General features: G+C 35.6%; 49 protein-coding genes and 1 pseudogene (2 of these 50 only partly in view). 4 read left to right on the top strand and 46 right to left on the bottom strand.

All coding sequences use genetic code 11. The annotated features are described in order from the left end of the window. Nucleotides 1-579, top strand: partial view of a trimeric intracellular cation channel family protein gene (locus D9842_RS04640; RefSeq protein ID WP_121661489.1) — the 3' portion only. It extends 51 nt beyond the left edge of the window; the window shows 579 of its 630 coding nt (coding positions 52-630); the start codon falls outside the window, past its left edge; the stop codon is at nt 577-579. Nucleotides 580-646: 67 nt separating this feature from the next. Here D9842_RS04640 and D9842_RS04635 read toward each other — a convergent pair whose 3' ends face one another. After that, entirely contained in the window at nt 647-985 is a 339-nt protein-coding gene (locus D9842_RS04635) for a hypothetical protein (RefSeq protein ID WP_121661488.1), read from the bottom strand. A 372-nt stretch (nt 986-1,357) separates the two neighbouring features. On the opposite strand from D9842_RS04635, the gene D9842_RS26105 reads away from it, so the two are divergent. Continuing rightward, a complete protein-coding gene (locus D9842_RS26105; protein WP_180320415.1) occupies nt 1,358-1,681 on the top strand; it encodes a hypothetical protein in 324 nt (107 codons plus the stop codon). A gap of 149 nt (nt 1,682-1,830) precedes the next feature. Here the strand turns inward: D9842_RS26105 and D9842_RS04625 are convergent, their stop codons facing one another. The 7 genes from D9842_RS04625 to cotE form a co-directional block, all read right to left on the bottom strand. Further along, complete coding sequence (locus tag D9842_RS04625; RefSeq protein WP_121661487.1) at nt 1,831-2,172, bottom strand: hypothetical protein; 342 nt, start codon at nt 2,170-2,172, stop codon at nt 1,831-1,833. Nucleotides 2,173-2,366: 194 nt separating this feature from the next. Further along, complete coding sequence (spoVK, locus tag D9842_RS04620) at nt 2,367-3,329, bottom strand: stage V sporulation protein K (RefSeq protein ID WP_121661486.1); 963 nt, start codon at nt 3,327-3,329, stop codon at nt 2,367-2,369. 244 nt (nt 3,330-3,573) lie between these two features. Beyond that, nucleotides 3,574-3,801 carry an RNA chaperone Hfq gene (gene hfq / locus D9842_RS04610; protein WP_098797259.1) on the bottom strand — a complete coding sequence of 76 codons (228 nt, stop codon included), beginning with the start codon at nt 3,799-3,801 and terminating at the stop codon, nt 3,574-3,576. Nucleotides 3,802-3,839: 38 nt separating this feature from the next. Further along, complete coding sequence (gene miaA / locus D9842_RS04605) at nt 3,840-4,778, bottom strand: tRNA (adenosine(37)-N6)-dimethylallyltransferase MiaA (protein WP_162987292.1); 939 nt, start codon at nt 4,776-4,778, stop codon at nt 3,840-3,842. Nucleotides 4,779-5,113: 335 nt separating this feature from the next. Next, entirely contained in the window at nt 5,114-7,012 is a 1,899-nt protein-coding gene (mutL, locus tag D9842_RS04600) for a DNA mismatch repair endonuclease MutL (protein ID WP_121661483.1), read from the bottom strand. Nucleotides 7,013-7,035: 23 nt separating this feature from the next. Then, on the bottom strand, nt 7,036-9,636 hold the full coding sequence (mutS, locus tag D9842_RS04595) for a DNA mismatch repair protein MutS (protein ID WP_121661482.1): 2,601 nt from the start codon (nt 9,634-9,636) through the stop codon (nt 7,036-7,038). Nucleotides 9,637-9,956: 320 nt separating this feature from the next. Beyond that, complete coding sequence (cotE, locus tag D9842_RS04590; protein WP_121661481.1) at nt 9,957-10,502, bottom strand: outer spore coat protein CotE; 546 nt, start codon at nt 10,500-10,502, stop codon at nt 9,957-9,959. Nucleotides 10,503-10,839: 337 nt separating this feature from the next. On the opposite strand from cotE, the gene D9842_RS04585 reads away from it, so the two are divergent. Then, nucleotides 10,840-12,072, top strand: coding sequence for a cation:proton antiporter (locus tag D9842_RS04585; RefSeq protein WP_121661480.1), 1,233 nt, complete (start codon nt 10,840-10,842; stop codon nt 12,070-12,072). Nucleotides 12,073-12,112: 40 nt separating this feature from the next. Here D9842_RS04585 and D9842_RS04580 read toward each other — a convergent pair whose 3' ends face one another. From D9842_RS04580 to D9842_RS04475, 22 genes are all read right to left on the bottom strand, one after another. Then, on the bottom strand, nt 12,113-12,550 hold the full coding sequence (locus D9842_RS04580) for a regulatory iron-sulfur-containing complex subunit RicA (protein WP_121661479.1): 438 nt from the start codon (nt 12,548-12,550) through the stop codon (nt 12,113-12,115). A gap of 1 nt (nt 12,551) precedes the next feature. Then, nucleotides 12,552-14,078 carry a tRNA (N6-isopentenyl adenosine(37)-C2)-methylthiotransferase MiaB gene (miaB, locus tag D9842_RS04575; protein ID WP_121661478.1) on the bottom strand — a complete coding sequence of 509 codons (1,527 nt, stop codon included), beginning with the start codon at nt 14,076-14,078 and terminating at the stop codon, nt 12,552-12,554. 178 nt (nt 14,079-14,256) lie between these two features. Then, nucleotides 14,257-16,416, bottom strand: coding sequence for a DNA topoisomerase III (locus D9842_RS04570; protein ID WP_121661477.1), 2,160 nt, complete (start codon nt 16,414-16,416; stop codon nt 14,257-14,259). A gap of 261 nt (nt 16,417-16,677) precedes the next feature. Next, the gene (locus tag D9842_RS04565) at nt 16,678-17,853 is read right to left on the bottom strand and encodes a glycine C-acetyltransferase (protein ID WP_121661476.1); all 1,176 of its coding nucleotides are present in this window, start codon (nt 17,851-17,853) and stop codon (nt 16,678-16,680) included. 62 nt (nt 17,854-17,915) lie between these two features. Further along, nucleotides 17,916-18,956, bottom strand: a complete 1,041-nt coding sequence (gene tdh / locus D9842_RS04560) for an L-threonine 3-dehydrogenase (protein ID WP_180320414.1) — start codon at nt 18,954-18,956, stop codon at nt 17,916-17,918. A 208-nt stretch (nt 18,957-19,164) separates the two neighbouring features. Further along, a complete protein-coding gene (locus tag D9842_RS04555; RefSeq protein ID WP_121661475.1) occupies nt 19,165-20,034 on the bottom strand; it encodes a 2-oxoacid:ferredoxin oxidoreductase subunit beta in 870 nt (289 codons plus the stop codon). Between the two features lies 1 nt (nt 20,035). Further along, complete coding sequence (locus tag D9842_RS04550; protein WP_121661474.1) at nt 20,036-21,772, bottom strand: 2-oxoacid:acceptor oxidoreductase subunit alpha; 1,737 nt, start codon at nt 21,770-21,772, stop codon at nt 20,036-20,038. A 202-nt stretch (nt 21,773-21,974) separates the two neighbouring features. Next, on the bottom strand, nt 21,975-22,898 hold the full coding sequence (locus D9842_RS04545) for a dipeptidase (protein ID WP_121661473.1): 924 nt from the start codon (nt 22,896-22,898) through the stop codon (nt 21,975-21,977). Nucleotides 22,899-23,032: 134 nt separating this feature from the next. Next, a complete protein-coding gene (gene spoVS / locus D9842_RS04540) occupies nt 23,033-23,293 on the bottom strand; it encodes a stage V sporulation protein SpoVS (protein ID WP_003181955.1) in 261 nt (86 codons plus the stop codon). 315 nt (nt 23,294-23,608) lie between these two features. After that, a complete protein-coding gene (locus D9842_RS04535; RefSeq protein ID WP_121661472.1) occupies nt 23,609-24,403 on the bottom strand; it encodes a TIGR00282 family metallophosphoesterase in 795 nt (264 codons plus the stop codon). A 126-nt stretch (nt 24,404-24,529) separates the two neighbouring features. Next, a complete protein-coding gene (rny, locus tag D9842_RS04530) occupies nt 24,530-26,092 on the bottom strand; it encodes a ribonuclease Y (RefSeq protein ID WP_285842646.1) in 1,563 nt (520 codons plus the stop codon). Nucleotides 26,093-26,611: 519 nt separating this feature from the next. Beyond that, complete coding sequence (gene ltrA, locus D9842_RS04525; RefSeq protein WP_121664937.1) at nt 26,612-27,868, bottom strand: group II intron reverse transcriptase/maturase; 1,257 nt, start codon at nt 27,866-27,868, stop codon at nt 26,612-26,614. A gap of 565 nt (nt 27,869-28,433) precedes the next feature. After that, entirely contained in the window at nt 28,434-29,474 is a 1,041-nt protein-coding gene (recA, locus tag D9842_RS04520) for a recombinase RecA (protein ID WP_121661470.1), read from the bottom strand. A gap of 299 nt (nt 29,475-29,773) precedes the next feature. Continuing rightward, complete coding sequence (locus D9842_RS04515; protein ID WP_121661469.1) at nt 29,774-31,024, bottom strand: competence/damage-inducible protein A; 1,251 nt, start codon at nt 31,022-31,024, stop codon at nt 29,774-29,776. Between the two features lie 12 nt (nt 31,025-31,036). Further along, complete coding sequence (pgsA, locus tag D9842_RS04510) at nt 31,037-31,615, bottom strand: CDP-diacylglycerol--glycerol-3-phosphate 3-phosphatidyltransferase (protein ID WP_121661468.1); 579 nt, start codon at nt 31,613-31,615, stop codon at nt 31,037-31,039. 120 nt (nt 31,616-31,735) lie between these two features. Beyond that, entirely contained in the window at nt 31,736-32,608 is an 873-nt protein-coding gene (locus tag D9842_RS04505; protein ID WP_162987291.1) for a helix-turn-helix domain-containing protein, read from the bottom strand. Nucleotides 32,609-32,624: 16 nt separating this feature from the next. After that, nucleotides 32,625-33,416, bottom strand: coding sequence for a DUF3388 domain-containing protein (locus D9842_RS04500; RefSeq protein ID WP_098796361.1), 792 nt, complete (start codon nt 33,414-33,416; stop codon nt 32,625-32,627). 152 nt (nt 33,417-33,568) lie between these two features. Further along, entirely contained in the window at nt 33,569-33,826 is a 258-nt protein-coding gene (locus D9842_RS04495) for a DUF3243 domain-containing protein (protein ID WP_121661466.1), read from the bottom strand. 73 nt (nt 33,827-33,899) lie between these two features. Next, entirely contained in the window at nt 33,900-34,616 is a 717-nt protein-coding gene (gene ymfI, locus D9842_RS04490; RefSeq protein ID WP_121661465.1) for an elongation factor P 5-aminopentanone reductase, read from the bottom strand. Between the two features lie 115 nt (nt 34,617-34,731). Then, nucleotides 34,732-36,021 (bottom strand): EF-P 5-aminopentanol modification-associated protein YfmH, encoded by a 1,290-nt coding sequence (gene yfmH / locus D9842_RS04485; RefSeq protein ID WP_121661464.1) that lies wholly within the window; start codon nt 36,019-36,021, stop codon nt 34,732-34,734. Continuing rightward, entirely contained in the window at nt 36,018-37,298 is a 1,281-nt protein-coding gene (yfmF, locus tag D9842_RS04480) for an EF-P 5-aminopentanol modification-associated protein YfmF (protein ID WP_121661463.1), read from the bottom strand. The genes yfmH and yfmF overlap by 4 nt, the downstream gene beginning before the upstream one ends. A 147-nt stretch (nt 37,299-37,445) precedes the next feature. Next, on the bottom strand, nt 37,446-38,675 hold the full coding sequence (locus D9842_RS04475; RefSeq protein WP_121661462.1) for a bacillibactin exporter BcbE: 1,230 nt from the start codon (nt 38,673-38,675) through the stop codon (nt 37,446-37,448). Between the two features lie 326 nt (nt 38,676-39,001). Between D9842_RS04475 and D9842_RS26180 the strand changes: the two are divergent. After that, nucleotides 39,002-39,460 (top strand): annotated as a pseudogene (locus tag D9842_RS26180) (transposase); the annotation flags it as partial. Nucleotides 39,461-39,640: 180 nt separating this feature from the next. On the opposite strand, the gene D9842_RS04465 reads toward D9842_RS26180, so the two are convergent. The 16 genes from D9842_RS04465 to D9842_RS04390 form a co-directional block, all read right to left on the bottom strand. Next, a complete protein-coding gene (locus tag D9842_RS04465; protein WP_373995115.1) occupies nt 39,641-40,594 on the bottom strand; it encodes an ABC transporter permease in 954 nt (317 codons plus the stop codon). A gap of 6 nt (nt 40,595-40,600) precedes the next feature. Beyond that, complete coding sequence (locus D9842_RS04460) at nt 40,601-41,647, bottom strand: ABC transporter permease (protein ID WP_121661459.1); 1,047 nt, start codon at nt 41,645-41,647, stop codon at nt 40,601-40,603. Continuing rightward, nucleotides 41,644-43,173 carry an ABC transporter ATP-binding protein gene (locus tag D9842_RS04455; protein WP_121661458.1) on the bottom strand — a complete coding sequence of 510 codons (1,530 nt, stop codon included), beginning with the start codon at nt 43,171-43,173 and terminating at the stop codon, nt 41,644-41,646. The genes D9842_RS04460 and D9842_RS04455 overlap by 4 nt, the downstream gene beginning before the upstream one ends. A 334-nt stretch (nt 43,174-43,507) precedes the next feature. Beyond that, complete coding sequence (locus tag D9842_RS04450) at nt 43,508-44,584, bottom strand: BMP family lipoprotein (protein WP_121661457.1); 1,077 nt, start codon at nt 44,582-44,584, stop codon at nt 43,508-43,510. Between the two features lie 199 nt (nt 44,585-44,783). Next, the gene (locus D9842_RS04445) at nt 44,784-45,509 is read right to left on the bottom strand and encodes a GntR family transcriptional regulator (protein ID WP_121661456.1); all 726 of its coding nucleotides are present in this window, start codon (nt 45,507-45,509) and stop codon (nt 44,784-44,786) included. A gap of 331 nt (nt 45,510-45,840) precedes the next feature. Continuing rightward, nucleotides 45,841-48,216: an FtsK/SpoIIIE family DNA translocase gene (locus D9842_RS04440; RefSeq protein WP_121661455.1), complete on the bottom strand. Its 2,376-nt coding sequence runs from the start codon at nt 48,214-48,216 to the stop codon at nt 45,841-45,843. A 161-nt stretch (nt 48,217-48,377) separates the two neighbouring features. Next, nucleotides 48,378-48,602 (bottom strand): YlzJ-like family protein, encoded by a 225-nt coding sequence (locus D9842_RS04435; RefSeq protein ID WP_121661454.1) that lies wholly within the window; start codon nt 48,600-48,602, stop codon nt 48,378-48,380. Next, nucleotides 48,602-49,336 (bottom strand): ClpP family protease, encoded by a 735-nt coding sequence (locus tag D9842_RS04430; RefSeq protein ID WP_121661453.1) that lies wholly within the window; start codon nt 49,334-49,336, stop codon nt 48,602-48,604. Before D9842_RS04430 ends, D9842_RS04435 begins: the two co-directional genes overlap by 1 nt. 128 nt (nt 49,337-49,464) lie before the next feature. Next, entirely contained in the window at nt 49,465-51,135 is a 1,671-nt protein-coding gene (locus D9842_RS04425; RefSeq protein WP_373995114.1) for a ribonuclease J, read from the bottom strand. Between the two features lie 217 nt (nt 51,136-51,352). Next, entirely contained in the window at nt 51,353-52,231 is an 879-nt protein-coding gene (dapA, locus tag D9842_RS04420; RefSeq protein WP_121661451.1) for a 4-hydroxy-tetrahydrodipicolinate synthase, read from the bottom strand. Nucleotides 52,232-52,328: 97 nt separating this feature from the next. Beyond that, nucleotides 52,329-53,546 (bottom strand): aspartate kinase, encoded by a 1,218-nt coding sequence (gene dapG, locus D9842_RS04415; protein WP_121661450.1) that lies wholly within the window; start codon nt 53,544-53,546, stop codon nt 52,329-52,331. 69 nt (nt 53,547-53,615) lie between these two features. Further along, nucleotides 53,616-54,659 carry an aspartate-semialdehyde dehydrogenase gene (asd, locus tag D9842_RS04410; RefSeq protein ID WP_121661449.1) on the bottom strand — a complete coding sequence of 348 codons (1,044 nt, stop codon included), beginning with the start codon at nt 54,657-54,659 and terminating at the stop codon, nt 53,616-53,618. Between the two features lie 127 nt (nt 54,660-54,786). Beyond that, nucleotides 54,787-55,389 (bottom strand): dipicolinate synthase subunit B, encoded by a 603-nt coding sequence (locus D9842_RS04405; protein WP_121661448.1) that lies wholly within the window; start codon nt 55,387-55,389, stop codon nt 54,787-54,789. Then, nucleotides 55,386-56,288: a dipicolinic acid synthetase subunit A gene (dpaA, locus tag D9842_RS04400; protein WP_121661447.1), complete on the bottom strand. Its 903-nt coding sequence runs from the start codon at nt 56,286-56,288 to the stop codon at nt 55,386-55,388. Before dpaA ends, D9842_RS04405 begins: the two co-directional genes overlap by 4 nt. A 217-nt stretch (nt 56,289-56,505) precedes the next feature. Beyond that, nucleotides 56,506-56,766 (bottom strand): YlmC/YmxH family sporulation protein, encoded by a 261-nt coding sequence (locus D9842_RS04395; protein ID WP_066337647.1) that lies wholly within the window; start codon nt 56,764-56,766, stop codon nt 56,506-56,508. An 87-nt stretch (nt 56,767-56,853) separates the two neighbouring features. After that, nucleotides 56,854-57,671 carry the 3' portion of a M16 family metallopeptidase gene (locus D9842_RS04390; protein ID WP_121661446.1) on the bottom strand. 424 nt of this gene lie beyond the right edge of the window, so only the last 818 of its 1,242 coding nucleotides appear in the window; its start codon lies off the right edge, out of view — the gene reads right to left on this strand; its stop codon occupies nt 56,854-56,856.

Genomic DNA, 57,671 nt, shown 5'->3' with positions numbered 1-57,671 from the left:
GGTGCAATTGTAGCAATGGAAGAAGAGTATGATATATTAGGAGTATATATTTTAGGTATTGTCACGGCATTTGGCGGTGGTGCAATTCGAAATTTACTTATAGGTGTCCCAGTCAGTGCGTTATGGGAACAAGGAGTGCTTTTTCAGGTAGCCCTTTTTGCTATGACGATTGTTTTTTTATTTCCTAATCGATTATTACAACATTGGGAAAAATGGGGGAATTTTACTGATGCAATCGGTCTTTCCGCATTTGCCATACAAGGTGCTTTATATGCTGTTAACATGAATCACCCTATTAGTGCAGTAATCGTTGCAGCAGTATTAACTGGTAGTGGCGGAGGAATTGTCCGAGACATCCTTGCAGGACGTAAGCCACTAGTACTTCGTGCAGAAATTTATGCCTTTTGGGCAATTATTGCAGGATTTTTAATTGGCTTTAAGCTTGTTAACGACCCTTTCGAACTTTATATCCTATTTGGATTAATCGTCTTACTTAGAGTTCTGTCCTATACATATAAGTGGCGTTTACCAAATCGAAGTTTCAAACCATCATCAAACAATGAAACAATCTCAGGATAAAATATAGAATGTTTGTTGAGAAAGAGTATAGGAAAAGGCAACTATAATGGAGTTGCCTTTTTTAATTTTAGCTGATTTCCTGTAGTTCTTCTCTTGATCGACTGACTTTACATTTTATATAAGTTTGGGTTGTATCAAACATGTCTGCAACATATAACGTTGCTCCATAATAGGTTTTTTCGTTAGTCATTTCTTCGTTAACAATATAATCATAAATTGCAGATTCAATATCTTGGAAGAATGGTAAAATGGCTTCGTTATTTTTAATGATTTGATATAGTTGAACTGTTAAAAATGGGTTTTTATCGTATTTTTCCACCAATTGGTTAATGACAGATTCGTTAAGTGACAAGTTATTTTCAACAAGGTATTTTAGCTGTTCTAAAAATAATTTGTTATCACACATCCTAATCACTCCCTCTTATAGTTTGTATTCTAACATTTAGAGGAGTTTATTGAAAGCGTTTACAACATTGTTTATTATAGCTTTTTTCGATTGAAGATTACAGGTTTAATGCTATTTTTATATGACTCTATATTTATACAAATAAATACATAATGAACCTTAACGTTGATTGTTAGAACTTTCTATTGTCTATAGATTTATAATGATCATTATTCAAATTTACTACAAACTCTAACTTATTTTTATTCAGTTGATTTAGAGCTAATATATGTTAAGATTCCTTAAATTAATTTTTTATTCATGAATTCTCTCACCTATTGATTAATCAAGAATAATTTATATGATAGCTACAAAAAGAAAGGTGTGATCATAATGAAATGGAGAAATTATGGATTATGGACATCTATTGCTTCTCTTTTATATATGGTATTTAAAGATTTAGGCCTACAGATTGATCTAACAAGTTGGGAAACTTATGTCACATCTGTTTTAGGTATTCTTGTGACACTAGGTATTATTTCCAACCCTGAAAATGGAAAAGGATTTTTCAATAAAAAAACAGACAATTCCATAGCCCCTTCTGATATGACAAACCCACAGACAACTACAAATAACCAAAGTCAATCCGAAGAAACAACAACCACATTCTCTGAAGAAGCTGTTCCTGATCGTAAATATGTACCTTATGAAAAATAAACATAATGGTTCATGTTCTTATAATTACAATGGAATTAGCAGTTTAAGGTAAACATAAAACGATAGTCATAAATTGACTATCGTAACTATATTTGTATATTGAAGGGTACTGTGAAAAGTACCTTTTTTGTTTTAGAAAACGAAGAAATCTATTTTTCATTTTCAATTTTTTCGATTTTAATAATCCCATTAATATGATTTTCTGATTCTACATAAGCCACAATCTTATCTTTCACTTTAAGTTTTTCTTTTAAAGGATGTTTAATATTTTCGCTATTAAATTGTATTTTAGTTTTTCCATCTGTAGATTGTCCCTGATATTCATTGCCATCAACCTTTGTAATAACATAAGTAAAGGTTTTATAATCTTCTTTGACCTCAGTGGTTGTTACTTCTTTAGATGTTCCTCCGGTATCTGGCTTAATAAAGACAATACCAAGCCCTAATAAGAACCCTGTTAAAACGAGTAAAAGAATTAGTTTTATTTTCATCATTACCTCCATATCGAAAAAACTGTCCCGTAATTGAACAGACAGTACAAATAGTAACCTGATATATGATGTATGATAAAAATATAAAAAAAGAACGGCTAGCGCCTCTTAAAAATATTATTAAGAACAAAAGCCCCCAATTAAAGTGGGGACGATGTCTTGAAAGTCTATCTCAATAAAAAACAACTTTAACTTCAAATACTTTTATGCTCATTTAATACCAAATCTTGGCTTTTTATTGTTAAAAGATCTTCACGATTATATCTGTCCGTTAATAATAACCTCATCGCTTGTGAACGGATAGACTTTTCAATAATGTTTCGAACATAGCGACCATTACTAAACTTTGATGGATGTGTTTCTGTTTTAACAGCCATTAGATGTTCTTTGAGTTTGATTTCTGCATCTTGGTGAAATCTATACTCTCGTTCTGTCATCATAAGTTCCGAAATATCCATTAAGTCGTCCACAGAATAATCCGGAAAATCTACAACAAGTGGAAACCTTGATAAAAGTCCTGGGTTCAAAGACAAAAAGTTATCCATTTCACGTGGGTATCCCGCTAATATCAATACAAAATCATGCTGTTTATCTTCCATATGTTTGACCAATGTATCAATTGCTTCCTTACCAAAATCTTTTTCCCCTCCTCTTGCGAGAGAATAGGCTTCATCTATAAATAATATTCCACCAAGGGCTTTCTTAATTAAATCTCGAGTTTTTTGTGCAGTATGCCCGATATATTCTCCAACGAGATCTGCCCTTTCTGCTTCTATAAGATGACCTTTCGATAAAACATTCATTTGGAAAAAAAGCTTTCCAACTAATCTTGCTACCGTTGTTTTTCCTGTACCAGGATTTCCCTTAAACATCATGTGCAGTGCTTGCTTTCCTACTTTTAACCCCTGTTCTTCACGCTTTTTATTTATAAAAATCCAAGCGTAAATTTCTTTTATCATTCTCTTCATTTCATTCATCCCGACAAGCGAGCTCATTTCTTCTTCAATTTCCTTTAAAATCGCATGCTTCACTTCTGCCTTAGGAATTTTCAAATCATATGAAGAGGAGCTGACTTCTACTTTTTCTTTAGATTGATTGTTTAGGATTATATTTATTTGTCCATTTGTTTTATATGTGAATGCTTGATCACGTTCCAAAGACCTTCACCTCACTATCTGTTACTTAGTATACGTGAGCTTTTTAAAAATTTGACTATGGAATGAAATTGTCCAAAAGGCAAACGCAAAAAAGGAGGATTTTTGTTGGTTTCTGCGCTTTCCCAAGAAATATCCATTCCTTTATCTATATTCAATTTTTCATAAATTAAAACCTTGAGATCTATTTTAATTATAAAATTCAAAAAAGTAAGGGAGTTGATGTGTTTCATCAACTCCCTTACTTTTATTGCTCTAGCTCTATTTGTATGTTTTTTTGTGGTGAAAATGTTGAGATAGCATGTTTGTATATAAGCTGTTGCTTACCCTCTGTTTCTAACAATACTGTAAAGTTATCAAAGCCCTTAACAAGGCCTCTTAATTGGAATCCATTTAGTAAGAAAACAGTTACAAACGTTCCATCCTTACGAAGTTGATTAAGAAATTGATCTTGAATATTGATTGATTGCTTCATGTTTCGTCCTCCTCTTTTATCTATACCTTTTAATTCGATTAAAGTTTCAGCTTTCCTGCTATGTATGTAAAAATTTCGTCCACCTTTTGTTCATGATTTATAGGTGGGGTCATATTAAACCATTTAACATCCATTTTATTTCGAAACCATGTTAACTGACGTTTAGCATATCTTCTTGAATTCTGCTTTAATTGGCTTATTGCATCTTCAAGTGTTGTTAACCCATCAAAGTAATCATAAATTTCTTTGTAGCCAATTGCTTTGATTGCCTGTGTATCACGTATGCCAATATCATACAACTTCTTTACTTCCTCAATGAGCCCTTGTTTTATCATTAGATCAACACGTTCGTTAATCCTGGCATATAGAACATCTCTGTCCATTGTTAAACCAACTAAGGCTACATCATACAAAAGTTGGCTTTCCTGTTGTTTCAGATGCTCTGCCATCGTCACACCTGTACAATGAAAAATTTCTAAAGCTCTAATCACTCTTCTAGTGTTATTTGGATGAATTTTAGTTGCAGACTCCGGATCAACATCAGCTAACATTTGATGTATAGCAAGTTCACCATTAACTTTTAGGTCTTCTTCAAGCTTCTTCCTAAATTCAGGATCTGATGGAGATTCTGTAAACTGATAATCATATAAAACAGATTGAATATATAAGCCTGTCCCTCCAACAATCATTGGCATTTTGTTTTCTCTTGTCATGTCATCAATTAATGGTCTAACTTTTCCTTGAAATTCCGCTACTGAAAAATCGTCTTCTGGATTTTTAATATCTATAAGATGATGAGGAATACCCTCCATCTCATCTACGCTAATTTTGGCTGTTCCTATGTCCATGCCTTTATAAATTTGCATTGAATCACCGCTAATAATTTCACCATCTAATCGGCGGGCAAGGTCAATGCTAAGTTTTGTTTTCCCAACTGCTGTTGGACCAATGATGACGACGATTTTCTTTCTATTCAAACACAACCACTCTTTCACTTCAAATAGATTCTACGTTCATCATCTTATCATGTGTATGATATGAACACCAGATTATTGTTTCCTTTTTAATATAATTGTAAACATTCTATTATTATTTATTTTTACACTGGGTAATAAACTTAAAAACCGCTATATTATATAAAATAATTAGGAAGAAGTCGTTTGTTTTTCTATTTACATAATATTATTATTATTCATATTTAAGCTTAATCATAAAAGTGTAATTATAGATTATTTTCAGAAGTCTCTCTCACTAAAAGAAAAAAGCCCTCAAAAAGAGGGACCGTTGTGTTCTGATTTTTATTTATGTTTTTTCACATGACTCTCTTAAACATCTTTTCCATCTCATAGGTCGAATAATGAACAATAATTGGTCTTCCATGTGGACAAGTAAATGGATCAGTCGTTTTTCTTAACGTTTCAAGTAATGCAAAAATCTCATCATTTCGTAGGTGATGATTCGCTTTGATGGATGCTTTGCAACTCATCATAATCGCTGCTTCTTCACGGAGTTTCTTAATATTTATCTTTTTATCATCGAGTACCTGCTGAATGATTTCCTCAATCGTACTTTTTTCTTCTCCTCTAGGAAACCACTGTGGATGTGAGCGTACAATGTAGCTATTCCGACCAAAAGGCTCGAGAAATATACCGACTTGTGCTAATGCATTTAAATGTTCTTCAATAATCATTGTCTCATCAGTAGAGTATTCAAAGGTTAGAGGTACCAAAAGCTCTTGAACCTCCGAGTGGACCTGTCCAACTTTTTCTTTAAAGAATTCATATTTAATCCGCTCTTGAGCAGCATGTTGATCTATGATAAAAAGCCCTCTATCATTTTGGGCTAATATATATGTTCCATGCATTTGACCAATTGGGTACAAGACAGGTACTCTTTCTTCTTGTAATAGTGGTTGTTGTTTCTGTTTTTCATCATAAGAAAGGTTCTCTTCAAATACCTCTTCTTCATGATGAACTATTACTGTTTCAGTTTCATCATGAAATTCCTCGTCTATTTGATCTTGATATTGCCAGCTATCATCTATTTTATTATGAAGTTGTTGTTCTTTTTCCTCTACTATTGGTGTTCTCTGTATTAGGGATGTTTGTTGAAAAGCTGATGGCCTTTCATTAACAACCTCTCTAGTATGATCAAAGGTAAATTGTTGCTGCTCATCATCCGACTTTGTTTTCGTCATTTTTGGAGATTCTACGGATGGTATAAGTTGCTGTTGTTTAAAAACATCTTTAATCCCATTTGTAATCAGTTCATTTAGTTCTGCTTCCTTACTTAACCTCACCTCAAGTTTCGAAGGATGAACATTCACATCAACTAATAACGGATCCATTTTTATTTCTAAGAATACAATGGGAAAGCGTCCTATTGGTAGCAACGTATGATATCCTTGCTGAATGGCCTTAACAAGAGAATAATTTTTTATAAATCGCCCATTAATGATCGTTGATATATAGTTTCGGGAAGCTCTTGTTATTTCAGGTAAAGCAACATAGCCATTTACTTCAAAATCTAAAGATTCTAAAGTTAACTTTTTCATTTTTTTTGCAATGGAAAGTCCATAGATTGAAGCCAAAACCTGGCGGACATCTCCATTTCCACTCGTATGAAGAAGCTTCTTACCATTATGAACTAAGCGTATGGAAACCTCTGGATGTGCAAGTGCAATTCGGTTTACAATGTCCGTAATGTTTCCTAATTCCGTATGAACAGTTTTCATGTATTTCAACCTGGCTGGTGTATTGAAAAAAAGATTCCTAACCGTAATATCTGTTCCTTTTCGACTTGAGGTCGATTCATGTTTTTCAATTTTTCCACCCGATAAAATTAGATTTGTTCCCGCTCCTTCTCCTGTACTTGTTTTCATATCAAGTAAAGAAACAGAGGCAATACTGGGAAGCGCCTCCCCTCTAAAGCCGAGAGTCCGAATCCGAAAAAGATCATTTTCATCTTTAATTTTACTTGTGGCATGACGGTGGAAAGCATTTAAACAATCATCAGGTTCAATGCCATCACCATTATCAACAATTCTAATTTTGCTTAAACCAGCTTCCTCTATATCAATTTCCACAATGGTACTGTTTGCATCTATCGCATTTTCTAATAACTCTTTCACAACAGACGCAGGTCGTTCAACGACCTCTCCTGCTGCAATTTTATTTGATAACATATCATCTAGGCGAATTATTTTACCCAATTATCTCACCGCCTTCTTGCTTTTTATTTCACCTTTTTCTGCAATTGATATAGTGCATTGATTGCATCAAGAGGTGTCATTTCTAAAAGATTCATAGATTTTAATTGTTCAACAACATGTTGTTCTTTCTTAGATAGAGTTGGTATTTTAGTCGAAGACTGTCGTCCATGATCCGGGAACAGAGAGAGCTGAGAGTCTATAAAAGATTCTTCTTGTACCCTTTCACTCTTCTTCGGTGTGACAGAATTTGTGCCTTTACTATCTTTTTCTAGATCCTTCAATATTTCTTTCGCACGTACAATTAAAGATTGTGGGAGTTCAGCGAGTTCTGCTACATGTATACCATAACTTTTATCTGCTGCACCTTCTTCAATTTTGTGTAAAAACACAACTTTACCATTTTCCTCAATGGCTTTTACATGAATATTTTTTAACGATTGTAATTGTTCTTCGAGAACTGTTAGTTCATGATAGTGTGTAGAGAATAGTGTTTTAGCGCCTATTTTTTCATGAATATGTTCAATAATAGCTTGTGCTAAAGCCATTCCATCATAAGTTGAGGTTCCTCTTCCGATTTCATCAAACAATATTAAGCTTTGAGAAGTAGCATGAGCAATGGCATTTTTAGCTTCAAGCATTTCTACCATAAACGTACTTTGACCTGATATGAGGTCATCAGCTGCACCAATTCGCGTGAAAATTTGATCAAAAATAGGTAAAACAGCTTCCGAAGCAGGTACATAGCAACCTATTTGAGCTAGAATTGACGTTAAAGCTATTTGACGCATATACGTGCTTTTCCCTGACATATTTGGTCCTGTGATAAGCAGCATATGTCGTTCATTGTTAAAATAACAATCATTTGCTACGTATTCCTGATTATCCATTACTTTCTCTACAACTGGGTGACGACCATTCTTAATAAATAGTTCATTAGATGGAGAAAAAGTAGGCTTGCAATAGTGTCGATTTTCACTTACAGTTGCAAAACACTGAAGCACATCTAATTCACTGAGGCGTTTAGCTAAACCTTGTAATCTCGGAATATATTGTTTAATTTTTTCTCTAATCTCAACAAATAATTGATATTCTAATTCTACAATTTTTTCTTCTGCCTCTAAGATTAGTGACTCTTTTTCTTTTAGAGCAGGAGTAATAAAGCGTTCAGCATTAGACAGTGTTTGTTTACGCTCATACATGCCTTCTTCTAAAAGGTGAAGGTTTGCTCTTGTTACTTCGATATAATAACCAAAAACTTTGTTATATCCAATCTTCAGTGACTTAATCCCTGTTTTTTGTCGCTCTTGCTGTTCAAGCTGAGCAATCCAGGTTTTCCCGTTTCGACTGGCATCACGATACTGATCTAATTGCTCGTTATAGCCATCGTTTATAATGTTCCCTTCCTTAACGGATAAAGGTGGGTTTTCAATTATCGAACGTTCTAATAAATTTGTTAAATCCTCACAAGAATCTAATCTTTCTATAGAAAATGTCTCACTTTGTAAGGATTGACATAAACTTTCAATTGCTGGAACCTGCTGTAACGATTTTTTAAGTTGAATAAGGTCTCTAGCATTTACATTACCAAACGCTACTCGACCAGCTAGGCGCTCTAAATCATATACTTCCTTTAATAATTGCCTTAGGTCTTCTCGTTCAAAAAAGTGTTCCATTAAAGTTTCAACCATTGACAATCGCTTTTCGATTTTCACCTTATCTACAAGAGGCTTGTCTACCCATTGTTTCAAGAGTCTTCCACCCATTGCCGTCTTTGTTTCATCTAACAACCATAAAAGCGAGCCTTTTTTCCCTTTTGAACGAATTGTTTCTGTTAGTTCAAGATTTCTTTTTGAAAAAAGATCAATCTTCATCGCATCATGAAGATAGTACACTTTTAGTTTTTGTAAGTGATCTAAACTACGTTTTTGAGTCCGTTCTAAATAAGATAATAGTCTACCAAATGTTGTAACGAGCCGCTCATCATTTATTTCTTCAACAAGTGAAGAAAAATGTTCTGAAATTGATGATTCTATTTGATAGGATAAAGTTGCTTGACACCGATCTATAAGCTGCTTTTTCCATTTTTCTTGAAAATCATTTAAAACCACAATTTCTTTTGCACCTACAGAATAGATTTCATTTAATAAATCATCAAAACTTGAACAATAGGCAACAAGGTTTTCACCCGTTGTTAAGTCACTTAATGCCAAACCAAATTGAGAATCAAATTCGGTTATGGAAGCAATATAATTGTTCTCTTTTTCTTGAATTCCTTTTCCATCCATTACAGTACCTGGTGTAATAAGTTGAACAACTTCTCTTCTAACTACACCTTTTGCCTGCTTCGGATCTTCCGTTTGCTCGCAAATAGCAACCTTATAACCTTTTGTAATCAATTGTTCGATATAGTTAGGAGCAGAATGATAAGGAACCCCACACATTGGTATTCTTTCTTCTCCGCCTCCATCACGGCTTGTTAAAGTAATTTCTAATTCCTGTGATGCCTTAATAGCATCTTGAAAAAACATTTCATAAAAATCTCCTAAACGGAAAAATAAAAAGGCATCTTGATATTCTGCCTTTATCTTTAAATATTGCTGTATCATTGGCGTGTAAGTTGCCATGTTTATCCTCCAATACCACTGTTAACGTTCTTTATAGGTTCATTTCTTCACTATCATCTTCTCTGAGTACTATCGTGTTTTTCTACTCGTCTTCTTAAAATACGATTATCGTCAGTAATGGTGAAAATTAGCCTTTTTCAACAAAGTACATTATAGCATAAATCGACAATTTCTAGTGAAAATAGCAAGATGGAAATTTACGTTACTAACATAAATATAGAAGGTAAATCAAGTGGAAAGGAGATTTTGATGGGATTGCATGAGGTTAGAGGAAATCTTGTACTCTGAAATAAAAAAACTAGGAGGTTGCTTCCCCCTAGTTACTCTTCTACATCTCCAACTAAAAACTCAGGATTCAAGTCTTCAAACTCATCTTCTAATTCTTCTTCCCAACAATCATCATCATCATCGCAGCCTTCTGGATTAACGTGTACACATACTTTCGTTTCACCGATAACCTCTGCAAGATGCTCGCGTTCCGCTTGAACAATAATTTTATTTCCGTTTGGTGAAATTGTTACTTCTAAACAGTTTGGTTGTTGAAGAGCTTTACAAATTACTTCATGTTCATCATCAATAAAGTTATCATCTTTATATCTAAGCTTAATCACATCTACATAATCTACACGTTCTGTAACCACTTCTGTTTTTGTGTTTTCGTTGTAAGAATACCAAACATTAATATCATAAGTACCTTCAACTTCAACTGTTTTACCTTTCTTATGCGCATCATAGTTATGGTTAATAATCCAACCACCTAAAATGCTCGCAGGTTTTTGCGATGGTGAAATCGTATGTGTACATTGTGAAAATTTACGTCCTTTTGCAACAACTGCTTTTGTAATAATCTCTCTGTATTCAGACATTCGAGCATACCCTCCTCAATGAATCTTCATTTAATCCTATGCTAGGCTAGTAACATATGTGCTAATTAATTAAATGAATTTATGACATGTTACGCCAATACATGTAACGTATAGTACATTGTATGCTGGGTTCACAGAATATGTGCCTAAAAAAGTAAAAAGGTGCATGTGTAAGTCATACAATAATTGCCTAAGTTTCTTTTTAGCGCCTTTATCATCTAAAACAAATTTAAACTTTACTCTCAACTATGTTATTTTTCCGTGTTTAACGGGAAAGGTAAAAAAGTCATTATTTAGTTGAGTGTTCAAAAAAATCTATGTGAAACCGGAGGAAGATATGCACTTCTTCAATGAAATTTTTATACAAATTCTTATATTACTTGCAATATCAATTGCTGTTATAGCCATTGCGAAGCTTGTAAAGCAGCCATATTCAATTGCTTTAGTGTTAGTTGGACTTTTCCTAGGTCTAACAGATATTCCAATTATTGAGGAAGCTGAGCAGTTTATTACACAATCAAATGTGTTTCAGGCAATAATTATTTCATTGTTTTTACCTATCTTATTAGGAGATGCTACTTTAAAGCTAGAATTTTCTTTACTAAATAACCAACGAAAACCAATCCTGGCTCTTGCATTTGCAGGGACATTATTATCGTTTTTATTAATTGGTTTAGGGTCATACTACATAATCGGTTTACCTTTAGTTGTAGCATTTACATTCGCTGCATTAATGAGTGCTACTGACCCAATAAGTGTGTTGTCCATTTTTAAGACTCTCGGCGTACCAAAGAACCTTGCGATTACGATCGAGGGTGAATCCTTAGTAAATGACGGAATTGCGGTTGTTTTATTTCAGATTTCAACCATCTATTTAATATCCTATATAGAAATGGGTATTACAGGCATTGGAGCAGGTATCTTATTGTTTCTTAAATTTAGTATTGGCGGATTATTGGTCGGCTTATTATTAGGCTTTTTATTTAGCCAATTTTTAAGGCCTTTTGATGATTACCCGTTAGAAGTGGCGTTTTCGATTTTATTATTCTTTGGTTGTTATTTTATTGCAGAGCACTTTCATGTTTCAGGAGTTATTGCCGTTGTGGTAGGAGGATTAGTTTTCGGAAGCTATGGCTCAAAAATTGGGATGTCAGAACAGACAAAAACGAATATAAACACATTTTGGGATAGTATTACACAAATCGCAAACTCACTTATTTTTCTAATGATCGGTCTTGAAATAAGAAATATTGATTTTAGTCAGAAATGGGGAATGATTTTCTTAGCTATTATCATTGTCATAGTAGGCCGAGCAATAGCCGTGTATACTAGTACAGCTTTTGGATCGGGCTTATCAAGCAAAGAGAAGCATATAATTAATTGGGGTGGATTAAAAGGAAGCCTTTCAATAGCACTAGCTTTAAGTCTTTCACCAGACTTCGAGGGAAAAGAAACAGTTTTATTATTAACCTTTAGTGTTGTGCTTTTTTCCTTACTGATTCAAGGGCTATCCATCAAACCTCTTATTGTAAAACTTGGAATGATTTCATCGCAAAGAAAAGACATGTAAAAAGGCAATCGGTTCTTTCAACCGATTGCCAAAGTTTAAGTTATGAACAGCTACTGCCGCCTTTAGAGCTTCTTACTTTCGAACCAGTTTCACCTGCTAAAAGGTCACCACCAGTTGAAGTAATGATTTCATTTGTTACTTTATTTGAAATTGTATGAGAAACTAGTTGAAGCAAGTCATTTACTTCAATTTGGGAATCTTTAAATTCTTGTATAATTGGAATTTCATCAAGTTCACCTTGAATTTTGTCAATTTTCTCTTCTACTTGCTTTAACGCTTCATGTTTACCATAGTGTTGAAAATTAACTGCTTGTTTTTGTAAGCTTTTGATACTCGCGATCATCTCACGAACTTTTTGATTTTCATTAAGCTGAGCTTCCGCACGTTTAAAGAAATCAACTTCTTTGGATTCTGAAATCATTTGTGCAAGTTCTCGGGCTTTTACTACGATATCGTCTTTCGTATATACTTTTGTCATCTTAATTCACCTCAACCGCTTCTTCTACCATTTCTCCATCTAGCGTCCATGTTTTAGCTTTTATGATTTTCACTTTGACAATTTGACCAATTGCCGATTTTGGTGCTCTAAAGTTAACAAGCTTACTTTTTTCTGTGTACCCTGCAAGAACATCTGGATTGTTTTTGCTCTCACCTTCAACAAGCACATTCACAATCTGACCTTCGTATTCTTTTAATTTTTTTGCAGAAGTTTCATTTACAATTGCATTTAAACGTTGAAGGCGTTCTTTCTTAACCTCCATTGGTACATTATCTTTCATTTTTGCTGCTGGTGTGCCTTCACGTGGTGAGTAAATGAACGTATAAGCACTATCAAATTCAACCTCACGATAAAGTGAAAGTGTTTCTTCAAATTGTTCTTCCGTTTCATTCGGGAAACCAACAATAATATCTGTTGTTAAAGAAGCGTTTGGCATTGCTTCTTTAATTTTACGAACTAGCTCTAAATAGCTCTCACGTGAATATTTACGAGCCATAATTTTCAATATTTCAGAGCTACCTGATTGAACCGGTAAATGAATATGATCAAGAAGGTTACCGCCTTTAGCTAACACTTCAATTAGATGATCATCAAAGTCACGAGGGTGACTTGTAGTAAAGCGAATACGAGGAATATCAATCTTATGAATTTCGTCCATTAAATCGCCTAAACCATATTCTATATCCTCGAAATCCTTACCATACGCATTAACGTTTTGACCAAGAAGCGTAATTTCTTTATAGCCTTGTGCAGCTAAATGGCGTACTTCCTGGATAATTTCTTCAGGACGACGGCTACGCTCTTTACCACGTGTATAAGGAACGATACAATACGTACAGAACTTGTCACAGCCATACATAATATTAACCCATGCTTTAATGTTTCCTTTACGGACTTTTGGAAGATTTTCAATAACATCTCCCTCTTTTGACCATACTTCAACAACCATTTCTTTTGAGAGATAAGCTTCATTTAAGATTTGTGGTAAACGATGGATATTATGTGTACCAAAAATCATATCAACAAAAGGATGTACCTTAAGAATACGATTCACAACCGATTCCTCTTGTGACATACAGCCGCAAACACCTAATAGAAGATCTGGTCTTTCTTTTTTTAATGTTTTTAAGTGTCCTAATTCACCAAACACTTTGTTTTCTGCATTTTCACGAATAGCACATGTGTTTAAAAGAATCACGTTTGCATCTTCCACACCGTCTGTTGGCTCATAGCCCAATGCCATGAAAATCCCTGCCATTACCTCTGTGTCATGCTCATTCATCTGACAGCCATATGTGCGAATATAAAACTTACGGCCTTGTCCCATTCCTTTAAATTCTTCTGGAATCGAAAATCCATCATATTTTACATCTTCTTTTCCACGCTTCTTCGCATCTTTTAGAGAAGGCGGCATATATACGGCTTGGAAATACTGGCTGTAGTCCTTTTCGGATTTTTTGTCCGATGGGTTTACTTGAGTACTTTCCTTACGCTGTTGTTCATTCATTATGCAATTCTCCTTTCAAATTGCGCTTATTATAATCTTTTAAAAAGGCAATTCTTCATTCACTAACTTAAAATATATAGAAACATACAACTTAATAGTATATCGATATTAGCGTTAGAACACAATCTTTTAACCATACTGTAAAGAATTGTACATGTTTTTGTGACAAAATGCGAATCTATTTTTTTACATTCGTATCTTCAAAGAGGAATTGTACTTTGTTGTCCTTCCATTCAAGCCTTGCATCAAAGGTTTTATCCCCCTTTTTAAACCCTTTAATAACATTGGACTGACCTTCACTTAACAATTTTTGAGCATTTGCTTGTGAGACTTTTTTACCAAGTATCTTTTTCGAAATTGTAAATTTGCATTGATTAGCTTTGTAGTTTGAACAGCCGTAGAACTCTCCTTTGTCAACTACATTTCCATCACAGAACTTACATTTACCTATTTTCTTTCCTAAAGAATATTTAGAAGATGTTCTCTGAATTGATTCTACTTTTAAACCTTCAAAACTCCAACTTGCAGAGATTTCTATAGCATCCGATACTATTTTAGTCGACAATTTTTTTGTCTGCTCCATAAAAACAGATGGTGATGCCTGACCTTCTCCAATTTCTGATAAGCGTTGTTCCCATTTTGCTGTCATTTCAGGTGAAGCCAAAATATGATCTCCTACTGCTTCAATAAGAACTTTTGCTTTATCTGTTGCAAATACTTGATTTCTTTTAATCTCGATATATTTACGATCTTTTAGCATTGTGATAATTCCAGCTCTTGTTGCTTCAGTTCCTAAGCCTTCTACCTTACTTAGTACTTTTTCGAGTTCATCATTCTCAAGATATTTACCAGCAGTTTTCATTAAGGTAATTAATTGTCCCTCTGTATATCGTTTTGGTGGCTGGGTTTTTCCTTCCTTTGTTTCAACCTTATCAACATGTCCGGAGTCTCCCTTTTCAAGGTTGGGTAAAATCTCATCCTTATCCTTGTCATTTTGATAGATGACTTTACGCCAGCCTTCTTGAATTTGCTGCTTCCCTTTTGTTATAAATTCTGCACGTCCATCAACAAGGGTTGTTAAGGTAGAATAATCAAAAATTGCCTTTTCATAATGGGCAGCGATTAGCCTTCTCACAATCATGTCATAAATTTTTTCTTCATCAGAAGAGAGCTTTTTAGGGTCCCTAACTTGCTCAGTTGGGATAATTGCGTAGTGATCAGTTACCTTTTTTTCGTTCACATAACGAGGGTTTTTTACTATTGTTGAAACTGGCAAAGGAAAGAGTTCTTTATATTGATCAAATCCACTTAGCTTCTGTAGAATCTCTGGAAATTGTTCCGCCTCTCCCTCTGTTACATACGTTGAATCACTTCGTGGGTAAGAAACGATTCCCTTTTGATAGAGTGATTGAACGATATCTAATGTTTTCTTAGGCGAAAACTTAAATGCTTTGTTTGCTGTTGCCTGTAAAGAGGACAAATTAAAAAGCATAGGTGGTTGATATTCTTTTCTTTCAGTTATCAAATCTTTAATTTCTGCAGGTTTCCCGGTGCAAAACACCGCTATTTTATTCGCTAGTTCCTTATCCATCACACGTGTTTGCTGATCTTTATGCCATTTCCCTTTATATTTCTTACCGTTAATGTTAAATGTTGCAATAACCTCCCAAAATGGTTCAGGTTTAAAAGAATCAATTTCCTTTTCTCTTTTAACAATCAGTGCAAGTGTAGGAGTCTGAACTCTCCCCGCTGAAAATACATCATTCATACCACGTTCTTTCAGCAATAAAGAATATACTCTAGAGGCGTTCATTCCAACGAGCCAATCTGCACAGGCACGAGAATAAGCCTCATAAAAGAGATTTTTTGTTTTTTCATCGTCTAATAACTGACGAAATCCCGTTTGTATAGCAGCCGGTGTTAATGAGGAGATCCATAATCTCTTTATTGGCATTTTTACACCTGACAAATTGATAATATTTCTGACAATTAACTCCCCTTCACGCCCAGCATCACCCGCATGAATGATTTCTGTTACGATTGGATTGTTTAATAACTGTTTTATAATATAAAACTGTTTTGATTTTGATTTCGTTACTTCGTACTGAAACCTTTCTGGAATAATAGGTAACATTGAAATAGACCACTTTTTCCATTCTGGCTTATATGCTTCTGGATTACTTAATTGCGTTAGGTGACCTATAGCCCACGTGAAATAAGCACCTTCTGGAAACAGATCATTAGGTTTCACCTCAAAATAACCGTCCCGCTTTACTCTTTGAAATTGTGCACTTAGGGTCGAAGCTTGGTCAGGTTTTTCAGCTATAATTATTTTCATTCTTTCTCACCTTGCATATTTAATCTATTATTTTTCTATTTCCTTCTTAGTCTAGTTTACTTCATTTTTTTCTTTCTGAAAAATGGCAGAAAATAAAGTTTTTATACTTTGTGGTGCCTGTCACTACCCGATTTTTGCTGAACCATGTCGATTACAAAAGGTTTTAGGTGTACTCTATCCAGACTTTAGTCCGATTTTTTAGTGTAAATATGCGCTGACAAACAAAATACAGCACTATACATAGTGCTGTAAAAGAAAGATTTAGATAATCTTTAATTCTTTTCCCGCTTTCTCAAAAATACTGAGAGCCTCTTCAAGATCCTCTATTGAATGTTCTGCTGTAACAATTGTCCGAACGCGCGCGTGACCTTTAGCCACAGTAGGAAAAGCAATCCCTTGAGCAAATACACCATACTCTAGCAATTTGTCAGAAAATCTGTGTGCTAATGCCTCATCCCCAACAATTATCGGCGTTATAGGAGTATCACTTTTCCCAGTGTTAAATCCAAGTTTCGCCAAACCATCTTTAAAAGTCCTTGTATTTTCCCACAGTCTCTTAATTAATTGTGGTTCCTCTACTAAAACATTTATCGCTTCCATGCATGCGGCTGTAACTGCAGGTGGATGAGATGTACTAAATAAAAATGGTCTGCCTTTATGAATTAAATACTCAATAAGTGTTCTTGGTCCAGCTACGTAACCTCCCAAAACACCTATAGCTTTACTTAACGTTCCCACTTGTATATGAACACGCCCATCTAAGCCAAAATGGTTAACCGTACCTCGCCCATTTTCTCCTAATACCCCTGAAGCATGTGCATCATCAACCATTACCAATGCATGGTATTTTTCTGCTAGGTCTACAATTTTAGGTAAAGGGGCAATATTACCATCCATGGAGAATACGCCATCAGTCACAATAACACGTACTCTATAATTCTCTGATTCTTTTAGTGCTCTTTCAAGGTCTAACATGTCTACGTGTTTATAAACCTTCCTAGCAGCCTTCGTTAACCGAATACCATCAATAATGGAAGCATGATTTAATTCATCTGAAATCACAACATCCTCATTAGTTAAAATAGAAGAAAGTACCCCTTGATTAGTTGTAAACCCGGATTGAAAAACTAATGAAGATTCAGTATGTTTGAATTCAGCAAGTTTTTCCTCTAACTCTTTATGCATAGTAAAAGTACCAGCAATCGTTCGCACTGACCCTGTTCCTGCCCCATAGTTTTCAACAGCCTTAAGTGCCGCAGAGCGTAAGCGAGGATGCGAAGTTAATCCTAAATAATTGTTTGAAGACAACTGGATAACTTTTTTACCATTAATTACCACTCTCGATGATTGGTCAGATTCTAAAGGTATTAATTGACGAAATGTTCCCTGTTTCTTCATTTCTTCTAACTCTAATCGCAAAAACTCAAAACCGTTCATTTTAATCTCCTCCTGTAATTTAGTTATAAATACTTTCATTGTGAAATTGTAAGCACTTTCATTTATGGGTGTAAAATTACTTTTCCACAATTACCATCCATCATTAACTCAAAACCTTTTTCATATTGCTCTAAAGAAAATCTATGTGTAATAAGTGATTTTACATTGACCTGTCCTGAATGAATTAAAGCGGAAACTTGCTTCCATGTTTCAAACATTTTTCTCCCGGTTATTCCTTGAATCGTTATCCCTTTAAAAACAATATCATTTGTAACATCAAATTCGACTGGTTTTGTAGGTAAACTTAGAATCGACACGCGCCCTCCATTTGTTACCATTTTAAACCCCTGGTTAATTGCAACAGGCTGACCTGACATTTCACATACAACCTCTACTCCATGACCATAAGTTAATTCATATACAACTTGTAAAGGATCTTGGCATTTCGAATTCACAATTGTCGTTGCACCGAGTTGTTTTGCTAGCTGTAATCGATATTCATTTATATCTACCGCAATGACCTGAGCTGCACCAGCAGCTTTTGCTATTCCTACAGCCATTATTCCAATTGGGCCACACCCGATAACAGCAACTGTTTTACCAATTACATCGCCTGCTAACACGGTGTGAACAGCATTTCCCATTGGTTCCTGAATAGAGGCAAGATCATATGGCATATCTTTAGGATTTTTCCATAAGTTTGTTGAAGGCAGCGCAACAAACTCTGCAAAACACCCTCCAGTATCAACACCAATGATTTTAGTAGCATTGCAAATATGTGCTTTACCCGTTAAACACTGCGGACATTTTCCACAGACTAAATGTGTTTCCGCGGAAACAGAATCACCCACTTTAACATTTGTCACTTTATCTCCAATCTCAACAACTTCTCCAGAAAACTCATGACCAAAAATATAAGGTGGATTTACTCTACTTGCTGACCACTCATCCCATTTATAAATATGAACATCAGTCCCACAAATTGATGTTGCTTTTACTTTAATTAATACTTCATTTTCTGAAATTTGTGGAATGGTTACCATTTCTAACTGTGCCCCGTATCCTCTATGATGTTTTATAAGCGCTTTCATTTTTCCGTTCACAGTGAACACCCCTTAATTACAAAAGCATATTTAACAACATTTTAACATGTGATATTTTTTTGTAAACATCAGCGTCCGTACACAGTGGACGATTGGCTGCTTATAAAATAAAATATTAAATATGATTCATTTTACCTAATTCTTCCTCAATGATTTTTTTATAGCAAAAAAGAGGACTGCATAATAAAATCAGTCCTCTCTTAAGTCACTACATAAATTCCGCTAACATTTTATTAAATTCTTCCTCATCTATTGTTAAATCAGCTTGAGAAAGAGGTGTTTCACTATACCCATTAATACTTTCTTGATAAGATTTTTGTTCTGTATTTTGATAGATTAAACCCGTAACCAATCCATTATGCTGCATAAGAGTTTGCATCGCCACTTCTTTATTATGTGGGTCATACCCTTCTACATTTGAAAGCTTTGTTAAATTCTCTTTAAACCAATCGTACGTATTTACTTTATTATACGTTACGCAAGGACTGAACACGTTAATTAACGAAAATCCTTTATGATTAATACCTGCTTCAATTAATGCTGTTAAATCTTTAAGGTCTGTAGAGAAGCTTTGTGCTACAAATGTAGCACCAGCTGTTAAGGCCATTTCCATAACCGATAATGCAGATTCAATTGAACCTTGTGGAGTGCTCTTCGTCACAAATCCAGCATCACTTCGAGGAGAAGTTTGTCCTTTTGTTAATCCATAAATTTGGTTGTCCATGACAATATAAGTAATGTCAATATTACGACGAATAGCGTGAATAGTATGACCCATTCCAATTGCAAATCCATCGCCATCTCCACCAGAGGCAATAACAGTCAAGTCTTTATTTGCCATTTTAACACCTTGTGCAATTGGTAAAGAACGACCATGAATTCCGTGGAATCCATATGAATTAATGTAACCTGAAATACGCCCTGAGCAGCCAATACCAGAAACAACTGCAAGCTCTTCAGGCGTTAGTCCAACATTCGCCGCTGCACGTTGAATTGCTGCTTGTACAGAAAAGTCACCACAGCCTGGACACCAGTTTGGTTTTACATTATTACGAAAATCTTTAAATGTTGCTGCCATGTTAGATCAACTCCTTGCTTCTAGTATGAATTTCATGAGGTAGGAATGGATTACCATCATATTTTAGTAAAGAAGAAATCTTATTCGCATATCCTACGTTCATTTTAAGAAGACTCGCAAGTTGACCTGTTGCATTATTTTCTACGACAATTACTTTTTTAGCCGCTTCAACTAATGGAAGGATTTCATCGCTTGGGAATGGATGAATAAGGCGGATTTGAGCGTGATTTACCTTTATTCCATCAGCTTCTAGACGCTGCATAGCTTCTTCAATAGTTCCACGTGTTGATAAATAACCTACGAGTAAAACATCAGGATTTTCATGCTGAACATTTTTATAAACAGGGTTATTAAATTGCATGTTATTAAGTTTTCTTAAACGTTTATCCATTTGAGCTACACGATTCAAAGCAGATTCCGATGGCTTACCTGTTTCATCATGTTCAACCCCTGTGACATGGTGAATTCCGTTTTTCACGCCTGGAATGACACGAGGAGAAACACCATCCTCAGTTACTTCAAAACGTTTAAAGTATGCTTTGTTTTCAACTTCTGGAAGCTCCTCTGCAACAAGCTTACCACGGCGAATTTCAATTTTGCTGTAATCTAGTGGTTCTACTGTTTGCTTCCCAAGAGAAAGCTGTAAATCTGATAATAAAATAACAGGAACTTGATATTCTTCAGCGATATTAAACGCTTCAATAGTATCGTAGAATGCTTCTTCAACTGTACTTGGAGCCATTACAACCTTCGGAATCTCTCCATGAGTACCATAAATCATAGCCATTAAGTCCGATTGTTCCTGTTTGGTTGGTAAACCTGTACTTGGACCCCCACGTTGTGTATCAATAATAACAAGTGGTTGCTCCGTCATACCTGATAGACCGATTGCTTCCATCATTAAAGATAAGCCAGGTCCTGCAGATGCTGTAAATGTACGAGCTCCAGCATAGTTGGCTCCAATTGCCATTGTACAAGCAGCAATTTCATCTTCTGTTTGAATAACCGCACCGCCGAACTTCGGTAATTTTTTAATTAAATATTCCATAATTTCTGAAGCAGGTGTAATTGGATATGCAGCCATAAAACGTGAGCCACCTGCAATGGCTCCTAAAGCGATCGCATCATTTCCAATCATAAACATACGTTTTTTACCGTCTGCCTTCTCTAAATAGAGATCCTGACGTTGGAACTCAAGTTGTTCTTTCAAATATTTTGCTCCATTTTCAATCGCCTGCATATTTTTCTCTACAATTTGTTCGCCTTTTCGGCCATAGATTTCATTTACAACCTCATGATATTGACTTGGTTCAATATCAAGTATTGCACTTGTTGCGCCAATAGCGACCATATTTTTCATTAAAGAAGTTCCAAGCTCTGTTGCAATTTCAGTAAAGGGAACTGAAAATAGAGTTATATGCTCATTTTCTGGAATAGTAGGATTAAATTTAGCATCTGCAAGCACAATTCCCCCTGCACGAAGTTCGTGGAAATTGACATCAATTGTTTCTTGGTCAAAAGCTACTAAAATATCAAGATCATCCGAAATTGCTTGAACTTTTGTTGTGCTTACACGAATTTTGTTATTGGTGTGACCACCTTTAATTCGAGAAGAAAAATGACGATAGCCATATAAATAATACCCTAGTCGGTTTAATGCAATAGAGAATACTTCACCTGTACTTTCAATTCCTTCTCCTTGCTGTCCCCCAACTTTCCATGAAAGTTGACTAATCATGTGTTTCTACACCCCTCATTTAAAGCAATATGTTTTATTATTCTATCTTTTTCACATTTCAATAACGTTCAGTTTTATAGAAATTTCTAAACTCTAGTGAAATTATTGGAATTAATACTAAACGTATTCAATTTTAGACCTAACAAGAAAAAATTACAAGACTTTACTCAAAAGTTTATCGAATTGAAAAAGCTGATTTTTATTAATATGAAACATGATTCACAAAATTTTGATAGATAAATTTTTCAACTAAAGATTCTGGATAATGACGTTGAAGCTCGTTGATAAATAGTTCATAACACAAGTAATTTTCAAGTCCTTCGATTGTTTGTTCTATTCCATCAAAGTCAGATCCAAACCCAATATGATTTTCTCCACCTAACGAACATAAATGATCTATATGCTTTAACAAGTCCTTAATCTTTGGTTGATCATGATTTGTCGTAAAAAAAGGAACAAATGTTATACCTATCATTCCGTTTTTCCTAAAAAGCGCAACAATTTGCTCATCCTTTAAGTTTCTTACATGTGGACAAAGATGATGAGTATTAGAGTGTGACGCAATCGGATAATCAGCTAAATCCAATCCCTCCCAAAAGCTTCTTTCACTTGCATGAGATAAATCTGTCCATAACCTTTTCTTATTTAAGAATGCGATAACTTCCCTACCAAAATTCGTTATACCTGCATTCCTTGTTTCTTGTGCACCATCTGCCACAAGATTTGCGTAATTCCACGTTAAGCCAACTGAACGAATTCCAAGTTCATACAATAATTCAAGATTTTCAAGCCGGTCACCGACTGCATCACAGCCTTCTAAAGTTAAAATAGCTCCTATTTCTTCCTCTTTTAAATGGTCGATATCTGATTTTGTTTTAAGCAATTTGACCTCATTAAACTCATTTAGAACTTTTTGATAAAAAATGTTAATTTGTTGCTGAGCCACATCTAGTTTATGAACAAATGGGACGCGTTCTGGTACAAAAATAGCAAAGCATTGTATTGGTTTTTCCATTTTCTTTAACTTTGAGATAGAAACATGTAACTTCTCATCTTCAGAAACATTTATAGTTGGGTCTTCCCATATCTTAAATAACATATCACAATGCGCATCAAATAGTGCCATGTATGATCTTCTCCTCTCGTACGTTAGACTAGTTTAATCTATTAATAGGATACAATGTAAAAAAAAAAACAGGGTTTGACTCCTATTGAGTCAAACCCCTATGTTACCTACAACTCTTCCATCATGAATGAAGCTTATCTTGGCTCCACAATGAGTTTAATAGCTGTACGTTCTTCTCCGTCTATTTGAATATCCGTAAAAGCAGGAATACATATTAAATCAACACCACTTGGAGCAACAAAGCCTCTAGCAATTGCTACAGCTTTCACTGCCTGATTAAGAGCACCAGCACCAATTGCTTGAATTTCAGCTGCACCTCTTTCTCTTAATACTCCAGCTAATGCACCAGCGACTGAATTAGGATTTGACTTTGCTGAAACCTTTAATATTTCCATTTCTAGTTCCCCCTTCATTTTCAATGAATCCTTGAGTGTTCATTAGAACAATCATTGGCATATCTTGTTTAAAAGGAGCTCCCCAACATTCCTTTTAAACAGTGTTAGTTATATATCCATTGATACTATATTCACTAGAGTTGGAAAATATTCCTGCTTGTTCGCACATTATTTCGAAAAATTCTAAATGTTATGCTACATTATGTAATTTGAAGAATCGTCTGAATGAAGTGTATTCCTTAATGACAATAGATCAACAATATTCCCACCCGTTCGTCTCCCACTCTCATTTCTTTCAATCATTTATGTTAATTGCTATTCAAAAAACATATGATCATCATTAATAAGAATTCTTTCAATTTTTGTAGCCTTGCCCGTTTTATCGTTAATATCAACCACAATGCCACTTAATTGGGTTCTACCATTAGCCACATCATGACGAACAGGTAGACCTGTAAGAAATCGTTTTAAAATCATTTCTTTATCTACGCCTAATATGCCATCATAAGGCCCAGTCATACCAACATCTGTAATATACGCTGTTCCTTTGTCTAAAACTCTATCATCAGCTGTTTGAACATGCGTATGCGTCCCAACAACAACTGATGCACGCCCGTCTAAATACCAGCCCATTGCCTGTTTCTCACTAGTTGCTTCTGCATGAAAATCAACAAAAATAATAGATGTACGCTTTTTGGCTTGTTCAATTAGCTCATCAGCCTTTTTAAATGGACAATCAGAAGGTGGCAAAAATGCACGGCCTTGCAAATTGATTACAGCTATCTCTTTTCCTGCAACATTTACATATACCATTCCTTTTCCAGGATTATTTTCTGGAAAGTTCGCAGGGCGAATCATATTAGGTGCTTTATCGATAAATTCAAAAATTTCACGATTATCCCAAGTGTGATTCCCCATTGTAATGACATGGGCACCAGCTTGAATAAACTGCTGATACATCTTTTCTGTAATCCCTCTTCCATGTGCAGCATTTTCTCCATTAATAATAATAGCATGTGGCTGATATTTTGTTTTCAGTTTAGGTAGGTACTCTTTAATCATATCTCTACCAGGTGAACCAAACACATCACCTATAAATAAAATTTTCATATGTACTTCCTTTCTCTCATCTTACTGTCTAGACTTTTTTTGTTGAACTCACACAGGATCCGTCGTTCATAGATTTAGTGTTACACAAAATTGAGCAAAAATAAAGTGGCGCATTTCTGCACCACTTTATTTTGCGTATTCAACAGCTCTTGTTTCACGAATCACAGTAACTTTTATATGACCCGGATAATCGAGCTCTTCTTCAATTCGTTTTCGAATATCTCTTGCTAAGCGATGTGCTTGTAAGTCATCAATGCTATCAGGTTTAACCATGATACGAACCTCACGGCCAGCCTGAATGGCAAATGATTTCTCAACACCTTCGTAAGATTCAGATATTTCTTCAAGCTTTTCTAGTCGACGAATATAATTTTCTAGTGTTTCACTACGTGCACCTGGTCTTGCTGCAGATAATGCATCAGCAGCTGCCACAATAACCGCAATAATCGATGTAGGTTCTGTGTCACCATGGTGTGATGCAATGCTGTTAATGACAACAGGATGCTCTTTATACTTTGTCGCAAGTTCTACACCAATTTCCACATGACTACCTTCAACTTCATGGTCTATAGCTTTTCCAATATCATGAAGTAAACCAGCTCGTTTTGCCAGTAATTCATCTTCTCCAAGCTCAGCAGCCATTAATCCTGATAAGAACGCAACTTCCATAGAGTGCTTCAAAACATTTTGACCGTAACTTGTTCTAAATTTCAATCGACCAAGAATCTTGATCAAGTCAGGATGAAGCCCATGAACTCCAACTTCGAACGTTGTTTGTTCTCCAATTTCACGAATATATTCATCCACTTCACGACGAGATTTCTCAACCATCTCTTCAATACGTGCTGGGTGAATACGACCATCTTGAACAAGCTTGTCTAAGGCAATTCTTGCCGTTTCACGTCGAATTGGATCAAAACCTGACAGGATCACTGCCTCAGGTGTATCATCAATGATAAGGTCTATCCCCGTTAATGTTTCTAACGTACGAATATTACGTCCCTCACGTCCAATAATACGACCTTTCATTTCATCATTTGGAAGATTAACAACAGAAACAGTAGTTTCAGCTACATGATCTGCCGCACATCGTTGAATAGCAAGTGACAGGATTTCTTTCGCTTTCTTGTCAGCTTCTTCTTTAGCACGATTTTCGCTTTCTTTGATCATTACAGCGATATCATGTGTGAGTTCATTTTCTACCTTTTCAAGAATTATTCCTCTTGCTTCATCTCTTGTAAGGCTAGATATGCGCTCAAGCTCTGTTTGCTGTTTACGCACAACCTCGTCCACTTTGCTTTCCATCTCTTCAATATGCTGTTGTCTTTCATTAAGAGAACCTTCTTTTCTCTCTAGCATCGCTTCACGTTTATCTAAAGACTCATCCTTACGATCCAGATTCTCTTCTTTTTGTAATAAGCGATTTTCTTGTTTTTGAAGCTCGTTTCTTCTCTCACGAACTTCCTGTTCTGCATCTGTGCGGAGCTTATGAATTTCATCTTTCGCTTCAAGAAGCGCTTCCTTTTTAGTAGCCTCAGCATCACGCTTTGCTTCTTCAAGAATTTGCTCCGCTGCATTACTAGCACCAGCAATTTTTGCTTCGGCAATAGACTTACGAACAAAATAGCCAACAACTGCACCGACGATTAGGCCAAGCAAAATGGAGATGATTATTGATACTACGTCCATTATTACACCTCCTCTTGCTATGAACTTGTTTTTTCTAGATTAAAGTGTCGGCATGTACATTGTTCAATTATAAGTTGTCAACATACAGCACAAAGCTTTGTTTTCATGTTGAACCTTGCGTCTTTAAACTATTTGACATAAGACTTTTTCAAGTACCAACATTTTCGGCTTTCAAAATGCTTCAATCATCATTCTACAAAATTGTAAAATATACATCTCAATTGTAAATCTGTGAATTTTTCTTGTCAAGCCTGTCATTATAATGTTTCTAAGCATTTTGTTCAATCTTATTTCCATGACCTTTGTGATAACTAGCGAAAAAGGATGATTTTTGTAGAATTATGTCACAATATTTTATGCAAAGATTATTTATCGTTTTCTTACTAATAAAATTCTATAATCCATATGTATTTAGACAAATTTCACATTATTTTTTAAAATAATCGAGTAGGAGGCACCTCACGGCGCCGACCTCTCACACCACCGTACGTACGGATCCGTATACGGCGGTTCGAAAGTTTATGAAATCACATTATATAAAGATTTTAAGCCTAACTTTTGCCAATATTCATTGTTTAAGGCAAAATCTAGTTGAGGGCTTTTGGAGATGCGCCAATATTTCTTCCTTGAATTGGCGCATCTTTTTGCCTTGTCTTTTGAGACACCGAGTTTAATCAGGTTTTTGTATCTTGTTTTCGGTTTCTTCCACTCTTTCCATCTACACGCTCTTAATCTGCGTCTTGTATGGGCATCTATCTTTTCTGCGTATTTCTTTATGTCTCCCACTTTAAAATAGTTGCCCCAGCCTTGAATGAGTTGATTTATCTTCATAATCCGAAATTCCATACTTACTCCCCAATTACGATTCGTTAGCTTCTTTAATTTCATTTCGAATCTTTCCTTCGACTTTATTGGCACGTATACTCTCGTTTTCTTTCGGTAGAAGCTCACCCCTAAGAATACACGTGCGTTCGGCTTTCCCACTGCACTCTTTTCCTCATCTACCCTTAGTTTAAGCTTTCTTTCAATAAATTGAGTTACCCCGACCTTAACTCGTTCTCCAGCTTTTATGCTTTTAACGTAGATGTTACAGTCGTCCGCATACCGGACGAATCTGTGTCCTCGTTTCTCAAGTTCCTTATCCAATTCATTTAGAATAATGTTACTAAGTAGTGGACTTAATGGACCACCTTGTGGTGTGCCTTCTCTATTTACTGTCACCACACCGTTTTCCATGATCCCAGCTTGTAGAAATCTTCGAATTAGTTTCAAGGTTGGCTTGTCATCAATCGTCTTTGCGATTAGTGCCATTAGTTTGTCGTGTTGCACTTTGTCAAAGAATTTCTCCAAGTCGATGTCCACCACATACGTATAACCTTCCTCAATGTAACTTCTTGCCTGTTCAATTGCTTGATGGGCACTTCTATTAGGACGGAAACCATAACTATATTCGCTGAATTGCTTTTCAAAGATAGGAGTTAACTTTTGAACGACTGCTTGTTGAATCACTCGGTCCGTCACAGTGGGGATTCCTAGTTTTCTTTTTCCGCCATTTGATTTTGGTATCTCTACCCTTCTAACTGGTTGAGGCTTGTATTTTCCTTCTCTCGCTAAGTGGATAATCTCTAGCCCATTTTCCTTCAGATAAAGGCGAGTAGCTTCTACATCTTTCGCATCGACACCTGCTGCTCCTTTGTTCTTCTTAACCTTCTTGAAGGCAGAGTTTAGATTATCTCTATCGAGAATTTGTTCAATTAATGTTTTATCTGATTTCATATTGGCTCCCATGTTCTTGAGATTGCACAAGGATAACTCCACTCTAAAGATAGACTCTTACTTTCCGAGTATCACCTCTATCTTTAGTCATCTAATGGTTGGCTGTGTCTTTGTTTCCTTGTCATGTTACTCTAACAGGGTTCCTCCTTTCGTTCCGTCCTTCCCATCGTTAGATGGTACTACGACTTCAGCTGACTTCTCTTAGTTCAGTTACATATCACTATGTAAGTTCCTATTTTAAAGGGTGCCTAAGAGATCTCCCAGGGTAAGTTCATCCACTTTCTCCTCATATATCTGCCACATTTATCGCTATTCTACCGAGGATATTTTGGACTTTGTTTTGTTTTGCAAACTCGTCCTAAAATAACGACCTCTAATGTGATTCGTATACCTCAGACCAAGGATTTGCCTAGGGCTTCCTTCAGATTCCATGTCGCCATGGACACCCTTGCCTTCGACTAATGGTTCGCTATCCCGACGCCCATAACGGACTTTCACCGTCTAGTTGATGAACATGCCTGGCACACAAAATAAAAAAGGGGCAAAACGCCCCTTAATTAAATGCTTATTCCCCTAATAAATTCATCTCTTCTTGACTTTCATCTGGTGCAGTAACTTCTTCGTCTAGACCATAATGTTTACGGATTTTACCTTGTATTTCTAAACGTATTTCAGGGTTTTCCTTTAGGAATTGTTTGGCATTTTCTCGACCTTGACCTAAACGTTCTTCATTATACGAATACCAAGAACCGCTCTTTTGAACAATATCCAAATCCGAACCCATATCGATAATTTCGCCTTCTTTTGAAATTCCTTCACCGTACATAATATCAACTTCTGCTACTTTGAAAGGAGGTGCCACCTTATTTTTAACTACTTTAATTTTAGTTTTATTTCCGACCATATCATTACCTTGTTTAAGTGTTTCAGCACGGCGAACTTCTAAACGAACAGAAGAATAGAATTTTAAAGCACGACCACCTGGAGTTGTCTCAGGGTTTCCGAACATCACGCCTACTTTTTCGCGAATTTGGTTAATGAAAATAGCAATTGTTTTAGATTTATTTATAGCACCTGATAATTTACGTAATGCTTGAGACATCAGTCTTGCTTGAAGACCGACATGTGAATCACCCATCTCACCTTCAATTTCAGCTTTAGGTACTAACGCTGCAACCGAGTCAATAACTAAAATATCAACGGCGCCACTTCGTACAAGAGCTTCTGCAATTTCTAGTGCCTGTTCACCAGTATCAGGTTGTGAAAGTAGTAATTCATCGATGTTTACACCAAGTTTTTGTGCATATACAGGGTCAAGTGCGTGTTCAGCATCAATAAATGCTGCTTGACCACCTTGCTGTTGAACCTCAGCGATGGCATGTAGTGCAACAGTTGTTTTACCAGAGCTTTCAGGACCATAGATTTCTATGATTCTACCACGAGGATACCCACCTATACCTAAAGCAGTATCAAGTGCTAATGAACCACTTGGAACAGTTGATACCTTTCGATCTGTTTGCTCTCCTAATTTCATAATAGATCCTTTACCGAATTGCTTCTCTATTTGTTTTAACGCCATATCTAAGGCAGCTTGACGATCACTCACAAAATTTCCTCCTTAAAGTTCATCTATAATAAATATACCTGTTTTTATCTTGTTTGCCAAGTAAAAAGCGAACATTTATTCGATTATTTTATTTTAATGTTTTAAAGTCACTATATATCTACTTTTTTATATATAGAAAAAGTGAATTTTAGATAGTAAGTGAGTTTTATTTTTAAATTTCACTTGTTTTCAGACAGTTTGTTGATTTTCACAACAAAAACAGACTCTTTTCTTCATAGAAAAAAAGACTGCTAAGCAAATGTCTAATACTAGATTAGTGCTTAACAGACTTCATTATATCATTCAATTTCGTTTAATAGTTTGACTAAATAATGACATCCATACTTTACCGAGCGAACACGAATTCCCTTTCTAGATCCAGCTAGATTCAGTTTAAAAACATTGGATTCCTGATCACCCATAGAAATGGCAATAAAAACTGTCCCTACAGGCTGCCCCTCATGTGGTTCTGGTCCTGCAGCACCTGTAAAACTAATGCCTATATCACTTTTAGAGAGCTTTCGGATTTGCTCAGCCATTTCCCTTGCACATTCCTCGCTAACTGCACCAAATTGTTCAAGGGTACGTTTTTGCACCTTCAATATTTGCTCTTTCACTTCATTTGTATAAGAAACAATACTACCTTTAAAAATTTGGGAAGCACCATCTAAAGATGTCATGTACTCTGAAAACATTCCACCTGTTAAACTTTCAGCTGCAGAAATTGTTTTCCCTTTTTTCATCAAAAGTTTATTTAATTCATGAACAAGGGTTGTCTGTTCATAACCATAGAAAAACTCACCTACACGGTCATTAATTCTTTTCTCTGTTTGATCAAGGAGTTTTTGTGCAATATGTTCATCCTTATGCTTCGCTGTAAGTCTTAATGTTACTTCTCCATCCGCTGCCAGAGGAGCAATTGTCGGATTTGTTTGTTCATCAATAATATCATGTATATCTGTTTCAAGCTGGGATTCACCAATTCCAAAATATCTTAAAACACGTGAAATAATTTTATCTTGAAAACCTAGTTTTGTTTGGAAATATTCTTTTCCATAATTCTCAAACATTGGCTTCATTTCACTAGGTGGGCCTGGCAATAGCATATAAATCATTCCGTCAATATCAACAGCCATTCCAGGAGCCATACCATAGTCATTTTTTAAAATGTAGGAGCCATCAATAACCAATGCTTGTTTTTTATTATTTTCAGACATGATACGTTTTGTTTGAGTAAAATAACGTTCGATACTTTCTAAAGCTTCCACATCAAACGTTAGCTCTCTTCCTAACACTTTTGAAATTGTTTCTTTTGTTAAATCATCCTTAGTCGGACCGAGGCCTCCAGTAAAAATGATAACATTAGAACGTTCCTTTGCAATGTTAATTGCTGATTCTAGACGGGAAGGGTTATCTCCTACTACGGTATGATAATATACACTCAAGCCAAGTTCAGCTAACTCTTGTGATAAAAATTGAGCGTTAGAGTTTACTATTTGACCTAAAAGCAACTCCGAACCAACGGCGATAATCTCTGTTCTTATATTCATGAACAATCCCCCTTACTTAGAATTTACAAAGGCTTGTTTATTTTTAATGAAGTAGTCCCAACCAGAATAAACAGTAAAGAATGTTGCAACCCATAAAGAAATTGTAGCAAACGGAATGTTCATAAATTCGAATGGTAAGTTGTGAAGTAATAAAGCTGAAATGGCAATAATTTGCGTCCATGTCTTGATTTTCCCTAACATGTTGGCTGCCACTACCTCACCTTCTCCCGCTAACACAAGGCGAAGACCGGTTACTGCAAATTCTCGACTTATAATAAGAATAACCATCCAGGAGGGTGCAGCTCCCAAATCCACTAATATAATTAGAGCTGCTGACACGAGTAGCTTGTCTGCTAATGGATCCAGAAATTTCCCTAGATTCGTCACTTGATTCAATTTCCTTGCATAATAACCATCAATCCAATCAGTTGTTGATGCAACAATAAATAGAATAGCTCCTACAAAATGAGTTGTTAAGATTGATTCTGAACCAAACGTTAATTCCCCCCAATTAAATGGGACTAACATTATAACCATAAAAACTGGTATTAAAAGAATCCTTGAAATGGTAATTTTATTCGGCAAATTCATGTATATTCCTCCATTTTGATTAAACTTTAGCATTGACATGCAAAATGGGACGACCCGTTAAAGAGTATGAACCCCTACTAAAAATGTAGTGGTTCATACTCTTCTTCCTGAGTCAGTCCCCTATTCTTTCTTATAAATGATGGTGATGTCCTGTGGCGTGGTTTTTGTATCTTGATATTGCAGGAGCTCACCATTAATTTTTAAGTCTGTCCCTGGTACATTTCCAACTCTAATTGTTATTTCTGATTCTGCGGTTAAATCATTTACTTTTGTTTCACCTTTAGGAATTTCTTCTCCATAGAATGTTTTACCTTTTCCGTTTCTAACTCTAACCCATGTCCGATCCTTTGCAACAACTTCCAGCTGAAACTTTTCAGCACCTGATAGCTCATAAGTCGTTGTTGATCCTTCCACTACAGAAAGGCTTTGAGCAGCTGTTTCAGGTTCTTCTGGCTCTGTTGTTTCCTCTTGAGGAGCTTCTTCCTGGGCAGGTTCCTCTTCGTTTGCCTCATCATCAGTTGTTGTCGTATTTTCTACTTTTTCAAATTCAACGTCATTTGCTTCAGACACATTGTTTTCATTATTTGCGTTATCTTTAGCTGCATCTTGTCTCCAGAGCCATAATAAAATAGCCACTACTACAACTACAGCTATCGTTAAAAGCTTAGGTAAAAAGTCTAGAAACTTAGACGCAGATTTTGGCAATTGTTTATGTGTTCTTACTCTTGATAACTGCTCAGGAACATCTTCCTTGTGTGTGCTTGGTACATCGTTCTTGTATTCTTCAAAAAGCATTTCCGGATCTAAATCAACTGCTTCAGCATATTGCTTTATAAATGCTCTTGCATAAAATTTACCAGGCATCATTGCATAATTGCCTTCCTCAATGCCAATTAAATAACGCTTTTGAATTTTTGTTATTTCCTGGAGATCGTCCAAGCTCATATTTTTTTCATCTCTTGCTTGTTTCAGTCGATTTCCTAGTTCACTCAACCGTAACACCCCATAATTAAAAGTCAAATCCTGAAAGACTTGAAGAGTCAAACATTGTTGGTCCTTCTTCAACATCTTTATATGTAATTTCCTCGTCAGGCTCGTTGCGAATTTCTATTATGTAATCAAAATCATCAATTGTATACTCTGTATTCTGTACAAATATATCAGGATGCTCAACAACCTTAGTAGCAGAAAGCCTCATAATTTCTCTTACAAGCTGTAAGTGTTTTTCAGATCCTCTTCTCGTTGAAACAATTCCATCGATAATAAACACATTATCTTCACTATATTCATCAGCAATCAACTGACTACGAATGGTTTGTTTAAGTAACGTAGAAGAAACAAACAACCATTTTTTATTTGCACAAACACTTGAAGCCACAATTGATTCTGTTTTTCCCACCCGAGGCATCCCTCGAATTCCAATTAACTTATGGCCTTCTTGCTTATATAATTCTGCCATAAAATCAACCAATAGTCCAAGTTCATCACGCACAAATCGGAAAGTTTTTTTGTCGTCGGCATCTCTTTGAATATAACGACCATGTCGAACCGCTAATCGATCACGAAGTTTTGGAACTCTAAGCTTTGTAACAGTTATGTTATCCATTGTATTTAAAATTGATTCAAGTCTGCGGACTTGATCATTACTTTCACACTTTAGTAAAAGACCTCGACGGGAATCGTCAACTCCATTAATTGTAATAATATTAATTGCCAACATCCCTAATAAGGAAGACACATCTCCTAATAAACCGGGACGGTTCTTTTGAATCTCATATTCCAAGTACCACTCATATGGCAAATTAAACCCTCCTCTTTAAACAACCACTATTATTTATAATAAATGATTTTTCTCAAAGAAGAAAGAGAGAAAGAAACGTATAAGTTAAAATGATTTCTAAACTAAAATAGATCACCTGTTGAATCAAAGAAAAAGAGAGGATCTCTCCTCTCTTAGTGTGAACCATTGTTTTGAACAAGTTTAACCATCATGTTTGCAATCGCATGTTGTTCTTGCTCAGAAGCTACACTCCATAAATCTGCTAGTACTTTTTCTTGTGGGTTTTTAGCTTCTACTTGTTTCGCTAAATAATCACCAATTTCAAACGCTAAGTTAGAAATAACTTGATCGTTCATTCCTTCGTTTTGGGCATGATCTAAACGATCACCTAGGAAATTTTTCCACTCATTCCAATTATCTAATACAGACATAGGAGTTCCTCCTTTATAATTGATACAAGATTATTGTTCCAAGGAAAGAAGTATTCTATACCAATTTCTTTTTTTAAATCCATCCACCATTTACGGAAATTACTTGACCTGTTATATAGGAGGATTTTTCTGATGATAAAAAAGTTACAGTCTCTGCAATTTCATCAGGTTTACCCAGTCTTCCTAGTGGAATTTCTTCTTGTAGCTGAATCAATTCCTCTTCTGTAAATTGAGCAAGCATTTTAGTAGAAATCGCTCCTGGTGCAATGGCATTAACTCTAATATGACTTGGTGCCAGCTCTTTTGCGAGAGCCTTCACATAAGCATTTTGTCCACCTTTCACCATTGAATACAAGACCTCACAAGAAGCACCTGTAATCCCCCAAATAGATGATATGAATATAATATTACCTTTACGTTTTGTAATCATCGAGGGGATTAGCTTTTGTATTAAACGAAATGGACTCGTTATATGTAGCTCTACCATTTGATCAATCTCTACATCATTTAGATCTGTTACCAACCCATAATGACTCGTCCCACTATTAAAAACAACCAATTCAACAGGCATATGTATATGTTCAAGTAATTCTTGTACACCCTTTTTACTTGTCAAATCAGCTTTAATTGGGAGAATTAAGCTGTCTTTATACAAGCTTTTCAGTTCATTTAATACCTTTTCATTTTGATGATAATGAACATATAGATGATACCCCTGACTAATTAATTTTTTGGAAATGGCCATGCCGATGTCACCACTCGCCCCAGTTATAAGTGCGTACTTATCCATAACGTCTCCTTTAGTAATTATTCTATATGTACCTGATGTTAGCTTCCTTTTAAAGGTATTACTGCTTCCCTATTATACTGAAAAAAGATCTGACTGAGTCAGACCTTTTCAATAATTATTTAGGCACCACTTGACATACTGAAAATAACTCTTCATCTACTGCTTCTTGTAATACGTTTGTCATATCTTCTTGAGTTAACGATTCTAACATTGGGACTACATCAAAAAGGTTCATCTCATTAAATGCATAACGTGTAAATTGATTGGCAATGTATTCAGGTGAATTAATGGCTCTCAGAAATGCCCCAATTTTTTTCTTTTTAGTTGCCTGGAATGTTGTGAAATCCACACCATCGTTTTTGGCACTAAATAATACTTGTTTAATTTTGTCTGCAAGAAGATCTGGATTTTCCGTATCTCCACCGATCATAGCAAACCCAAACCCTTTTTCTTCTGTATAATCATAGCTGAATGTGTCATCAATTAAGCCTTCTTTATATAATTCCTCGTAGTGCTTTGAACTTTTACTGAAGAGCATATCGAGAATTATATTCATAGAAAGCTCAAATTTCAACAGTTCTTTTCCCACTCGATTAGGATTTTTAGCTTTTAATCCAACTAAACATTTTGAGCTTTGAACATTCATCTTTAATTTCTCAATTTTTTTAAATACCCCAACTGGTTCATCTGGGAACTCCCTTTTTATTTCAGGTTGAGCTGTGAAATCTTTTTTATCTTGGTTCGTTCTAACTTGCTTTAATATTTCCTCTGGTTCAACAGCACCCACAACAAATAAGAGCATGTTACTTGGATGGTAGAAAGTATTATAACATTCATACAAGGAATCCTTCGTAATTTTAGCAATAGAATCAACTGTTCCGGCAATATCAATTCTAACAGGATGATTTTGATATAAATTTTGAATTAATCCAAAATATAAACGCCAATCAGGATTATCATCATACATATTTATTTCTTGACCGATAATTCCCTTTTCTTTTTCCACTGTTTTTTCTGAAAAGTAGGGCTCTTGAACAAAATCAATTAATGTTTCTAAGTTTTGTTCAACTGAGCTTGTGCTAGAAAATAAATATGCTGTTCTTGTAAAGGATGTGAAAGCATTTGCCGAAGCTCCTTGCTTACTAAACTGCTGGAATACATCTCCATCTTCTTTTTCAAATAATTTATGTTCAAGAAAATGAGCAATTCCATCCGGTACAGAAATCATCTCTTTTTCATTTAATGGTTCAAATCGATTATCAATTGATCCGTATTTTGTCGTAAAAGTGGCATAAGTTTTGTTAAAACCTTTTTTAGGTAACACATAGACATCAAGCCCATTTGACATTTTTTCGTAATATAATGATTCTTGTAATTGATCGAAGCGAATAGGATTTGTTGTCATGCCGTTCCCCCCATTCCTTTTAAGAAATAAATTGTATCTAGCTCAATCTTCTGAGCAACTTTAGTTACCTCTTCTTTTGTTACCTTTTCAATGCCATTTAAATAGTCCTCAAATGATCGATTTATATTTGCGATAACGTTATGATAAACAATTTCAACTAAGCCATAAGCAGTATCAACAGTTTCTAGTAATTGATTTCGAATGACAGCCTTGGTTTGCTCAAACTCTTGTTTAGTGAAATCTCCGTTTTTCATTGCAGCCATCTGTTCTTTTATAATCGAAACTGCCTGATCATAGTTTTGAACCTCAATACCTGACATAACCATTAATAAACCTTTATGACTTTCTACCCTTGAGGCTGCATAATAAGCTAAACTCGCTTTTTCGCGAACATTGATAAACAATTTTGAATGTGAAAAACCACCGAAAATACCATTAAAGACCTGCAGGGCATAGTAATCCTCATCTTTATACGTACTATTTGTTCGATAACCGATGTTTAACTTTCCTTGCTTTACATCCTGTTCTTCAATTACTTCTTTTTCTTTTATCTCTTTCGTAGTGTAAGGGGTTTGGACTACAGGTTGGCGGCTGTTGTCAAAAGTAAAATATTTATTCACATACCCTTCGACTTCGCCTTGATCAAGATCACCAACAACATACAAATCTATATGATCTGTCTGAATGCATTTTTGATAATATTCATACAAAGATTTTGCATCAATTTTATCAACATCTTTTGTTTCACCATTTACATGTAAAGCATATGGCTCATTTTTACACATTTCTTGTACAAGTCTTAAATTAGAATACCTCATTTTGTCATCATTCACAGATTGAATACGTTGCTTGAGGGTACGTTTTTCTTGGGAAACTATTTCATCCTGAAATGCTTCATTTTCTGTGACTGGTTGCAATAAAATTTCTGATAAAAATTTAATCCCTTGTTCTAATAATGGAGTAGCATCTGTTAGAAATTTTTCGTTTGCTATTTCCATTCGAAAAGAAATGATGTGATTTTCACCTTTTTTTGATAAATCAACATGTAGTGTTGCACCATAAAGTTCATCCAAATGCTGTCTTAAAACAGTGCTAGATGGGAAGTTTTTTGTCCCTCTTTGAAGTACATATGGTAATAGTGCTCTATATGTAACATCCTGTTCACTTAAAGGGGCTAATAACTTAAGGACAATCGTATTTGTTTTGAACTTTGATGTTGAGACTGTATGCAAAGATAGACCATTTACATCTGTTTGCTGTTCATGAAAATAAGACATGAAGACCCTCCTTTTTACTATTTTCAATTTGTTTGTAATTATATCAATACAAGGATAATAAAGGAAATAATACACTTTTAATTACTATCTTATCCTAACTCTTATCATAAAATTCTATACAAAAAGAGACCGAAGATTTCGGTCTCTTTAAGCCAATTTTGGCATTTGCTTTGGATCCTTTTCTAGATCCTTAACCTGGATAAAGAGTAACACAACCATAACTGCTATAACACTTGAACCAGCAGAGATGTAATAGACAAGATGTTCACTAACAGACATTAAATAAGAATAAACTGGAGGCCCTGCCGCAACACCAATAAATCTCATTGCACTATATATTGAGGTAATTGTCCCTCTTTCTTCTTTTTCAATACCCTCTGTAATTAAAGCATCTAAACTTGGTAGGGTAATCCCAATACCTATCCCAGTTAAAACTAAGAAAGAAATTAAAAACATCAAGGTGTGTTGTACTCTTAATGCAATAAATGAAATTGTAACTAATCCCATGCCAACGATAATAACGGTTTTCATTAGATTTTTACTTTGACCTATTTTCTTTCCAGATATGAAAGAACTAATCGATAAAGCCAGCAATGGAATAGCTAAAACTAACCCTTTTTTAACTCCATTAATGTTATATTGTTTTTCTAACATGTCCGACAAGAAAAACAAAATTCCAAATAGAACGAACATGATAATACATCCAACAGCAAAAATGGCAAAAAGCCATTTACCATTTTCAGCAAAAATACCTTTTACACAGTGGGCAAACTCCTTGACTGTTTGTACTTCTTTATCTTTTGTTTTTGGTACTTTTACAAGGAAGGCTACTAGCAAAACACTAACTAAACTAAAAAAAGGAATAAACCAAAACGGTAGGAACCATAAAAAGGCTGCAAGAGCTGCACCAATTATAGGACTCAACACCTTACCAGCAGTGTTTGCTGTTTCAGTTAACCCAAGGCCAGCACTTATTTCTTCATCACTTTTAAACATATCGCCTACTAGTGGCATAACAACTGGTGCCGCCCCTGCAGAACCAATTCCTTGAAGCACACGTCCTATTAAGATCCATATGTAAGGATCTTCAAATTTCCAAGAAGCCCATCCAGAAACCGCTCCACCTACCCCAGCAATAATTAAACATGGAACCATCACAATTTTTCGCCCAAACCGGTCTGATAAGTATCCCGCTATTGGAATTAAAATAATCGCTACAATTGAATATACGGTAATAATCAAAGATACTTGAAAGGCACTAATATTTAATTTTTTTGAGATGAGAGGTAAAACAGGAATCAGCATTGAATTTCCTAATGTCATAACAAGAGGAACAGATGATAATGCAAGTAAATCAAGCTTCTTTGGTGCTCCCATATTTTCTTCACCTGTCTAAAGATTATTTTGTTAACAAGTTCATTTTGCGTAAGATTGGTCTAACATATACTGGAATTAAGTAACAGTTAGTTCAGCATGGTGTTCACAGTGTTTTTATTTTGGCTTGAGGTGAAAGGGGGCTGTTGATTTCCGTTTCAGGCGCTTCGCTTTCCGCGGGGCTGGCGGTGAGCCTCCTCGTCGCTAGCTCCTGCGGGGTCTCACCTGTCCAGCTGCTCCCGCAGGAGTCTGCGCGCCTTCCACTACAATCAACAGAAACTTTAAACTTTATGTGCAGCAGTAATAAAACATAATATGAGGTGATTAAGATGTTATCACAGAAGAGTACAATCGCACGAGATCAATTAGAGATGGTTACCGTAGATCAGCTTGTTCCTTAAGATCATTTGGTCCGTAAGCTGAAGCTGACATAGACTTCTCTTTCATCTATGATCGAGTTAAGGATTTCTATTCGGAAGTGAGTCGCCCAAGCATTGATGCAGTTCTGTTAATCAAGCTCCCATTCATCCAATATATCTTTGGTATTCGCTCTATGCGTCAGACAATCAAGGAAACCCAGACCAATATGGCATTCGTTGGTTCTTGGATAGGAATTCCGTGATTCTGTTCCTCACTTCTCCACCTTCAGGAAGAATTACGAACGCCATTTTGCAGAAAGGGAATTGTTCGAGGAGATCTTCATCGAAATTTTGGAAACAGCGATTAAAAAGAAGTTGATCAGCGGATCACATCTCATTAGCTCTACACACGTAAAGGCTAGTGCTAATGCTGGACAACCCTTCGAGGACTTAAAAAATTGTCCATGCAGGCGATGCTATCTTAAAAGATAGCCAACTGGACATGAGAGGGTCCAGTAAAGCATAAAAACAGTCTATCCCGGGTGTCTTTTCTAATAAAAAAGCCAACTCAAAGACAAAAAGCTTCTCCAGTTTGGAGAAGCTTTTTTATTATCGTTTTCCCTTTTCATATGGTGTTCCTAATGCTTTAGGTGAATCAGCACGACCGATGAATCCTGTTAATGCCAGAATTGTTAAAACATAAGGAAGGATAAGTAAATAAACAGCTGGTATATCTTGTAAAAATGGGATTGTTCCACCTATAATACTCAAGCCTTGAGCCAGCCCAAAGAATAAAGCTGCTCCCATTGCTCCAAGTGGATGCCATTTTCCAAATATTACTGCTGCAAGTGCCATAAATCCTTGACCACTTATCGTCGCATGACTAAAGTCTCTAGAAATAATGGTAGCATAAACAGCACCACCTACACCGGCAAATGCACCACTTAATAGAACACCTATATACCTCATTCTAGTTACATTAATACCCATAGTATCTGCAGCCATTGGATGTTCTCCTACCGAACGTAAACGAAGTCCAAATGGTGTTTTAAAGATTACATACCAAACAATAATTGCAGTGAAAATGGCTAAATAAGAAGTTACATATCCACCTGAGAAAAATATTTTTCCAATAATCGGGATATCACTTAGTAACGGAACATCCATTTTGTTAAAACTAATATTGATTCGATCAGTTTGCCCTTTTTCATAAATATTTTTAACAAGGAATAATGTTAAACCAACCGCCAAGAAGTTAATTGCAACACCACTTACAACTTGATCTGCTTTAAATGTAATAGAAGCTACAGCATGTAGTAATGAAAAGATAGATGCAGCAACCATAGCGGCAACGATGGATAGCCACGGAGTAGCATTTCCAAATACTTCAGCGAACTGTAAGTTAAATACAATTCCTACAAAAGCACCAATAACCATTAAACCTTCTAGACCGATATTAACAACACCTGAACGTTCACTAAAAACTCCTCCAAGTGCAGTGAAAATAAGTGGAGCCGCAACGAATAAAGCTGTTGGGATAATGATTTCTAAAGCTTGTAGTATGCTCACTTATTTCCCCTCCTTTTTAAAACGAAATAATATCCAACGGATAAAATAGCTAGAAGCAACGAAGAAGATAATAAGCGCAATAATGATTTCAACAAGCTCATTTGGAACACCAGCTTCAGAAGGCATATTTAACGCCCCAACCTTTAACCCTCCAAACAAAGCTCCTGATAGTATAATACCAATCGCTGCGTTCCCACCAATAAGTGCAACAGCAATACCATCAAATCCTATTCCGGTAAATCCATTTTTAACTGACACATATTCAAACGTTCCAAGACCTTCCATAGCACCGGCAACGCCCGCGAAAACACCTGATATGACCATAGATAGAACGATGTTACGACTAACATTCATACCAGAATAATGTGCTGCATCATGATTGAATCCTACAGCTCGTAGTTCAAAACCTTTGGTTGTTTTCTCAAGTAAAAACCACATAATAAAAGCACCGATTAAAGCAATAAAAATTCCATAATGCATACGTGAGTAATCTGTTATACTTTCAAAAAACTCAGAACGTAGTGATGCAGACGGGAATATTTTATCAGTGGAATCACTGTTATCAGTAATAACCTCTCTTATGAGATAATTCGTCACGTGAAGTGCAACATAGTTCATCATAATTGAAACGATTACTTCATGGACTTTAAATTTAGCCTTTAAAAACCCAGGAACAAAGGCCCATAATGCCCCCGCTAATCCAGCAGCGATAATAGCTAATGGGAGATGTATAATTGCCGGTAACTCAAACGCAACACCAACCCAAACTGCTGCTAACCAGCCAACAATTACTTGACCTTCAACACCAATGTTAAATAGTCCTGTTCTATAAGCAAAGGCAACAGCTAAACCAGTAAGAATATACGGTGTTAATTGTCTAACTGTTTCACCCATATAATAAGTGTCACCAAAAATCCCATACCATAATGCACTATAGCCAGCAATTGGATTGTATCCACTAACAAGCATGATAATTGCACCTGAGATTAATCCTAAGATGACCGCAATTACAGGAATTAATAAGTTCATATAACGATTTAAATTCATGACTGGTTACCTTCTTTCTGACGCTTACTTCCCGCCATAAGGAGTCCGAGTTCTTGCTCAGTTGTTTCTTTAGGATCCACGATATCAACGATTTGCCCTTCATAAATAACAGCAATTCGATCACTAACATTTATAATTTCATCCAGTTCAAAAGAAATTAGTAGTACTGCTTTCCCTTTATCACGCTGCTCAATTAGTCGGCTATGAATGAACTCAATCGCACCAACATCAAGACCTCGCGTAGGTTGAGCTGCAATCAATAAATCGGGATTACGATCAACCTCTCTCCCTATTATCGCTTTTTGTTGATTTCCGCCCGAAAGAGCTCTAGCAAGAGTTGAAGAACTTGGTGTTCTAACATCAAATTCCTTAATAAGTTCCTTTGCTTTATCATAAATGGACTTAAAGTTCAGTACACCACTTTTTGAAAATGGTTGCTTATAATATGATTGTAAAACCATGTTCTCACCAATTGGAAAGTCTAGCACGAGTCCATGTTTATGTCTGTCTTGTGGGATATGTCCAACCCCTGATTCAGTTATTTTTCTAGGATGATAATTTGTAATATCTTTGTTGTTAATTTTAATAGAACCAGAGCTGACTTTTCTTAATCCTGTTATAGCTTCAATTAATTCAGTTTGACCATTACCGTCTACACCTGCAACACCGACAATTTCACCAGCTCGTACAGATAAGTATAATGAATTAACCATTGCAACTTGTCTATTATCCTTTACGATAAGATCATTAATAGTTAATACATCTTCCTTCGGTTTAGCAGGAGTTTTTTCAGTCTTAAAGGACACCTCACGCCCTACCATTAGGGAAGCTAACTCATTTGGATTTGTATCAGCAACATTAACTGTGCCAATTCCTTCACCTTTACGTATAACCGTAACCCGATCACAGACTTCCATAATCTCTTTTAACTTATGTGTAATTAAGATGATTGATTTTCCTTCTTTTATCAACGTCTTTAAGATTTGAATTAATTCTTTAATTTCTTGTGGAGTAAGTACTGCTGTCGGCTCATCAAAAATTAAGATTTCAGCGCCACGATATAGAGTTTTTAGAATTTCTACACGTTGCTGCATCCCTACGGATATATCAGATATTTTTGCCGACGGATCTACTGCTAAACCATATTTTTCAGATATCTCTTTAACCTGCTTCTCGGCATCTTTTATATTGATTGTCGTTCCTTTTTTAGGTTCATTTCCTAATATAATGTTTTCTGTAATAGAAAAAGTGTTGACCAACATAAAATGCTGGTGGACCATGCCGATCCCTAAATCATTCGCTATATTAGGATTGGTAATATCTACTTTTTTCCCTTTTACTTTTATCTCCCCTTTTTCAGGTTGATATAAGCCAAAAAGAACATTCATTAAAGTTGATTTTCCTGCACCATTTTCGCCTAATAAGGCATGAATTTCGCCTTTTTTCACTTGTAACGTAATATTATTATTTGCTACTATGCCAGGAAATTCCTTACGAATATTTAGCATTTCAATTACATATTCCAACTTGCTCACTCCTTTTTCCTGAACAACTTATGGTTCTCACGTTTCATTTTGCTAAAAACTAGCTGGTATGAAAATCACCAAATGCAAATCTACTAAACCTTTCATTATCTTGATGACATAATATAATTCATTAACTTTAACCCTTTATCATTATTTTTATGTATAGGAAAGTCATCGATGTTCTTACAAAAAGGGAATTGAATGAATTGTTAGAATATTTGCATTTAATGATTTTCAGGAATAAGGGCTGACTTATATCTGTATAGAAACCCCAAATAATAATTATTGTTGGAGGAATCTAAAGGATTATCTAAGTCAGCCCTACCCCTATTCATTATTTTGTTGGTACTTCAATTTCACCATTAACAATTTTTTGTTCATACTCTTCTACTTTTGCCTTTACCTCTTCAGATAAATGCTCGTCACTCGGAGCAATACCAATTGCTTCCTCTTCAATACCATACTCAATTACTTGACCACCAGGGAACTCACCAGCTTTTGCTTTTTCAGCAAGGTCCTTAACAGCAACGTCTACACGTTTAACCATAGATGTAAGAGTAATATTGAATTCTTCACCATCTTTTGTTGTACCGTTACCTTCTTCATGTTGATCTTTATCTACCCCAATAACCCATAGTTCACGGTCTGGATCTTCTACTTTTAAGTCAATCGCTTCAGAAAATACACCATTACCAGTACCACCAGCAGCATGGTAAATAATATCAGCACCTAACCCATACATACTTGAAGCAATTTGCTTACCTTTTGCAGCATCCCCAAAAGAACCTGCGTATTGAACTTCAACAGTTGCATCAGGATTTACAGCTTTAACACCTTCAATAAATCCAACCTCAAACTTCTTGATAAGGTCACCCTCAACACCGCCAACGAAACCAATTTTGTTTGTTTTCGTTGTTAATCCAGCAACAACACCTACTAGGAATGATCCTTGATGTTCTTTGAATGTAATGCTTGCAACATTTGGTTGTTCTACAACACTATCAACAATTGCAAAGTGTGTATCTTTTTGTTGTTGTGCAATTTCATCTACAGCAGGTTGTAATAAATAACCAATACCATAAATTAAATCAAAGTTTTTACGAGCTAACGTATTTAAGTTTGTTGCATAATCTGCATCACTTTTTGATTGAAGGTAATCAAAGCCGTCAGTTCCTTTTTCTAAACCATTTTCTTCACCATATGCTTGAAGACCCTCCCAAGCAGATTGGTTAAATGATTTATCATCCACACCACCAATATCAGTTACCATCGCAACAGAAAAATTATCTTCTTTTGCTTCTCCGCCGCCTTCACCGCCAGCGCCTTCATTTTTGTCAGCACCACCACATCCTGCTAACAATGTTCCTGCAGCAAGAAAAAGTGATAATGCTAATCCATTTCTTTTCTTCATCATTAAAGCCCCCTAAAAAGTATTTTAAAATAACATAAAACCCAAACGTATAGCCTACCTTGGCCAACCACCTCCTTAAAGTAAAGAGCTATGTACTCTCATACATTTTAAACAACCTTTAGGAGTTAAGCACGATATAGCGGAGATTTCCTTACATACTTTATTATTGAAAAAGTATGTATCACTACCTATTCTTTACCTATAAACGTTTCCTTACTACATGAAAACTAAAATGGTCCGCTCTAAAATAGTTTAATGAGTATAGTACTGGTTGATCTTGATCATTAAAATGCATTTGTTTTAAAAGCAATAATGATGTTTCGGGATCACATTCTAATATTGGAGAAATCTTTTCATGATAACCAATTGGTTCAATATGTGTAACTGCGTAGCTTATGTAAATATTTGCTTTATCTTCAAGTAATTTAAGTAAAGATTCTTGTTCATGATCAAATGTGTCAGGCAGTACTTTAGTTGGGATTTTATCTAAACAATATACAACAGGCTCTCCGTTTGCGGTTCTTACTCGTTCAAGCAAAAATATTTCTTCTGTTTTTTCACATTTAAACCTTTTAACATCATCTTCTGTTGCTCCAGTAATTGAAGATGACAAAAAAATAGTACCAGGCTTTAAACCAGCTTGTTCAATCGTAGCTGTGACACTATTTAATTGCTCAATACCTGAGGTAAATCTAGGTTTAGAATTCACAAAAGTACCTACACCATGTCTTCTAATGATAACGTTTTCTTCTTCAAGTGTTCGTAATGCCTCTCTTAAAGTCGCTCTACTTACACCAAGGCTTTTCGATAATTCAAATTCAGAAGGTAATTTTTCTCTTTCTCGATATGTACCATTTTCAATATCTTCTTTGATCTTATCAATCACTTGTAAATACAAATGCCGATTATCAGATTTTATGGTCATTGAAACGCGCCCCCAGTTATCCCCACTATATACAAGAGATCAGACATCAGATGTTATACACCTTAGTCTAACCGAAATTACTATATCATGTTTTATGCTATAAATAAATAGAAACTAGTAAAAATTGTCGAATAAGGAAAGGAATTCTTTCCTATCGTTTGTTTCTAAGGGTGAACTTATACCCATAATATGACTCTTCATACAATGCATTTATATCTTACTCTTTTTGTCACATTTTGTCGATGATTTTAATAGGTAAATAGCCAAACCAAAATAAAAAAACTAAACAGAAAACAACTTAGTTAAAGGGTGTCTCTGTTTAGTCATGATATTAAGAAGTAATGTCTTCATGTTTTTCTTTTGAAATAAGGACTTCTCGTGGTTTGCTTCCTTCATATGGTCCGACTATTCCTCGTTCTTCCATCGCATCTATTAATCTTGCAGCCCTTGTATATCCAACACGAAATCGCCTTTGAAGCATAGATACAGAGGCTGTTTGCATATCAACAACAAGTTGGACAGCTTCATCAAACAATTCATCATCAACTTCACTAGTTGTTTCCACAACCTCAGTTGGAATCATTTCTTCTTGATATTGAGCTTTTTGTTGGGCAATAACAAAGTTAACTGTTTGTTCTACCTCTTCATCGGATAAAAATGCACCTTGTACCCGAACTGGTTTAGAGGCTCCAACAGGTAGGAAGAGCATGTCCCCTCTTCCAAGTAGCTTTTCAGCTCCTCCCATATCTAATATGGTTCTTGAATCTGTCATGGAGGAGACACTAAAGGCAATACGAGAAGGGATATTTGCCTTAATAACACCTGTAATAACATCAACTGATGGACGCTGTGTCGCTATAATTAAATGGATTCCAGCTGCACGTGCCATTTGCGAAAGTCTCGTTATAGAATCTTCTACATCAGAAGATGCTACCATCATTAAGTCTGCAAGCTCATCAACAATGACAACAATATATGGGAGTTCCGGTTGCTTTGCTTCCTCCTCACGGTTATTTCTTTTGATCACTTCATTATAACCTTCTATGTTTCTTGTACCTGTATGAGAAAAAAGTTCGTACCTTCTTTCCATTTCATTAACAACTTTTTTCAATGCCTGTGATGCTTTCTTGGGATCTGTTACAACTGGTGCAAGCAAGTGTGGTACTCCGTTATACACATTTAATTCAACCATTTTTGGATCAATCATCATCAATTTTACTTCATGTGGTTTTGCTCTCATTAAAATACTAGTAATGATCCCATTAATGCAAACACTCTTTCCGCTTCCTGTAGCACCTGCAACTAAAAGATGGGGCATTTTGTTTAGTTCCGCTAAAACCGCATCACCTGAGATATCTCTTCCTAGGCCTATTAATAGTCTAGCATCTGGTCGATCATTTGCTTTTGATTCTAACACTTCTCTTAATGAAACCATTGCGATTTCCGAATTAGGTACTTCTATACCAACTGCTGATTTACCCGGGATTGGAGCTTCTATTCGAATATCTTTTGCTGCTAATGCTAACGCAAGATCATCACTTAAGTTAACAATTTTGCTAACCTTTACTCCGACATCAGGATAAACCTCGTATTTGGTAACCGCAGGTCCTAAATGAACTTGTGTCACTTTAGCTTTTACACCAAAGCTTTGAAACGTTTTTTCAAGTTTTCTTGCATTTTCATAAATATTTTTCTTATCTGCCTGCTGTGAATTTTGTTTTGGAGCTTTTAACAAATCAAGTGGTGGTAGCTTATAATCTTTATTTTCTACTTCAACAAATGATATCGTTTGAAGTGCCTCATTTACCTCACTAGATTCATCAGATGATGGTTGTTGCTTTTCTTGATCTGCTTTTCTTTCTTTAGGCTCGAAAGAAGGTTGTTCTTGTTCTTCCATCGTATGTATAATCATTTCTTGCTGACCATTCTCTGTGTCAGAAAAGCTTGATATGATAGGTTGAAGTACATCTTCTTCATCCTCAAAATCTTCATCGATTATTTCATCATCAGAATCTTTTTTCTCTTTCTTCTTCTTTTTAGGCTTTTGCTTCTTTTGCTTTTTTAGGGCCTTGGGTAGATTTTTCATATCTTCTAAAAAGCCAATAGTTTGGTTCTTGATAAATCCACCAATAGGAAGAAGAATCTTCGCTAGTGTAGCTTGAAGGGATTTTCCAGTAATCAAAAGAACTCCAATTACAATTAAGACAATTGCAATAATTTTTGATCCAGCCTCTGCAAATAAATAATAAGAGGCAGCAAACAATACTGCTCCAATTATTCCCCCGCCTAAATCAACAGTACTTGCTTCACCTTTTACTTCCATCCAAAATAGCTCAAGAGTATTTGAAATCACACTTGGTGAAGCGAAGGTACCATTATGTGAAAGCATCTTAAATAATGTTACATGACTTAATAATAACAATGATGCTGTTACACAATATATTCCTATCATTTGTCTGCTAAATAAAGTTGGTATCTGCCGCTTCCATATAAGGAACAGTGAAAACAGGACAATTCCAATAAGGAAGAGCATGTACCATTCGCCACTAAAAAAGCGAAATAAATGAACGAATGTTGTTCCCACAAATCCAAGCTTTGAAATTGTAATAAGAGCAATTGCTAAAATGATTAAGCCTGCCAACTCAAATTTTAGGGTCTTCTTCCAATCATCCTTTGACTGTTTTTGTCTTCTTTTTCGTTTTGCCATCTTTTATCACCTTTGTTTCTTTCGAGTATGTAATGATATGAGTAAAATGAATGCAGCCAAAGGCATAATACACAGTTATTTGTTATTTAAATTACAATGAAGAAAGCAGCCGAAATGGCTGCCTTATCAAAGAAGATCTATTTTATTATAACATAATAGAACTAGATGGTAGAAAGAGACATAGTAATTTTTTGACCTGGACATAACTCTGAATTTAAAAAATGCTGTGGATCGCTACTTAATACTCGTATAATCTCGTATTGGGCATTCTCAGATTGTTGAACAAGCAATTGTATCCCATTCATTTCAATGACTGATTGCTTTTTATATTCTTCTTCTGTATGAGGAAACATAAGTTCCTCTGGCATCATTGTGTAATATATCATTATTGAAGCACCTGATCATCGTCAGTTTTATCGAGTAAACTATTGAGCTTTTTAATTGCTTGTCCAACCCCACCTACTTCGTTTATCAAACCATATTCCACAGCATCCGCACCAACGACATTCGTTCCGATATCACGAGTTAGGTTTCCTTTCGAAAGCATAAGCTCTTTAAATTTTTCTTCACTAATATTTGAATTCTTTGTCACAAAATTAATAACACGCTCTTGCATCTTGTCTAAATATTCGAAAGTTTGCGGAACCCCAATAACAAGACCAGTTAACCTTACTGGGTGAATGGTCATTGTTGCAGACTCAGCGATGAAAGAATAATCACAAGATACTGCAATTGGAACCCCAATTGAATGACCACCACCTAAAACAATTGATACTGTAGGTTTAGATAAGGATGATAGCATTTCAGCTATCGCAAGTCCGGCTTCAACATCTCCACCAACGGTATTAAGAATAACTAATAAACCTTCAATATTTGGATTTTGTTCAATTGCAACAATTTGAGGAATAACATGTTCATACTTCGTTGTTTTGTTTTGTGGTGGTAGTTGAATATGTCCTTCAATTTGTCCCACAATTGTTAAACAGTGTATTTTTGAATCGTTTCCCATTTGAGGAACATTCGTTTGTCCTAATTGTTGAATTTTTTCTACAATAGAGGTCTCTTTTCCTTCTGGTTTTTCAGTAGCCTCATTTTTTATGTAATGATCATGATTTGTCATGCTAGCCATCCTTTCCAATTTCATTCTTTCTGTAGTATTGACAACCTCACTATTTTCATACAAATGAATAGAAAAGAACCAAAACAAAAAGCATTGAAACTACTCAATGCTTTTTAACTAACACTAGATTAAATTTCCATGATAATTGGAAGAATCATCGGTCTTCTTTTAGTTTTTTCATATAAAAATTGATTTAATGATTCACGGATGCTCAGTTTAATTGAAGACCATTCAATAGAGTGTTCTTGCATACTACGTTCTACGATGTTTGAAACTACTTTAGTTGCTTCTCCGATTAGTTCCTCAGATTCTCTTACATATACGAATCCTCTTGTGATAATCTCAGGACCTGAGGTTATCTGCTTTTTCTGCTTATTAAGTGTGACGACTACAATTAAAATGCCATCTTGTGATAATAATCGGCGGTCTCGAAGAACGATATTACCAACATCGCCAATCCCTAAACCATCAATCAGAACGTTCCCCGAAGGTACTTTTGCACCGGTATAAACATTTTGTCCTTTGAACTCTACTACATCTCCTTTATCAACTAAGAAGATATTTTGAGGTTCAATACCAACCTGTTTTGCCAGTTTTTCATGAGCCTTTTGCATTTTAAATTCGCCATGAATTGGTATGAAATATTTTGGCTTCGTTAAATTAAGCATCATTTTTAATTCTTCCTGATACCCATGTCCCGAAACATGTATTTGTTTTTGTCCAAAAATCACATTGGCTCCCGCTCTACTTAATAGATCAATTGTTTTAGAAAATACCAGTTCATGACCCGGTATTGGTGTTGCAGCAATTAGGACGGTATCTCCATCTGTTACATTCACCAATTTATGTGACTGCTTAGCCATTCTAGATAAAACAGCAAGTGGCTCACCATGATTACTTGTTGTTAATATGGCCACTTCATTTGATTCATGTTTATCAATTTCATTTACTGAAATGAAGAGTTCTTCCTCTTCAACAGAGATGTAGCCGAGATTTATCGCTAAATTTAGTATGTTTTTCATATTTTTTCCAACAACAGCTAATTTACGATTGTTTTTCACTGCTGCATTAATGACTTGTTGGATTCGATATAAGTTTGAAGCGAAAACAGCAACTATTACTCGTCCATCTGCATTGTACATAACATCTGAAATTTCTCCACCTACTATGGCTTCTGAACCAGAATAACCTGGTCTTTCCGCATTTATACTATCAGATAGTAAGCATAAGACACCGTTTTCACCTAACTTAGCAATTTTGCCGATATCCATATGACTATCAGCTACTGGTGTTTGGTCAATCTTAAAATCTCCAGTATGAATAATCGCTCCCAAAGAAGTCTCAAAACTAATTCCTACTGAATCGGGGATACTGTGATTTGTTCTAAAAAAAGATATTTCTGTACTTGGAAATGACAAAATCGTTTCATTATCAATTTCTTTGACAAACACAGATTGTCTCATACGATTTTCTTTTAACTTTTCTCCAACCATAGCCAAAGTAAGCTTTGTCCCATATATTGGAACACTTAAATTGTTGAGTAAATAAAAGATGCCACCGATACTTTCATCATGACCGTGTGTTAAAAAGATCCCCTTTATTCTTTCCTCATTTTCCTTAAGGTAAGTAATATCCGGTATGACCATATCGATTCCTAACATACTACCTTCTGGATACATTAAGCCGGCATCAATAACAAATATGTCAGAATTAATTTCAACAACAAACATATTTTTCCCGACTTCTCCTACTCCACCTAGAGCAATTAATTTTATATTTTCTGTTTTTTCCATGAAAATCCTCCCCACTGAAGTACCCGTTCAACGTCACTTAGAAATATTATAACTGATGAAAGAAATGGAATACAAGGAAATTTTCGCCGTATAATATATGAGTGTTTTCCCAAGATGCATAAAATGATTTAATTTTTGGGATTAATCAGTTAATAAAGACAATAAAAAGAAGAGACACCTGTGTAAGTTTTTATACTTACTTCAAGCATCCCTTCTTATATATTTATCTTAGGTTTTTATCAATAACATCCATTAATTCGTTTCGTTCTGAACTTGTTAACGGTAATAAAGGTAAGCGCACTGATCCAACATCCAAGCCTTTAACTTGTAGTGCTGTTTTTACAGGACTAGGATTTGGAGCAGCAAAAAGTTGTTTCATAATTGGTAGTAAAGTACGATGCTGCTCTGCTGCTGCAGCATGATCACCATTTTCAAAAGATGAGATCATTGCCTGCATTTCGTTACCAATAATATGTGAGGCAACAGATACTACACCATTCCCACCTATTGAAAGAGCTGGTAGAGTTAAACCGTCATCACCAGTATATAGTGCGAAATCAGCGTCGGTTTTTGAAATGATATCGGCCATAGCATCTAAATTACCGCTTGCTTCTTTTATAGCTACAATGTTTGGAATTTCCGATAACCTTACAATTGTATCTACAGTCATGCTGATCACACTTCTACCAGGAATATTATATAACATTACTGGCAGCTTTGTAGATTCTGCTATGGTTTTAAAGTGCTGATATAAACCTTCCTGACTTGGCTTGTTATAATAAGGAACAACAAGCATTATAGCATCTACACCAGCTTCTTCAGCTTGCTTAGTTAATTTAATGGAGGCTGCTGTATTATTGCTGCCTGTTCCAGCGATAACAGGAACTCTGCCATTAACTTCTTTAACAGAGTGTTTAATTAATGCAACTTTTTCCTCAGTACTTAAAGTTGGAGATTCCCCTGTTGTACCCGCAATAACTAATGAATCAGAACCATGATTTATAAGGTAATCAATCAATGTTGATGTTTTTTGAAAATCAATATTTCCATTTTTATCAAATGGTGTTACCATTGCTGTTGATACTTTACCAAAAAGACCCATTCTTACCTTCACTCCTTATGTTGCATTCTGACGTAAAATGCTTCAGCGCCATATTTCCTTATGAATCAAGGAAATTCCAAGCATTTTTTCTCTCTTTTTATTCTGATAGATCAAAAGCTTCATGTAAAGCATTGACCGCTTTTATCATATCATGTTCTTTTACAAGAACCCATATTGTTGTATGGCTATCTGCAGATTGTAGTATTTGTATCCCTTGTTCTGATAAAGCTGTTACGATTTTTGAAGTTACACCTGGAACCCCCATTATACCAGCTCCAACTGCAGATACTTTTGCACAATGGCGGTTAACGATAGGTTCATAACCTAACCCCTCAAGAATATCAATGGCCTGATTCGTTACTTCATCTGTAACAGTATAGATCACTGATTTAGGTGTGATGTTGAAGAAGTCAACACTGATTCCTTCTTTTGCCATTGCCTTAAATACTTCTGTCTGCACATCATAATGTCCTTCTTTTGCTGCTACTTTTATCTGAGTTACATTAGAAACATGAGCAATTCCGGTAATAAGGCTTTCATGAACATCACTGCCTTTTTTAGCGGAATGATTTGTCGTAACTAATGTTCCTGTTGATTTTGAATAAGTGGATCTAACTCGAATCGGCACCTCTGCTTGCATAGCAATTTCCACTGCACGAGGATGGACTACTTTTGCTCCTTGGTAAGCAAGGTTTACAATTTCAGTATACGTGACTTTTGTCAAAGGCTTTGCGTTCTCGACAATACGTGGATCTGCTGTCATTACCCCTTCGACATCTGTAAAAATATCCACATATTCTGCTCCTAATGCTGCACCAAGAGCTGCTGCCGAAGTGTCACTGCCTCCTCTTCCAATAGTCGTGGTATCTCCACTTTTTATGGAAGCTCCTTGGAATCCTGCCACAACGACTACATCTTGATTAGTTAGGATATCTAACAAACGCTCACAATTCATTTCCAGTATTTTCGCATTTGTATGATCGTCATTTGTAATAAATCCAGCCTGTGCTCCAGTTAGGGAAGTAGCTTTAATCTTATTTTGATTTAGGAGGCTCGAAAAGACAATTGATGAAATAACTTCACCACATGAAAGTAACATATCTTGTTCTCTTTTGGAAATGTTACCAATATTTCCATACACCAAGTCTAAAAGTGTGTCAGTAGCATAAGGATCGCCACTTCTTCCCATGGCAGATACTACTGCCACAACTTTATAGCCATCATTTAATGCGTCTTTAATATGCCCAAGAGCCATTTGACGACCACGATCATCTTTGACGGATGTTCCTCCAAATTTTTGAACGATAATTTTCAACTGTAACACCTCTACTATAGACGTGAGAGAAGAGAGCTGGCAAACGACCATGCTCTCTTCCTATAAAGATTAAACTAATTGTAATTTAACTAAACTTTCAGCGATCTGTACAGAATTCCATGCAGCACCTTTTAATAGGTTATCAGAGACAATCCACATGTGGAAACCATTATCGCGGTCTAAATCTTTACGGATTCTGCCTACGAAAACATCATTCTTCCCAACACAATTTGCCGGCATTGGATATAACTGCTGAGACGGATCGTCTTGAAGAGTAATTCCATCTGAATTTTTTAGCAACTCTTTTAGTTGTTGTGCTGAAACGTCCTGAGAATCAACTTCAACATAAACAGACTCAGAGTGACCAGTTTCTACAGGTAACCTTACACAAGTTGCAGCAACATGCAACTTGGGCATAGTCATAATTTTCTTCGTTTCGTTTATCATTTTCATTTCTTCAAATGTAAATCCATTTTCTTGGAACTTATCAATTTGTGGAATCGCATTAAAAGCAATTTGATAATGCTTTTCATCACTACCTACAGGCAGAATTTCTGGAGTAAATTCTTCACCATTTAAAATAGCTTTTGACTGTTCCTTTAGTTCGTTAATAGCAGCTGCACCAGCTCCTGAAACTGCTTGATACGTTGACACAATTACTTTATTTAAGCCATACTGCTTACGGATTGGTTCAAGGGCTACAACCATTTGAATTGTTGAACAGTTTGGATTAGCAATAATCCCGTTATGATTTTTTAAAGCTTCTTCGTTTACTTCAGGCACTACTAATGGAACATTTTCATCCATTCTATATGCACTCGTGTTGTCTACAACAATTGCTCCTCGTTTTACAGCTTCTGGAGCAAATTGCTTAGATACACTTCCACCTGCACTGAATAACGCAATCTGTACGCCTTCAAAGCTTTCAGGGGTTGCAACTTGAACAGTATATTCTTCATTCTTGAACATTACCTTTTTACCGGCAGAACGCTCAGAAGAAAGCAAAGTTAATTTTGAAATAGGAAAATTACGTTGTTCTAAAGTATGAAGCATTTGTTGCCCTACTGCTCCTGTTGCTCCGACTACTGCTACATGATAACCTCTTGCTTCCATTTAACACTAGCTCCTTCCAGCTATATCTTTATACTTTATATATAGCTTCAAATCTTTTACGTATTATTCTATCACATTAATTGTCGAATGGATTAAAAATTTATGATTCTTTCATTGAATTGTGCAATTAATTCTCTAAATCACGGAATTTTTCTACAACTACTGGTTGAAATTGTTTACCTTCTAAAGCTGCTAATACTGTATCTAGCAATGATTCCATTCTTGCCACCATTGAATTTGGCTTTTTATCTGGCATATCCTGACCAAATGGAATAAAGTAGATATCTTTTGTTGCCATAAGACGCATTAAGTTTACACCATTCAATCCTAATGCATCATTTGTAGAGATTCCAAGTACTACAGGACGATGAGTCCGAAGAGTAGCCTTAGCTGCCATTAATACAGGAGAGTCTGTTAAAGCATTGGCAAATTTACTCATGGAGTTACCTGTTAATGGTGCGATAACCATACAATCAAGTGGCAATTTTGGTCCTAGTGGCTCTGCCGCCACAATTGAATCAATTACTTTATTGCCAGTTAATTCTTCAACTTTCTCTACCCATTCTCCAGCTTTACCAAAACGTGTAGTTGTATTTTTCACAGTATGAGAGACAACTGGTATAATGTCAGCTCCTTCATCCATTAATGACTTAATTTGTGGATATACCTCTTCATACGTGCAGTGAGAACCCGTCATTCCAAATCCTATTCTTTTACCTTCTAATTTCATGAAGAAGACCCCTTTCCATCTATTTTTAACTCACCCAAAAGTTGTGATAAAACATTTGCAACAATTTGCCCGGCTGATTTAGGTGCAACGATTCCAGGCAATCCTGGAGCCAATAATGCTTTAATTCCACGTTTTTCTGCATACCGGAAATCAGTTCCCCCTGGCTTTGATGCTAAGTCTACAATTAATGTGTGTGCCGGCATATTTGAGATTACCTTTGCTGTGACTAATAAAGATGGAATTGTGTTGATACAAACATCAATGTCTTTCACTTCTCGTTGAATATCGTCAATATGAAATGGCGTAAGCCCCATTTCTGTAATTCTTGCTAGATCCGCTGTATCTCTGGCACCTACTTTTACTTTTGCACCTAGTGAGGCAAATGTTCTTGCTACACTCATTCCGACTCTCCCTAACCCAAGGACCGCTATGGTTGAGCCATGAATTGTGATATCAGTATGCTGAATGACCATCATAATTGTTCCTTCTACTGTAGGTATTGAGTTATATATTGCAACATCATCTCGTTCAAATAATTGAATTAATTTTCTATTTGTTGTACTTACAAGGTTATCTAGATATGAATTTGAGATGCCGGAATATATCGTACAATGAGAAGGTGTTTGTTCTAGTAATTCTTCTGATAAAATAACTTCTTCATTTGAAAATACAGTATCTACGACCCCCTCATGATTCGTACCGGGGATAGGCAAAATTATGGCATCTATTTCATTAAATTGAACCTCATCTATCTTGACTTTTGTAGCACCTGTAAAACCATGATCAAGCTGATCAAAACCGATGAGCAAAAGCTTTGCGTCAAGTTCAGTTAATTTACGGATAACTTCTAGCTGCCTTGCATCGCCACCGATTACAGCTACATTTAATCCAGTTAACATGTCGAAAGTTCACCTTCTTTTTACATGTGTTTCTAATTTCTTTTTTAAATCCTAGGATAACTTACTTCAACATACTATGTAGAAATAGTTGTATGGGTGAATAAACAGAAGAAATTAAAGAAGAGTCTTTTGATGTGACGGAGATAGAAGAAGCTTAAACGAAATCAGTATGTTTCTCAAACAAAAAAACGATTGGCTTAACACCAATCGTTAGCAATTAAGATTCAATTTTTTCAATTTGTTCATCTGGGATATCAAGAATAATCATATCTGTTCCAATCTTTTTAATATGCTGCCAAGGAACTCGGATTTCTTGTCCTTGCTTTCTTAAGCCAAACCATTTTAGCGAAGGAATAATTAATGTAGTAATTTGACCAGTTTGCTCATTAATTTCTAAATCAGTTTGGCCAAGTACTCCCAAGCGCTCAGCACGCTTTACATCTACAATTTCTTTTCCACTTAATTCACTTAATCTCATGTCCATTCCCCCTTACTATATCTTATCAATGGACCTTATAAAAAAATGCCTACATTTATTAAAAATAGTAGGCATTTTTCGCATCAATTAAGATTTTAAACTCTCTGGAAGTGTTCCATCAGGACTTATTAACGCTACAGAATAAGAATCTGTAAACAATTGGTTAGCTAAAGTATTTACACTTTCTTCAGAAACCTCATTTACTTTGTCAATGATTGAATCTAATGAACGGTGATAGCCTAGTAAGAGCTCGTTTTTACCATTTCTGCTCATTCTACTATTCGTACTCTCAAGACTTAGCATTAGACTTCCTTTCATTTGTTCCTTGCTGTTTGCTAATTCTTTTGCAGTAATTCCATCCGCTTTTAAAGTTGATAATGTCTCCTGAATTGTTTCAAATAATACATTTAATTGATTCCTTCCTGTCCCACCATAAATTGTAAGGAGTCCATTATCTTCATAGGAAGAATGGTAGGAGAAAACAGAATACGCAAGTCCTTTTTGTTCACGTACATCCTGGAACAAGCGACTGCTCATACTTCCACCTAATATATTATTTAACACAATTAAGCTGTAAATATTATCATGACCAACTTCTAGACCATTATAGCCTAAACAAAGATGTGCTTGTTCCGTATCCTTTTGCTTGGCTAATTTTTGATCCAAGAACGTTGGTTTTCCGATTTCGTGTTTTTGAGCATTTGTTTCATAAGAACCAAAGAATTTCTCAACTTCTTTAATAAAGCCTTCAGATACATTCCCTGCAACAGAAACAACAACATTTTCAGGAGTATAGTGATTGTTCATATACTCTCTTAATGTATCACCGTTAAAAGATGCAAGAGTTTCTTCAGTTCCAAGAATAGGATAACCTAGTGGGTGATCACCATAAGTAGCTTTACTTA

Origin of the sequence: Metabacillus litoralis (assembly GCF_003667825.1) — a bacterium.
GTDB lineage: Bacteria > Bacillota > Bacilli > Bacillales > Bacillaceae > Metabacillus > Metabacillus litoralis_B.
The sequence above is the reverse complement of the archived record's forward strand: the minus strand, read 5'-3'. Positions and strand labels throughout refer to the sequence as shown.

Coding starts and splice junctions, on each gene's coding strand:
- D9842_RS04635 (WP_121661488.1), bottom strand. CDS start 985: ATGTGTGATAACAAATTATTTTTAGAACAGCTAAAATACCTTGTTGAA.
- D9842_RS26105 (WP_180320415.1), top strand. CDS start 1,358: ATGAAATGGAGAAATTATGGATTATGGACATCTATTGCTTCTCTTTTA.
- D9842_RS04625 (WP_121661487.1), bottom strand. CDS start 2,172: ATGAAAATAAAACTAATTCTTTTACTCGTTTTAACAGGGTTCTTATTA.
- hfq (WP_098797259.1), bottom strand. CDS start 3,801: ATGAAGCAATCAATCAATATTCAAGATCAATTTCTTAATCAACTTCGT.
- mutS (WP_121661482.1), bottom strand. CDS start 9,636: ATGGCAACTTACACGCCAATGATACAGCAATATTTAAAGATAAAGGCA.
- cotE (WP_121661481.1), bottom strand. CDS start 10,502: ATGTCTGAATACAGAGAGATTATTACAAAAGCAGTTGTTGCAAAAGGA.
- D9842_RS04585 (WP_121661480.1), top strand. CDS start 10,840: ATGCACTTCTTCAATGAAATTTTTATACAAATTCTTATATTACTTGCA.
- D9842_RS04580 (WP_121661479.1), bottom strand. CDS start 12,550: ATGACAAAAGTATATACGAAAGACGATATCGTAGTAAAAGCCCGAGAA.
- miaB (WP_121661478.1), bottom strand. CDS start 14,078: ATGAATGAACAACAGCGTAAGGAAAGTACTCAAGTAAACCCATCGGAC.
- D9842_RS04570 (WP_121661477.1), bottom strand. CDS start 16,416: ATGAAAATAATTATAGCTGAAAAACCTGACCAAGCTTCGACCCTAAGT.
- D9842_RS04565 (WP_121661476.1), bottom strand. CDS start 17,853: ATGAACGGTTTTGAGTTTTTGCGATTAGAGTTAGAAGAAATGAAGAAA.
- D9842_RS04555 (WP_121661475.1), bottom strand. CDS start 20,034: ATGGCAGCAACATTTAAAGATTTTCGTAATAATGTAAAACCAAACTGG.
- D9842_RS04550 (WP_121661474.1), bottom strand. CDS start 21,772: ATGATTAGTCAACTTTCATGGAAAGTTGGGGGACAGCAAGGAGAAGGA.
- D9842_RS04545 (WP_121661473.1), bottom strand. CDS start 22,898: ATGGCACTATTTGATGCGCATTGTGATATGTTATTTAAGATATGGGAA.
- spoVS (WP_003181955.1), bottom strand. CDS start 23,293: ATGGAAATATTAAAGGTTTCAGCAAAGTCAAATCCTAATTCAGTCGCT.
- D9842_RS04535 (WP_121661472.1), bottom strand. CDS start 24,403: ATGAAAATTTTATTTATAGGTGATGTGTTTGGTTCACCTGGTAGAGAT.
- rny (WP_285842646.1), bottom strand. CDS start 26,092: ATGGACGTAGTATCAATAATCATCTCCATTTTGCTTGGCCTAATCGTC.
- ltrA (WP_121664937.1), bottom strand. CDS start 27,868: ATGAAATCAGATAAAACATTAATTGAACAAATTCTCGATAGAGATAAT.
- D9842_RS04515 (WP_121661469.1), bottom strand. CDS start 31,024: ATGAATATAAGAACAGAGATTATCGCCGTTGGTTCGGAGTTGCTTTTA.
- pgsA (WP_121661468.1), bottom strand. CDS start 31,615: ATGAATTTGCCGAATAAAATTACCATTTCAAGGATTCTTTTAATACCA.
- D9842_RS04495 (WP_121661466.1), bottom strand. CDS start 33,826: ATGTCTGTATTAGATAATTGGAATGAGTGGAAAAATTTCCTAGGTGAT.
- ymfI (WP_121661465.1), bottom strand. CDS start 34,616: ATGGATAAGTACGCACTTATAACTGGGGCGAGTGGTGACATCGGCATG.
- yfmH (WP_121661464.1), bottom strand. CDS start 36,021: ATGACAACAAATCCTATTCGCTTCGATCAATTACAAGAATCATTATAT.
- yfmF (WP_121661463.1), bottom strand. CDS start 37,298: ATGTCTTATTTTCATGAACAGCAAACAGATGTAAATGGTCTATCTTTG.
- D9842_RS04475 (WP_121661462.1), bottom strand. CDS start 38,675: ATGGGAGCACCAAAGAAGCTTGATTTACTTGCATTATCATCTGTTCCT.
- D9842_RS04460 (WP_121661459.1), bottom strand. CDS start 41,647: ATGAATTTAAATCGTTATATGAACTTATTAATTCCTGTAATTGCGGTC.
- D9842_RS04450 (WP_121661457.1), bottom strand. CDS start 44,584: ATGAAGAAAAGAAATGGATTAGCATTATCACTTTTTCTTGCTGCAGGA.
- D9842_RS04445 (WP_121661456.1), bottom strand. CDS start 45,509: ATGACCATAAAATCTGATAATCGGCATTTGTATTTACAAGTGATTGAT.
- D9842_RS04440 (WP_121661455.1), bottom strand. CDS start 48,216: ATGGCAAAACGAAAAAGAAGACAAAAACAGTCAAAGGATGATTGGAAG.
- D9842_RS04435 (WP_121661454.1), bottom strand. CDS start 48,602: ATGATATATTACACAATGATGCCAGAGGAACTTATGTTTCCTCATACA.
- D9842_RS04430 (WP_121661453.1), bottom strand. CDS start 49,336: ATGACAAATCATGATCATTACATAAAAAATGAGGCTACTGAAAAACCA.
- dapA (WP_121661451.1), bottom strand. CDS start 52,231: ATGGGTCTTTTTGGTAAAGTATCAACAGCAATGGTAACACCATTTGAT.
- asd (WP_121661449.1), bottom strand. CDS start 54,659: ATGGAAGCAAGAGGTTATCATGTAGCAGTAGTCGGAGCAACAGGAGCA.
- D9842_RS04405 (WP_121661448.1), bottom strand. CDS start 55,389: ATGAAATTAGAAGGTAAAAGAATAGGATTTGGAATGACGGGTTCTCAC.
- dpaA (WP_121661447.1), bottom strand. CDS start 56,288: ATGTTAACTGGATTAAATGTAGCTGTAATCGGTGGCGATGCAAGGCAG.
- D9842_RS04395 (WP_066337647.1), bottom strand. CDS start 56,766: ATGAGATTAAGTGAATTAAGTGGAAAAGAAATTGTAGATGTAAAGCGT.